The sequence below is a fragment of the Agrobacterium sp. SORGH_AS_0745 genome, assembly GCF_030818995.1.
Taxonomy (GTDB): domain Bacteria; phylum Pseudomonadota; class Alphaproteobacteria; order Rhizobiales; family Rhizobiaceae; genus Agrobacterium; species Agrobacterium tumefaciens.
In genome coordinates this window covers 780344-837396 of the sequence record NZ_JAUTBI010000001.1, presented here as the reverse complement: position 1 = coordinate 837396, position 57053 = coordinate 780344, and the positions used below count along the sequence as shown (strand labels likewise).

At 59.4% G+C, this 57053-nt stretch carries 51 protein-coding genes and 2 pseudogenes (2 of these 53 running past the window's edge); 19 read left to right on the top strand and 34 right to left on the bottom strand.

The window, feature by feature from the left end; translation table 11 throughout:
* The 5 genes from QE432_RS03720 to QE432_RS03700 all read right to left on the bottom strand — a co-directional run.
* Positions 1-428 carry the 5' portion of a sensor histidine kinase gene (locus QE432_RS03720; RefSeq protein ID WP_035199893.1) on the bottom strand. Its footprint begins 919 nt before the window's first position, so only the first 428 of its 1347 coding nucleotides appear in the window; its start codon is at positions 426-428; the stop codon falls past the left edge of the window.
* A gap of 6 nt (positions 429-434) precedes the next feature.
* Positions 435-1088, bottom strand: coding sequence for a response regulator transcription factor (locus QE432_RS03715; protein WP_004431644.1), 654 nt, complete (start codon positions 1086-1088; stop codon positions 435-437).
* A gap of 65 nt (positions 1089-1153) precedes the next feature.
* A complete protein-coding gene (locus tag QE432_RS03710; RefSeq protein WP_306623378.1) occupies positions 1154-2821 on the bottom strand; it encodes a phosphoethanolamine transferase in 1668 nt (555 codons plus the stop codon).
* Between the two features lie 198 nt (positions 2822-3019).
* The gene (locus QE432_RS03705; protein ID WP_003508451.1) at positions 3020-3283 is read right to left on the bottom strand and encodes a spike base protein, RCAP_Rcc01079 family; all 264 of its coding nucleotides are present in this window, start codon (positions 3281-3283) and stop codon (positions 3020-3022) included.
* A gap of 264 nt (positions 3284-3547) precedes the next feature.
* Positions 3548-4462, bottom strand: a complete 915-nt coding sequence (locus QE432_RS03700) for a LysR family transcriptional regulator (protein WP_004431656.1) — start codon at positions 4460-4462, stop codon at positions 3548-3550.
* 156 nt (positions 4463-4618) lie between these two features.
* Between QE432_RS03700 and QE432_RS03695 the strand changes: the two are divergent.
* From QE432_RS03695 to QE432_RS03670, 6 genes and pseudogenes are all read left to right on the top strand, one after another.
* Positions 4619-6782: pseudogene (locus QE432_RS03695) on the top strand (TonB-dependent siderophore receptor).
* Positions 6783-6810: 28 nt separating this feature from the next.
* A complete protein-coding gene (locus tag QE432_RS03690) occupies positions 6811-7713 on the top strand; it encodes an iron-siderophore ABC transporter substrate-binding protein (protein ID WP_019566562.1) in 903 nt (300 codons plus the stop codon).
* A complete protein-coding gene (fhuB, locus tag QE432_RS03685) occupies positions 7710-9677 on the top strand; it encodes a Fe(3+)-hydroxamate ABC transporter permease FhuB (RefSeq protein WP_013762035.1) in 1968 nt (655 codons plus the stop codon). Before QE432_RS03690 ends, fhuB begins: the two co-directional genes overlap by 4 nt.
* A gap of 30 nt (positions 9678-9707) precedes the next feature.
* Complete coding sequence (locus QE432_RS03680) at positions 9708-10517, top strand: ATP-binding cassette domain-containing protein (RefSeq protein ID WP_111802044.1); 810 nt, start codon at positions 9708-9710, stop codon at positions 10515-10517.
* 248 nt (positions 10518-10765) lie between these two features.
* Complete coding sequence (locus QE432_RS03675; RefSeq protein ID WP_004431668.1) at positions 10766-11293, top strand: DUF992 domain-containing protein; 528 nt, start codon at positions 10766-10768, stop codon at positions 11291-11293.
* Between the two features lie 93 nt (positions 11294-11386).
* Positions 11387-11797 (top strand): c-type cytochrome, encoded by a 411-nt coding sequence (locus tag QE432_RS03670; RefSeq protein WP_004431671.1) that lies wholly within the window; start codon positions 11387-11389, stop codon positions 11795-11797.
* Positions 11798-11800: 3 nt separating this feature from the next.
* Here QE432_RS03670 and recX read toward each other — a convergent pair whose 3' ends face one another.
* From recX to QE432_RS03640, 6 genes are all read right to left on the bottom strand, one after another.
* Positions 11801-12391: a recombination regulator RecX gene (gene recX, locus QE432_RS03665; protein WP_013762039.1), complete on the bottom strand. Its 591-nt coding sequence runs from the start codon at positions 12389-12391 to the stop codon at positions 11801-11803.
* 73 nt (positions 12392-12464) lie between these two features.
* Entirely contained in the window at positions 12465-13385 is a 921-nt protein-coding gene (locus QE432_RS03660) for an SMP-30/gluconolactonase/LRE family protein (RefSeq protein WP_111802043.1), read from the bottom strand.
* Between the two features lie 35 nt (positions 13386-13420).
* Positions 13421-14368: an ABC transporter permease gene (locus QE432_RS03655; protein ID WP_004431681.1), complete on the bottom strand. Its 948-nt coding sequence runs from the start codon at positions 14366-14368 to the stop codon at positions 13421-13423.
* Positions 14365-15306, bottom strand: coding sequence for an ABC transporter permease (locus QE432_RS03650; RefSeq protein ID WP_004431684.1), 942 nt, complete (start codon positions 15304-15306; stop codon positions 14365-14367). The genes QE432_RS03655 and QE432_RS03650 overlap by 4 nt, the downstream gene beginning before the upstream one ends.
* Positions 15303-16766, bottom strand: a complete 1464-nt coding sequence (locus tag QE432_RS03645; protein ID WP_111802076.1) for an ATP-binding cassette domain-containing protein — start codon at positions 16764-16766, stop codon at positions 15303-15305. The genes QE432_RS03650 and QE432_RS03645 overlap by 4 nt, the downstream gene beginning before the upstream one ends.
* Positions 16767-16867: 101 nt before the next feature.
* Positions 16868-17884 (bottom strand): ABC transporter substrate-binding protein, encoded by a 1017-nt coding sequence (locus tag QE432_RS03640; protein WP_004431691.1) that lies wholly within the window; start codon positions 17882-17884, stop codon positions 16868-16870.
* A 295-nt stretch (positions 17885-18179) separates the two neighbouring features.
* Between QE432_RS03640 and QE432_RS03635 the strand changes: the two genes are divergently transcribed.
* Positions 18180-19415, top strand: coding sequence for a GAF domain-containing sensor histidine kinase (locus QE432_RS03635; protein WP_080849858.1), 1236 nt, complete (start codon positions 18180-18182; stop codon positions 19413-19415).
* 1 nt (position 19416) lies between these two features.
* A complete protein-coding gene (locus QE432_RS03630; RefSeq protein ID WP_004431697.1) occupies positions 19417-20139 on the top strand; it encodes a response regulator transcription factor in 723 nt (240 codons plus the stop codon).
* 3 nt (positions 20140-20142) lie between these two features.
* Here QE432_RS03630 and QE432_RS03625 read toward each other — a convergent pair whose 3' ends face one another.
* Both QE432_RS03625 and QE432_RS03620 read right to left on the bottom strand, forming a co-directional pair.
* Positions 20143-21159 carry a DNA topoisomerase IB gene (locus QE432_RS03625; protein WP_019566557.1) on the bottom strand — a complete coding sequence of 339 codons (1017 nt, stop codon included), beginning with the start codon at positions 21157-21159 and terminating at the stop codon, positions 20143-20145.
* Between the two features lie 86 nt (positions 21160-21245).
* Complete coding sequence (locus tag QE432_RS03620; RefSeq protein ID WP_111802042.1) at positions 21246-22475, bottom strand: PQQ-dependent sugar dehydrogenase; 1230 nt, start codon at positions 22473-22475, stop codon at positions 21246-21248.
* A 188-nt stretch (positions 22476-22663) separates the two neighbouring features.
* On the opposite strand from QE432_RS03620, the gene QE432_RS03615 reads away from it, so the two are divergent.
* On the top strand, positions 22664-22849 hold the full coding sequence (locus tag QE432_RS03615; protein ID WP_004431706.1) for a hypothetical protein: 186 nt from the start codon (positions 22664-22666) through the stop codon (positions 22847-22849).
* Here QE432_RS03615 and QE432_RS03610 read toward each other — a convergent pair whose 3' ends face one another.
* The 3 genes from QE432_RS03610 to QE432_RS03600 are packed head-to-tail and all read right to left on the bottom strand — an operon-like array spanning position 22850 to position 24796.
* Positions 22850-23476 carry a class I SAM-dependent methyltransferase gene (locus QE432_RS03610; RefSeq protein WP_111802041.1) on the bottom strand — a complete coding sequence of 209 codons (627 nt, stop codon included), beginning with the start codon at positions 23474-23476 and terminating at the stop codon, positions 22850-22852.
* An 8-nt stretch (positions 23477-23484) separates the two neighbouring features.
* Positions 23485-24153, bottom strand: coding sequence for a pseudouridine synthase (locus QE432_RS03605; RefSeq protein WP_111802040.1), 669 nt, complete (start codon positions 24151-24153; stop codon positions 23485-23487).
* Between the two features lie 55 nt (positions 24154-24208).
* Positions 24209-24796 carry an IMPACT family protein gene (locus QE432_RS03600; RefSeq protein ID WP_019566553.1) on the bottom strand — a complete coding sequence of 196 codons (588 nt, stop codon included), beginning with the start codon at positions 24794-24796 and terminating at the stop codon, positions 24209-24211.
* 66 nt (positions 24797-24862) lie between these two features.
* Between QE432_RS03600 and QE432_RS03595 the strand changes: the two genes are divergently transcribed.
* Positions 24863-26092, top strand: coding sequence for a TIGR03862 family flavoprotein (locus tag QE432_RS03595; RefSeq protein ID WP_111804736.1), 1230 nt, complete (start codon positions 24863-24865; stop codon positions 26090-26092).
* Here the strand turns inward: QE432_RS03595 and QE432_RS03590 are convergent.
* From QE432_RS03590 to QE432_RS03580, 3 genes are all read right to left on the bottom strand, one after another.
* A complete protein-coding gene (locus QE432_RS03590) occupies positions 26089-27144 on the bottom strand; it encodes a quaternary amine ABC transporter ATP-binding protein (protein ID WP_019566551.1) in 1056 nt (351 codons plus the stop codon). The two genes, QE432_RS03595 and QE432_RS03590, sit on opposite strands and share 4 nt — an antisense overlap.
* Positions 27137-28024: an ABC transporter permease gene (locus tag QE432_RS03585; RefSeq protein WP_004431720.1), complete on the bottom strand. Its 888-nt coding sequence runs from the start codon at positions 28022-28024 to the stop codon at positions 27137-27139. Before QE432_RS03585 ends, QE432_RS03590 begins: the two co-directional genes overlap by 8 nt.
* Positions 28025-28146: 122 nt before the next feature.
* Positions 28147-29145, bottom strand: a complete 999-nt coding sequence (locus QE432_RS03580) for an ABC transporter substrate-binding protein (protein WP_004431723.1) — start codon at positions 29143-29145, stop codon at positions 28147-28149.
* 317 nt (positions 29146-29462) lie between these two features.
* Here QE432_RS03580 and QE432_RS03575 point away from each other — a divergent pair, with 317 nt between their 5' ends.
* Positions 29463-32438, top strand: coding sequence for a PAS domain-containing protein (locus tag QE432_RS03575; RefSeq protein WP_174012213.1), 2976 nt, complete (start codon positions 29463-29465; stop codon positions 32436-32438).
* An 18-nt stretch (positions 32439-32456) separates the two neighbouring features.
* Here QE432_RS03575 and QE432_RS03570 read toward each other — a convergent pair whose 3' ends face one another.
* The 10 genes and pseudogenes from QE432_RS03570 to QE432_RS03525 all read right to left on the bottom strand — a co-directional run bounded on the left by QE432_RS03570 (position 32457) and on the right by QE432_RS03525 (position 44970).
* Positions 32457-33401: a 2-hydroxyacid dehydrogenase gene (locus QE432_RS03570; protein WP_111802074.1), complete on the bottom strand. Its 945-nt coding sequence runs from the start codon at positions 33399-33401 to the stop codon at positions 32457-32459.
* Between the two features lie 133 nt (positions 33402-33534).
* Positions 33535-35883 carry a polysaccharide biosynthesis tyrosine autokinase gene (locus QE432_RS03565; protein ID WP_004431729.1) on the bottom strand — a complete coding sequence of 783 codons (2349 nt, stop codon included), beginning with the start codon at positions 35881-35883 and terminating at the stop codon, positions 33535-33537.
* A 107-nt stretch (positions 35884-35990) separates the two neighbouring features.
* Complete coding sequence (locus QE432_RS03560; RefSeq protein ID WP_004431732.1) at positions 35991-36896, bottom strand: UTP--glucose-1-phosphate uridylyltransferase; 906 nt, start codon at positions 36894-36896, stop codon at positions 35991-35993.
* An 81-nt stretch (positions 36897-36977) separates the two neighbouring features.
* On the bottom strand, positions 36978-37973 hold the full coding sequence (locus QE432_RS03555; protein ID WP_065658720.1) for a glycosyltransferase family 2 protein: 996 nt from the start codon (positions 37971-37973) through the stop codon (positions 36978-36980).
* Positions 37973-38917, bottom strand: coding sequence for a glycosyltransferase family 2 protein (locus tag QE432_RS03550; RefSeq protein ID WP_076844566.1), 945 nt, complete (start codon positions 38915-38917; stop codon positions 37973-37975). Before QE432_RS03550 ends, QE432_RS03555 begins: the two co-directional genes overlap by 1 nt.
* Entirely contained in the window at positions 38914-39912 is a 999-nt protein-coding gene (locus QE432_RS03545) for a glycosyltransferase family 2 protein (RefSeq protein ID WP_111802036.1), read from the bottom strand. The genes QE432_RS03550 and QE432_RS03545 overlap by 4 nt, the downstream gene beginning before the upstream one ends.
* 17 nt (positions 39913-39929) lie before the next feature.
* Positions 39930-41111: a glycosyl transferase family 1 gene (locus tag QE432_RS03540; protein WP_111802035.1), complete on the bottom strand. Its 1182-nt coding sequence runs from the start codon at positions 41109-41111 to the stop codon at positions 39930-39932.
* A 60-nt stretch (positions 41112-41171) separates the two neighbouring features.
* Positions 41172-41967, bottom strand: a pseudogene (locus tag QE432_RS03535) (family 16 glycosylhydrolase).
* Positions 41968-41971: 4 nt separating this feature from the next.
* The gene (locus QE432_RS03530; protein ID WP_004431750.1) at positions 41972-43120 is read right to left on the bottom strand and encodes an acyltransferase family protein; all 1149 of its coding nucleotides are present in this window, start codon (positions 43118-43120) and stop codon (positions 41972-41974) included.
* Positions 43121-43491: 371 nt separating this feature from the next.
* Entirely contained in the window at positions 43492-44970 is a 1479-nt protein-coding gene (locus tag QE432_RS03525; RefSeq protein WP_111802034.1) for a lipopolysaccharide biosynthesis protein, read from the bottom strand.
* Positions 44971-45089: 119 nt separating this feature from the next.
* On the opposite strand from QE432_RS03525, the gene QE432_RS03520 reads away from it, so the two are divergent.
* Positions 45090-46055: a glycosyltransferase family 2 protein gene (locus tag QE432_RS03520; protein ID WP_004431756.1), complete on the top strand. Its 966-nt coding sequence runs from the start codon at positions 45090-45092 to the stop codon at positions 46053-46055.
* Between the two features lie 51 nt (positions 46056-46106).
* On the top strand, positions 46107-47060 hold the full coding sequence (locus QE432_RS03515) for a polysaccharide pyruvyl transferase family protein (protein ID WP_111802033.1): 954 nt from the start codon (positions 46107-46109) through the stop codon (positions 47058-47060).
* A gap of 192 nt (positions 47061-47252) precedes the next feature.
* On the opposite strand, the gene QE432_RS03510 is transcribed toward QE432_RS03515, so the two are convergent.
* Together QE432_RS03510 and QE432_RS03505 are read right to left on the bottom strand one after the other, a co-directional pair.
* Entirely contained in the window at positions 47253-48242 is a 990-nt protein-coding gene (locus QE432_RS03510) for a glycosyltransferase family 2 protein (protein ID WP_065663237.1), read from the bottom strand.
* A gap of 110 nt (positions 48243-48352) precedes the next feature.
* Positions 48353-48631: an exopolysaccharide production repressor protein gene (locus QE432_RS03505; protein WP_019566541.1), complete on the bottom strand. Its 279-nt coding sequence runs from the start codon at positions 48629-48631 to the stop codon at positions 48353-48355.
* Positions 48632-48969: 338 nt separating this feature from the next.
* On the opposite strand from QE432_RS03505, the gene QE432_RS03500 reads away from it, so the two are divergent.
* Positions 48970-49236 carry a DUF6074 family protein gene (locus QE432_RS03500; protein WP_004431768.1) on the top strand — a complete coding sequence of 89 codons (267 nt, stop codon included), beginning with the start codon at positions 48970-48972 and terminating at the stop codon, positions 49234-49236.
* 73 nt (positions 49237-49309) lie between these two features.
* On the opposite strand, the gene QE432_RS03495 is transcribed toward QE432_RS03500, so the two are convergent.
* Positions 49310-50206, bottom strand: coding sequence for a tetratricopeptide repeat protein (locus QE432_RS03495; protein WP_004431770.1), 897 nt, complete (start codon positions 50204-50206; stop codon positions 49310-49312).
* A gap of 121 nt (positions 50207-50327) precedes the next feature.
* Complete coding sequence (gene rpsU, locus QE432_RS03490) at positions 50328-50555, bottom strand: 30S ribosomal protein S21 (RefSeq protein ID WP_003498359.1); 228 nt, start codon at positions 50553-50555, stop codon at positions 50328-50330.
* Positions 50556-50870: 315 nt separating this feature from the next.
* On the opposite strand from rpsU, the gene QE432_RS03485 reads away from it, so the two are divergent.
* The 5 genes from QE432_RS03485 to QE432_RS03465 are packed head-to-tail and all read left to right on the top strand — an operon-like array spanning position 50871 to position 56366.
* Complete coding sequence (locus tag QE432_RS03485) at positions 50871-52124, top strand: sarcosine oxidase subunit beta family protein (protein WP_004431781.1); 1254 nt, start codon at positions 50871-50873, stop codon at positions 52122-52124.
* Positions 52124-52534 carry a hypothetical protein gene (locus QE432_RS03480; protein ID WP_004431784.1) on the top strand — a complete coding sequence of 137 codons (411 nt, stop codon included), beginning with the start codon at positions 52124-52126 and terminating at the stop codon, positions 52532-52534. Before QE432_RS03485 ends, QE432_RS03480 begins: the two co-directional genes overlap by 1 nt.
* 13 nt (positions 52535-52547) lie before the next feature.
* Positions 52548-52862 (top strand): sarcosine oxidase subunit delta, encoded by a 315-nt coding sequence (locus QE432_RS03475; protein ID WP_004431787.1) that lies wholly within the window; start codon positions 52548-52550, stop codon positions 52860-52862.
* Positions 52859-55819 (top strand): sarcosine oxidase subunit alpha, encoded by a 2961-nt coding sequence (locus QE432_RS03470; RefSeq protein WP_013762066.1) that lies wholly within the window; start codon positions 52859-52861, stop codon positions 55817-55819. Before QE432_RS03475 ends, QE432_RS03470 begins: the two co-directional genes overlap by 4 nt.
* Positions 55812-56366, top strand: a complete 555-nt coding sequence (locus tag QE432_RS03465) for a sarcosine oxidase subunit gamma (RefSeq protein WP_306623363.1) — start codon at positions 55812-55814, stop codon at positions 56364-56366. The genes QE432_RS03470 and QE432_RS03465 overlap by 8 nt, the downstream gene beginning before the upstream one ends.
* Here QE432_RS03465 and QE432_RS03460 read toward each other — a convergent pair.
* Positions 56363-57053, bottom strand: partial view of a DUF2332 domain-containing protein gene (locus QE432_RS03460; RefSeq protein ID WP_111802032.1) — the 3' portion only. Its footprint extends 350 nt past the window's final position; 691 of the gene's 1041 nt are visible here — the last part of the coding sequence; its start codon lies off the right edge, out of view; it ends in the stop codon at positions 56363-56365. The genes QE432_RS03465 and QE432_RS03460 overlap by 4 nt on opposite strands.

Here is a 57053-nt window from a genome sequence, read left to right as displayed (position 1 = left end):
CGGTTGGCGAAGGCATCTGCGACCTGAAGGAAGTAATTCCCGTCCGGTGTCGCCACCGTGTAGATGCGCTGGGTCGCCGTTTCAGAAAAACCGGGGTCGAGAGAGACCTCGAAAGGTTCGGTCGAACTGTCATGTGAATGAAGGACGACCTGTCCTTCCCGGTCGCGAACCTGATAGGTCAGATATTCCGCCGCATGTGCAGACTGGTTGAGTTTTTGCGAGGCGGGGCCCGTGTTGTTTTCCCTGAGATCGTCCACCAGCAGTGGCAGCAGTCTTTCGGCTGTTTCCTCAACGCCAGCGTCGAAAATTTCAGCGAACTCGTCCTGCATCACCATGACGCCTAACCCGCAGGCGATAAACCAGGATATGGCGACAACGCTCGTCAGCGCCGTGACGAGCTTGCGGGTCATGCTGGTTGGTCTGGCCATTTCTGTCTACCTGATGGTGTAGCCGACGCCGCGCACGGTCTCGACGCGGTCATGGCCGATCTTCTTGCGCAGCCGGCTGATATAAACCTCGACCGTATTGCTTTCTATTTCCGCGCCGAATTCATAGAGCGTGTCGTGCAGTTGAGATTTAGAGACGACCGCACCGGGATGCTCGACCAGCTTTTCCAGCACGGCCCATTCTCTGGCGCTGAGCGTTTGCGCTGTTCCGTCAACGACGATATTGCGCGCCACCTGGTTGATTTCGATGCCGGGCAGGCGAATGACGGGGGCGGAGCGCCCCTCGTAACGCCGCGAGACCGCCAGCATGCGTGCCGAAAGCTCGTTGAGATCGAAGGGCTTGACCAGATAGTCGTCCGCACCGGCATTCAGTCCGGCAATCCGGTCGGACACCTGGTCGTGCGCCGTCAGAATGATCACCGGCGTCGAGTCATCGCGGTTGCGCAGTGATTGCAAAAGGGTGATGCCATCGCCATCCGGCAGCCGCATGTCGAGCAGGATGAGCCCGTAGGCCATGGTCAGCGTCGCCGCCGTGGCGTCGTCGAGCAACTTAAACCAGTCGACGGCGTGGCCTGCCGCGGCGACATGGTCTCGCAGCGCCTCTCCCAGCACATGATCGTCTTCAACAAGCAGAACCCGCAAGACAGCTCCTTTATCGCGTCGTCTTGCGTATCGCTTTCACGGGATAAGCGTCAAGCACTGTATGTTCAGCTATTCTGGCGCTGGGTGCAGCCGCCGAACACGTCCTGCGCGGAATCGTAGACGGAGGTGGAGACGTTCATCATTCCAAGGATACTGTGGAAATAATTGTCGTGCGAGCGCCCGCCCTTTGCTGCGCCTTTTGCAAGGCATGCGCGATCCAGCCCCATTGATTTGGCGAAATCATCATCGAACCAGACGAGAAACGGCACATGGGTCTGCTGGTCGGGTGCCAGCAGATAGGGTGCGCCGTGCAGATAGACGCCGTTTTCGCCAAGCGATTCACCATGGTCCGAGGCGTAGATCATCCCCGTCGCCAGCGTGTTGGAGCGTGCCTTCAGCTTGTCGATCACGGTCGACAGGAAATGATCGGTGTAGAGAAGCGTGTTGTCATAGGAATTCACGATTTGCGCGTCCGTGCAATTGCCAAGCTCAGCGGTTCGACAGTCCGGGGTGAACTTCCGGAATTCGTCTGTGTAACGCAGATAGTAGGTCGGCCCATGGCTGCCCATCTGGTGCAACACGATGACACTGTCCTTCTTGACGTTATCGAGCCATGCGTCGAGCTTGTCGAAGAAGATATCGTCGCGGCATTCTCCGCCAGTGCAGAAGCGGGTGTCGTTGGTGGAAGGCAGGTCGAAAAAGGGAATGCGGCCGGCCACGTTCTTGCTGCCGGTGTTGTTGTCCAGCCAGGTTGCACCGACACCGGCATGGACAAGAACATCCATGACGTTCTCGTTGGCGAGCGCCTTGTTGTGGCTATACTCAGAACGCGGGAATTTCGAGAACATGCAGGGAATGGAAATCGCCGTCGCAGTGCCGCAGCTGGTTGTATTAGGGAAATAGATCACGTCGCGCTTTGCCAGTTCCGGGTTGGTGTCGCGCCCATAGCCGTTCAGGGAAAAGTTCGCAGCGCGCGCGGTCTCACCAGCCACGATGACGGTGATGCGTGGCTTGTGGATGCCACCCAGCGCCGGCAGGATTTTCGCATCCTTGCCGATCGGGCTCACCTGTATGTCAGCTTCCTTTTCCGCCTGCGTCAGATAGTGAATGGTGGATATGATCGGCGACAAGGGATTGACGCTTTTGACGATATCCTTGTGCTGGCGCACGGCGGTGGTGAATGTTTTGGAATTCGCAAAGCTGATGATGCCGGCAACGGTGAGGCAGATCAGGATGCTGACGGTGTTCCACAGCAACTTGTCGATGATCGGCCGATGCCGAACCCGGACGGCGGCGATGACGAGCGACGGCACCAGCCCATAGATCGTCAGATGCCAGAAAAGGCCAGGTGTCATCAGATTGCCCGCTTCCGCGCGCGTGGTCTCCACGGCGTTGCGGATCATGTCGCTGTCGATGATGATGCCGTAGCGGTCCATGAACCATGAAGCCGCCGCGGCCGCGAATATCAGCAAGATAAGAAACGGCTTGATGAGATATTTGGCGGAAAAAATGGTGATGAGCGCACCGAAAAGCGCCGCTATGGCGACATAAAGCGCGACGATGGCAACCGGATAGGCGGAAAGATAGGTGTGAACCTTCGACCAGAATGTCCGGTTCGTGAAAAACAGCAGATAGGCCGCCGTCAGCAGGCTGAGCGGCACGCTGCCGATCTCCGGACGATACGTTATTGTTCCCGTCGCTTTCGCGGTAAAAAGAGCCACTGCCAGATCCACCAGATTTCCGATAGGCCGGCGGCAACGAAAAAGGGGCGGGAACGCCGCTGTCCAAGCTGCCGCATGGGCCGATCAATGGCGGATGCTTCATTTTGCTGACATCAACCTGAAAGCTTGTCATGAAAGTGTCACACTCCTTGGTGGGCTTCTGGCGAGGGCTGCGTTTCAGATCGAGGAGATCAGCCGGCGATGGAGCGCTCAATTGAGCCCCAGAATGCCTGTGGCGGTGGTGCGGGTTGCAAATATGCGGGTGGCCCTGACCGGCAGCAGGCTGCCTGCGGGCAGGTTCTGGAAGGTCACCGTCGCGCCGGAAAGCAGGGTCAGGCAGAGATGACCACCATTGCCCACATAGATGGCGCGCGTGGGGGAAGGAAGCGGGTTCGTATCATCAGGAACAACCTCGAAAGCATGGGATGCCGGGGATTCGAGGCCTGCGGCGTGGTGTTCGTAAGTCTCAGCCATTGCTGTCTCCCGTAAATCGAAATCTGCCGCGATTATACGGTGCGCCGCGGCTGCGGGGAAAAGCGGGAACAGAAAATATCCGGACGGGATTTAGGCCTTGCTTCCGGTTTGCCGAAAAGAGCGCCATTCTTTCCGTAATCTCATGTGGTTGCGTCGCTTGGCCTGTTGCCACCGATGCCGCGGAAACGGACGATGACGGGTTTTTCGTCCACGGGATCGGCAGCCGGGTCGTGGATATTCAGCGCATGGGCGGGTGCGGTCGCGTCAATTGCGGGTATGGAGAATGAAGGCCCTGACGGCGGGAGAGGCTTCCGTTTTCCGGTGGGCGATGGCGAGGTCGGAAGTCGTGGCGCTTGCTGCAAGCGGCACGTAGCGCACGCCGGGCAACCGCAGACAATCGAGCGAGCGCGGCACCAGCGCCACACCGAGGCCGATCGCCACCATGCTGGTAATGGTGGTGTAATCCCGGCCTTCCGGGCTTATCGTTGGCTGGAACCCGGCCTCGTTGCAGGCTTCTATCGTATTGTAATGAAAGCCGACATCCGGCGGCTGCCGCGGTGTGATGAAGGTCTCGTCGGCAAGGTTCTTGAGGTCGACCTGCAGCGCAAAGGCCAGGGGATGGTTTTCAGGAAGTGCGGCCACCAGCGGTTCGCGCAGAACCACATGGGTTGTGACACCTTCCGGAACGGGCGCAGGCGGGCGGATGAAGGCAAAATCCAGATTTCCGTCGGCGATCTTGGCGAGTTGCAGCCGCATCTCCATCTCGATCAGTTGCAGTTCCACATCGGGATGAGAGGCGCGGAAACTGGCGATGGACTGGATCATCAGGCCGGAATAGGCGGCCGAAGCGACATAACCGATGGAGATGCGGCCCGTCTCGCCGCGATCGACGCGTTTAAGCGCCGCAAGTGTCGCCTCGGCATTGGCGAGAATTTTGCGGGCATCCTCATAAAGAAGCTGGCCAGGCGTGGTGAGCTTCACCGATCGCCGTGTCCGGTCAAGCAACGGCATGCCGACGATCTGCTCGAGCGCCATGATCTGCTGGCTCAAACCCGGCTGGGCAATGCCGAGGCGGGCGGCGGCGCGCTCGAAATTGCGCTCATCCACCAGCGTGGTGAAATAGCGCAGGTGCCGCAGCTCGAACGCGTCCGCCCGGTTTGCCGGTTTCCTGCCCATCATCACTGCCTTTCCTGACGGATTTGAATAATTCCAAGCTATTATCCGTAAGAATTTTCATAATCAGTAGTTCTGAAAAAATCCAGTTTCACTTATTGGATCACAATCCGCTCCTTGCGTAATAAGATGACTTAAATTCTCCAGAAAAATAACCGTCTCATGGCGGCGCGGTTGATGAAGGGTCTTGGCGTGCAGGGAAAATCTAAACACATTTCCATTCTGGCGGGCGGTTGCGCTGCCATCGCCTATGTGGCGTTCGTGACCTCCGGCGTTGCCCTTGCGCAGGAAGCCGGAACGACGGTGCTGCAGACCATCACCGTGGACGGCGCGAAAAATCAGGACTCCAAGGCGCCGGTGAAGGGCTATGTGGCAAAAACCAGCGCCAGCGCCACCAAGACGGGGCGATCCCTGATCGAGACGCCGCAATCGGTTTCCGTCATCACCAGGGATCAAATGGATGCGCAGAATGTCCGTAATCTCAGCGAGGTGCTGAATTATGTGCCTGGCGTCGTCGCGCAGCCGTTTGGGGCGGATCCACGTTTCGATGCGCCGCGCATTCGCGGCTTTCAGGGTAACCAGCTGCAGTTCCTCAACAGTCTGCGGCTGATGCGCACGGCCGGTGCGCCGTCTTATGAGGTCTACGGTCTGGAGCGGGTGGAAGTCATTCGCGGGCCGGCCTCGGTGCTTTACGGTCAGGGTAATCCCGGTGGCCTCATCAATCTCATCAGCAAGCGGCCGACTTTCGAGCGTTTCGGCGAAGTCGGAGCGCAGATCGGCAGCTTCGATTATTACCAATCGATGTTCGATATTGGTGGGCCGGTCGCGGATAGCGACAGTTTTGCCTATCGCCTGACCGGCCTTGCCCGCAACGCCCATCTTCAGACGGACAATCTGCAGAACGATCGTTATTTCATCGCCCCGGCGCTGACATGGCAGCCCGACGAGGATACGAAACTGACGGTTCTCGCCTCCTATCAGCACGACAATCCGAGTTCGCCGTCTGGCCTGCCGCCGGCGCTGACCTATCTGAGACCAGGCAATATACTGGACCGCAGCTTTTATGTCGGCGATCCCTCTTTCGATACCTCAAGCCGCAAGTTCACTAATATCGGCTATGAGTTCGAGCACCGTTTCGACGAGACCTTCACCTTCCGGCAGAATGCGCGTTATTCCAATTTCGACTGGTCCTACCGCGCGCTCGGCATGTCTTCGACCAGCGGCGGCATGATCGGCAATCTCATCCGCCGCAATGCGACGTTCCAGGATGAATTGCTGAACACCTTCAACATCGACAACAGCCTGCAGGCGGAGTTCTCCACGGGACCAGTCGACCACACCCTGCTTGTCGGGCTGGATTACCGCTATTTCGACAATAACGTCAAAACCGAATTCTGGGCCGCAACGCCGCTCAAATCCCGTCAATCCTGTTTATGGCGGGCCAATTAGTCTCACCTCGCGCACGCTTTATGCCGATGTGAAGACGGATATTTCCCAGATCGGTCTTTATGCGCAGGACGAGATGGCCTTTGAGAACTGGCGGGTCACCGCCGGTCTGCGGCAGGATTGGGCAAGCACCGGCGGCACGACGTTCAACGGAACGACCTACCGCACTCTCGACAAGGACGACCATAAGCTGACGGGCCGTGTCGGGGTCAGCTATCTCTTCGATGGCGGCATCGCGCCGTATGTCAGCTACGCGACCTCCTTCGAGCCCGTGCCGCAGCCGGCTGTCGGTGATGCGCCGAAACCGACCACGGGCGAACAATGGGAAGCGGGCATCAAATATCAGCCCGAGGGCTTTGACGGTTTCTTTTCCGCGGCGATCTACGATCTGAAACAGAAGAACGTCACGACGACGGTGGGCGGGGTGACGCAGCAGATGGACGAGGCGCAGGTGAGAGGCCTCGAACTGGAAGGCGTCGCAAGCCTTGCAGACGGGCTCGACCTGCGGGCGGCCTATACCTACATGGACAGCGAGGTCTCCGGCCGTGTGAACAACGGCAAGGAGCTGGATAGTACGCCCCGGCACGCCGCCAGCCTCTGGCTCGACTACACCTTCCCGGAAGATACGGCGCTTGAAGGTTTCGGCATCGGCGGCGGTGTCCGTTATGTCGGAAAACGTTATGGCGATGCGGCCAATGCCTTCGAAATGAAGGGCCTCGCCCTGCTCGATCTCGGCGTGCATTACGAGAAGAACGGCTACCGCGCCTCGCTTCTGGTGCAAAACTTGACTGATAAAGAATATATTTCTAGTTGCTCCACTTTCGGATGCTATTACGGTGACGGCAGAACCGTTATGGGCAAGCTGACCTACCGTTGGTAACGCCATATTAAAGTGAAGCAGCAGGGGCATGACGCGTAAGGATCGATGGATTTCCCCCCTCTGGGGGCGGCGGGAATTTTTAAGCCTGCTCGCCGCCTCGGCTCTTGCGGGCAAGGCGCGGGCAGCAGTGACGCCGCGCATCGCCGCCATCGACTGGGCCATGCTGGAAACATCTGTGGCGCTCGGCGTCATGCCGGTGGCGGCGACCGAACTCATCCAGTTCCGGTCCGGCGCGGTCGAGCCTGATATCCCTGAAACCGTCGCCGATCTCGGCCTGCGCGGCGCTCCGAATTTCGAGCTTCTGCAGCTCACCCGGTCGGAGCTCATTCTGATTTCGCCTTTCTACACACGTTATACCGGCAGGCTGGAAGCGATCGCCCCCGTCTTTTCACTGCCCTTTTACGTGAAGGGTGAGCCGCCTTTCGAAAAGGCGCTGGCGGCGGTCACCGCGCTTGGTGAAAAGCTCGGGCGGGCCGAAGAGGCGCGCAAGGTTCTGGGTGAAACGGAAGCGGCACTGCACGCCATGCGGGCCCGTCTTGCCGGGTTTTCCGCACGGCCGACCTATGTCATCAACATAGGCGACGCCCGGCATTTTCGTGCCTTTGGTGCGGATAGCATGTTCGGGGATGTTCTTGGCCGTCTGGGGCTGACCAATGCCTGGGTGGATCGGTCGCAATTCACCTTCGCGGCCCCGGTGCCGCTTGAAAACCTCGCCGCCTCATCCGATGCGCGCATCGTCATCGTCTCCGATATTCCGGTGGAGGCGCGGGAAACTCTGCGCAACAGCGCCATCTGGCGCGCGCTGCCTGCCGTTCGGGAAAATCGGGTGGTGACGCTTGCCAATGTCGGCCCCTATGGCGGCATCACCGCCGGCATGCGTTTCGCGAGGCTTCTGACCGAAGCGCTCTTGGCACGGGGAGAAGCCTTGTGACGGCGCGGCCTCTCCCGCTTTTCTTCGGGCTTTTGTTCATTCTGGCCTGCGGTCTTTCCCTGCATGCCGGGTTGCTGCGGCTGCCTTTCGGTGCGTGGCCCGGCCTGCCTTTTGATGCCGCCGCTATGTCGATGGATCAGGTCATCCTCGCTTTCAGCCTGATGCCGCGTGTGGCGGTCGCCATTCTGGCGGGCGCGATGCTGGGTCTCTCGGGCGCGCTTTTTCAGCAATTGCTGCGCAACCCGATCGCTGATCCCTCGACGCTCGGCATCTCGGCTGGCGCGCAACTGGCCATCGTCATCGCCACGCTGTTCTTTCCCTCGGTGCTGGATGGCAACCGCGCACTGGTGGCGCTTGCCGGCGCTGCCGCTGCCGCCGGTATTGTCTTCCTGCTTGGCTGGCGACGCTCCTTCGAACCGGTAACCATGGTGGTGGCAGGGCTCCTGGTCGGCATCACCGCCGCATCCGTTTCCGCGGCGCTGACGCTCGCGCAGGGCGAATATCTGATGTCGCTCGTGGTCTGGAATGGCGGCTCGCTCAGCCAGCAGGATTGGTCGAACGCCCTGTCTCTCACCTTTCAGCTTCTCGTGGGGCTTGTCCTGACGGGCCTGCTGGTTAGGCCGCTGACGGTTCTCGGTCTCGGTGATTCCGGCGCGCGATCGCTCGGCGTATCGCTGTTTTCGATCAGGCTCGCCGTCGCCGCCGTCGCCGTCATGCTGGCCGCCTTCGTCGCTTCGGCGGTTGGCCTCGTCAGCTTCATCGGCCTTGCCGCCCCTGCGCTCACCCGGGCGCTTGGCGTGCGGCGCTCCTCTTCGGTGCTCTTCGTTTCCCCGCTTCTGGGCGGCCTGCTGCTCTGGTTCTGCGACGGTATCGTGCAACTTCTGGCAAACAAGACGGCGGAAGTTTTCCCGACCGGCGCGGTGACGGCCCTGATCGGCGGCCCGCTGCTTCTCTGGCTGCTGCCGAAAATCCGGCCGACCGACGTGCATCGCGGCGAAGGCGTCGATCTCGCGACAAGACGCGGGTTTACGGCCCTGCTGCCGATGCTCATCGTCATGGCCGCGCTGATCTTTGCAGCACTCGCCATCGGCAGGGGGCCTCAGGGCTGGACGATGCTGGGGGCGGGTGACCTGCAAAGCCTTCTGCCCTTCCGCTGGCCCCGGCTGATGGCGGCCATCGCCGCTGGCGGTCTTCTCGCCATGGCGGGTGCTCTTTTGCAGCGGCTCACCGGCAATCCGATGGCAAGCCCGGAGGTCATCGGCGTCAGCGGCGGCGCAGGCCTCGGTTTTGCCGCCGCCATCACGATTTTTCCGGCGGCCGGTCTGTTCGAGCTGTTTTGCGGCGCCGGCATCGGCTCGGCGGGCGTCATGATCCTCGTCCTGTTCTTTTCCGTGCGCCGGCATCTGGCGCCAGAAAAAATCCTGCTCGCTGGCATTGCTATTAGTTCGCTCTGCTCGGCGGTGCTTTCGGCGCTGCTTGCGATTGGTGACCAGCGGGCATGGCAGATTCTCGCCTGGCTCAGCGGCTCTGGTTCGACCGCGACACCGGCTTCGGCAATCTTTCTCGCCATTCTTTCCATCGTGCTTCTGGCGGCTGCCCTGTCGGTGACGCGCTGGTTGACGATCCTGCCGCTTGGCCGGGATGTGCCGCTCTCGCTCGGGCTGCCGCTCGGCCTGGCGCGTATCGCCGTCATCGCGGTGGCCGGCATCGCCACGGGGGCCGCCTCGCTGCTCGTCGGTCCCTTGAGCTTCGTCGGGCTGATGGCGCCGCATATTGCGCTTCGCGCCGGCTTCACCACGCCGCGCGATCATCTGTTAGCTTCTTTCCTGTTCGGCGCGGTGCTGATGGCGCTTTCCGATCTCGGGGCGCGAACGGTGACCTTTCCCTATGAACTGCCGCTCGGGCTTTTTGCGGCTCTGGCCGGCGCGCCCTATCTGATCTGGCTTTCAGGCAGGCGCCAATGATTTATTTGAACATTTACGGAGATGAGAACCATGGGTGAGGCAGCACTTGCCGTCGATTACGACGATATCCCGCTTTTTTCTCTTGATGGCGTCATGATGGAAGTGCCGGGCAGGACATTGCTGCACCCGCTGACGGCAAGTTTTGCGACCGGCAAGACCATCGGTCTGATCGGTCATAACGGTTCGGGAAAATCGACGCTGCTCAAGATTCTCGCACGCATTCAGGAACCGACGGCGGGCAAGGTCTCGTTCGAGGGAAAATCACTCGGCGCCTGGGGCAATCGCGAATTTGCGCGAAAGCTCGCCTATCTGCCGCAATATACGCCGGCTGCTTCCGGCATGCTGGCCAAGGAGCTGGTGGCGCTCGGCCGTTATCCCTGGCACGGGGCGCTCGGGCAATTTAGCAAGGCGGATCAGGAGAAGGTGGAAGAGGCGATCGAGCTTACCGATACCGTCGCTTTCCGCGACCGGCTGGTGGATACGCTTTCCGGCGGCGAGCGCCAGCGCGTGTGGCTTGCCATGCTGGTGGCCCAGAACGCCGAAAGCCTGCTTCTAGACGAGCCTATCTCCGCACTCGACATGGCGCACCAGATCGAAGTGCTTTCGCTGGTTCAGAGACTGTCGCGCGAAAAGGGTCTTGGCGTCATCGTGGTGCTGCATGACGTCAACATGGCAGCACGCTTCTGCGATGAGATCGTTGCGCTTCATTCCGGCCAGCTTATCGCACGGGGAACGCCGCAGGAGATCATGACGCCGGAGACGTTGCAGCGCATCTATGGCGTTCGCATGGATGTCATGACCCATGCCGCCACCGGCTTTCCCGTCGCTCTGCCGCTTTGACATCGTTGCAGCAAAACAACGCCCTGAAGTACTCGCGTTTAACAGGAATTCGACAGGCGTTTCCCGCCCTAACAATGTCTTAATGGCATCCTACCGCCAGTAGACATTGTTAACCGTTTTGCTTTCCTTGCACCCAATTCAGTTGTTTTGGATCGATTTCGGGGAACAAACGTTAACAGTGCGGAATTCAATATCCGGAGAGGGCAATAAGGGCTGCTGCGGGTAGGAATAAAACAGGAGAAAATCAGATGAAAAAGGCTGTTGCCGTAACTTTTGCCGCATTGACGATGGGTCTCGGTGGAACCGTGTCCGCACTCGCTGCCGACCTTGCAAGATATGAGCCGGCTCCGCAGGAGCAGGACGAACGCAATGGCGTCAAGATCGGTTACCTCACCTGCGATATCGGCGGTGGCGTCGGTTACGTAATCGGCTCGGCCAAGGAACTGGATTGCACCTTCCAGTCCACCATGGGCGCGCGTCGCACCGATCATTACACCGGCGCCATCCGCAAGATGGGCGTTGACCTTGGCTTCACCACGCAGGGCCGTCTGGTCTGGGCCGTTTTCGCCCCGACAGCGGGTTACCACCGTGGTTCGCTCGGCGGCCTTTATCAGGGCGCCACGGCTGAAGTGACCGTTGGTCTCGGCGTTGGCACCAACATCCTCGTCGGCGGCACCTCGGGCTCCATCCAGCTTCAGACGGTCAGCGTAACGGGCCAGGTCGGCCTCAACCTCGCCGCAACCGGTACGTCTGTGACGCTCACGGCGATGAACTGATCATCGACGTACTGCCCGGCTTATAACGCCGGGCATTCTGTCGCATGTCAAAAAAACGCCCTCTTCGTTGTCAGACGGAGAGGGCGTTGTATTATGCGGGGCATGATGATCTCGGCATTCAGAACGCTTCCGGCTTCAATGGCTTTTTTCCTCTGTATTGCTGCGCCGGCATTGGCCGAAGGCGATGCGGTGCACGGGGAAAAAGTTTTCAGCCGCTGTTCCACCTGCCACAGCATCGATGCGCCGCGCACCCGCATGGGACCGCATCTGATGGGCGTGGTGGGCAGGCCGATAGCCTCCGTAGCTGGTTACGGCCATTATTCGCAGGCGCTGAAGGATGCCGGTGCCGCGGGTCGGGTGTGGACGGAGGAGGAGCTGCAAAGTTTTATCTCGAGCCCAAAAAAGGCGATCCCTGGAACCTCGATGCGCTTTTTCGGGCTGTGGAGCGAAACGGATATTGCCGATCTGATCGCCTATCTGAAAACGCATCCGATGCCGCAATAACCCTTAAAGCGGTGCTTCGGAAACGATCTCTTCTGCCTCTTCCACCGTCATCGCCATCACCTTCGCGCCGATTTCGAAGCCGAAGCCGTTGCGGGCGAATGCGGAAAATTCCTTCGACTTGCGTTTTTCATCAAGCTCGACACGGCGAAAGGGGCCGAAGGCGCGCTTGCGCGCAAAGATGACGGCCGCCACCAGATCGTTGGTTTCCTGCAGCGCGACTGCGGCCGTTTCCCGATCAATGCCCTTGATCTGAAGTTTTTGCGCAAGCCCGCGCTTCGACTTGCCGCTGCGCTGGCCACTTCGCACGGCAATTTCTGCATAAGCCGTATCGTCGAGCGCCTTGATGCCATAGGCGAAGGTCACGGCGAATTCGCCAAGCGCCTTTATCTGAGCGGGGCTGATATCCTCGAATTTTTCCCGCGCCTTGCGGGTGATCGCATCGCGCAGCTGCTTTTCCGTCATCATCCGCTGTTCCAGCCGGTAGAGAGCGGAATTGCGCGCCCATGACAGCATGCGGCTGGTGGGTTCGATGGCCTGCGTTTCGCCATCCAGTGCCATGTCGTCGGTCAGGAAGGGGCTGGAATCATCGTTCATCCCGCTTTTATAGCGCAGCGAAGCCGTCTTGCCAGTTCCCGTCTGCTACATGCCCTCCGGTTTTTCCAGCGTATCAGGGCGTCTGCGCGCCGGTTGCGGCGACGTAGACTGAATAGAGCGATTTCGTTGCGGTGATGAACAGGCGGTTTTTCTTCGGGCCGCCGAAGGTGAGGTTTGCGACCGTCTGCGGCACCTTGATCTTGCCAAGCAGCGTACCGTCAGGCGAAAAGCAGTGCACGCCATCGCCGGCACTGGTCCAGAGATTGCCCGCTGTATCCAGACGGAATCCATCAGGCAAGCCATTGTCGAGATTGCAGAATTCCCGGCCGTTTGTGAGCTTCACGCCGTCCACGACATCGAAAACGCGGATATGGCGTGGGCGGGATACATCATGGCTGTAGGAACTGTCTGCGACATAGAGCTTGGTTTCATCAGGCGAGAAAGCCAGACCGTTTGGCTGCACGAAGTCATCGATGGCGATCTTGATTTCACCGGTTGCGGGATCGAGCCGGTAAACATTGCGCGTCTTCTGTTCGGGTTCCGCCTTGTAGCCCTCATAATCGGAAAGAATGCCGTAAGTGGGGTCGGTGAACCAGACGCTGCCATCGGATTTCACCACCACGTCATTAGGTGAGTTCAGCCGCTTGCCGCCGTAGCTGTCGGCAAGAACGGTGATCGAGCCGTCGACTTCGGTGCGGGTGACGCGACGGCCGCCATGTTCGCAGGAAACCAGCCGTCCCTGCCGGTCGCGCGTATTGCCATTGGTGAAGTTGGAGGGTTGGCGGAATACCGAAATCCCGCCATCCGGCACCCAGCGCAGCATGCGCTCATTGGGAATGTCGCTGAACAGCAGGCAGTTCAAATCGGAAAACCACACCGGGCCTTCCGCCCAGCGGCAGCCGGAATAAAGCTCTTCCAGTTCCGCATTGCCGACAATCAGAAGGCGGAAGCGTTCATCGTGAATTTCGTAAGGGGAGGCATTGTCTGTGGTCATGAGCGTGGTCCGCTTGAGGGCTTTTCGTTCGGGGTTCAGCGTGTGGCCTTGGGGCCGCTTGCCAGAAGAATCACGGAAATGATGATGAGGCCGGTGAGGATGAGGCGGATGCCCGCGCCGAAACCATAGGTGTTCAGCATCGAGACCACCAGGAACATGAACAGCGAAGCGCCCCAGATACCGGGTACGTTGGAATCGCCGCCCGCAACCGCCGTGCCGCCGATCACCACCACCGCGATGGACATCAGCAGATATTCCGATCCCATGTTGAGTGCTGCGCCGCCGGAGAAGCTGGCGAGCAGATAACCCGCGATCGCCGCCAGTACCGCGCAGAGCACATAGGTGACGAAGCGTGCTCCATCCACTGGAATGCCGGTCATGCGGGCGGCGAAAGTGCTCTGGCCGATGGCGGAAATCCAGCGTCCGTAAAAGGTGCGGTCGAGCAGCAGCCAGGCGATGACCGAGAGGACAAGGGCGACGAGGGCAACATTCGGAATGCCGAGAGAGCTCGACGTGGCAAAGGTGGCCAGTGTTTCCGGCGGCTTGATCCGCAGGCCGCGGTTGGACCAGATGGCGATGGACTGCACGATGAAGCTCATCGAAAGCGTCGCGATGATCGGTGGGATGCGCAGAAGCTTGATCAACGTATAGTTGCCGATGCCGATGGCGATGCCGATCAGGATGGCGATCAGCAATCCCGGCAGGATGAGACCATCGGACACATCCATGAATTTGAGCGCCAGTGTGCCTGATAGCGTCATCGTGGCGGGAACGCAGAGGTCGATATTACCAGGCCCGAGCGTGATGACGAACATCTGGCCGATGCCGACGATCACGGAAAAGGCTGCGAAGGTCAGCGCTGCGTGCGACAGGCCGAAGGAGCTGGCGCCGCCGGTGAACATGACGGTAACGATCCAGACCGCAGCCGTTGCGGCGAACGACCATATCCATGGTTTTTTCGAGAGAGACGAAAGCCCGTTCATTGGTTTTTCTCCCGCTTTTCGAGACGGTTGAGCAGGATACGGAGCGCCAGCACGATGATGAGGATCGCCCCTTGCGCGCCGATCTGCCAGTCCGGCGAAATGCGCATGAAGGACAGGAACGAGCCGGCGAGGGTGAGCGTCAGCGCGCCGATGACAGCACCGATGGGCGAGACCCGACCGCCGACGAATTCGCCGCCGCCCAGAATAACGCCGGCAATCGACAACAGCGTGTAGCGAAGCGCGATATTGGCATCTGCCGATGTCGTCAGCCCGACGAGCGCTATGCCCGACAACACCGCGAAGAAACCGGCCAGCGCGAAGGTGGCAGCACGTATGCCGATGACCGACCAGCCGGAGCGCTCGACGGAGCGGAAGTTACCGCCGACGCCGCGCATCAGCACGCCGAAGGAGGAGCGCATGACGATGTAGTGGGCAACGACCGCAATCACGATGCTGGCAACGATGGCAATTGGCACGAGCGGCGGTTTTGCCGTCATCAGCGCCCGGATGAAGGCTGGCGCCTGGCCGCCGGGTGAGGGGAGGATGAGGACGGCAAGGCCGCCCCAGACAAAGCTCATGCCAAGCGTGACGACGATTGAGGGCAGGGCGCGGATGTGGATGATGGCGCCCAGCATCGCATAAACCGCAATCGCACCGGCGAAGATCGCGATACCGAGCAGTGGCGTCGTTTGCAGGAAGGTGGCGGTGACGCAGGCGCAGAAACTGACGAAGGTACCCATCGACAGATCGAGATCGTTGACGGACATGATCAGCATCTGCGCAATGGTGGCAAGTGCAATCGGCACCGCCAGATTGAACAGCAAGTTGAGTCCGTTATAGCTCATGGCGCGCGGCTGCATGTAAAAGACGGCGGCGAGCAGGAAGGCGAGCGAGGCGGCGGGAATGATGAGACGAAGGGCACTGGCGGAGAGTTTCATGCGTGGTCCTCTCCGGAAAAGGAAGCGGCCAGCACATTCTGTTCGGTGATGTCCTCTCCCACCAGTTCCGCCTGAATGGCGCCGTCGCGGAAAACATAGACCCGGTCGCAAAGGCGGATTTCATCCATCTCGGTGGAGTACCAGATGAAGGTGCGGCCGTGGGAGGCTTCGGTTCTCAAGATATCGTAGACCTCCTGTTTGGTGCCGATATCGACGCCACGCATCGGGTCGTCCATCAGCACGGTGCTGGCCGTGGTGGCGAGCGCGCGGGCGAAAAGCACCTTCTGCTGGTTGCCGCCGGAGAGCGAAAGGATTTTGTTGCCCATGTCGGGCGTGCGGATTTCGATGCGCTTTTTCCACTGCGCGCCAAGCTCGGTTTCCTTGCCCCTGTCCACCATGCCGGCGGATGAAATATCCCGCAGCGAGGCGATGGAAAGGTTTTTGAGGATGCTCCACAGCGGGAAGGTGCCGTTCAGACTGCGATCACCCGCCACGAAGGCGATGTCGGTCTTGCGCGCGGGCAGCCAGCTGCTGTTGCGGGCAAGGTAGAGATCGAGTAGCGCTTCGGTCTGGCCGTGGCCGCCGAGACCGGCAAGGCCGATGATTTCACCGCGGAAAGCCTCGAAGGCGAGGCCTTCGCCCCGGCGCGCCGGCATCGAAAGCACCTTCTCTCCCGCCTTGCGGTTTTCGCCCTTTTGCCTGTCCTGTTCCTTGACGACGCTGCCCATGGCTTCCACCAGCGTGCGCGTCGTGAACTCGCCCGCTGCCCGATCAGCGACCACTTGGCCGTCCTTCATCACCACGATGCGGGTTGCCGTCGACAGAATCTCGCCGAGAATATGCGAGATCAGCAGCACGGAGCCGCCGGTGCGCACGAAACTGCGAACATAATCCATCAATTGTTCCGCAAGACCGGCATCGAGCGAGGAAGTCGGTTCATCGAGGATCACCAGTCTCGGCGCATCCGGGGTTCGACAGAAATTGATGGCGATTTCTACCATCTGCCGCTCGGCGATGGAGAGTTCCGCGATCGTCAACTCGCAATCGATACCGTGGCCGGGAAAAATCTCGTCCAGCGTATGCCGGATCATGGTGAGGGCACGTCCGCGCCAGTTCCGCCCGTTCATCGCGGCATGCATGATGCGGACGTTTTCGCTGATCGTCAGGTTCGGGCAGAGCGACAATTCCTGAAACACGCAGCGAACGCCGCTGGCGCGTGCTGCCGCGATGCCTTGACGGCCTTGTTCGCCGCGATAGGAAATGGACCCCTCATGCGGCGTCAGCCCGCCATTGATGACGTTGACGATGGTGGATTTTCCCGCACCGTTATGGCCGACGAGCCCCAGGCATTCGCCCGAACGGATGACGAGATCGGCCCCATCAAGCGCCCTTACCGCGCCGAACACGACCTTCACGCCGCGCGCGGCAACGACTTCTTCCGCCTCGATGATGTCATTCATGAGCATTCACGCCAGTGATCTGAAACTTGGATAATATAGGTGGCAGTTGCGGCGCCCGTTCAGGGAGCGCCGCAATCGCTTGTGTCCGGAAATCATCCGGCCTATTTGGCGGAGGCGATGGCCTTCTGGGCGTCTTCCTGTGAATATTCCACATTCGCGACGCCGCCCTTCTGGGTGTTCTTGAGGTTTTCCTCAAGATTGCCCTGATCGATGCGCAGGAAAGGTACGGTCAAATCCTTTTTGACATCCTTGCCGTCGAGGATTTGCTGCGCCACCCAGAAAGCGAGCGTGGAAACGCCGGGGGCGATGGAGACCGACATGGTCTCGTAGCCGCTGGCATCCTTCTGCTGCTTCCACCATTGCAACTCGTCTTCGCGGTTGCCCATGACGATGGTGGGTGTCGGGCGCTTGGCGGCGGCAAAAGCCTGTGCTGCACCGTAACCGTCACCGCCCTGCGTCACGACTGCCGCAACTTCGGGAAGGCTCGGCAGAATGCCGGCGACAGCGCGCTGTGCGACGTCCTGCGCCCAGTCGCCATTGACCGAACCGACAATCTTGAACTGCGGGTTCTTGGCGACGGCGTCGACGATGCCGGCATGGATTTCATCGTCCACCGAAACGCCCGCGAGGCCGCGGATTTCGAGCAGGTTGCCACCCTTCGGCATCGCCTTGGCGAGATAGTCGATCTGGCTTGCGCCCATCGCCTTGAAATCCACGGCGATACGCCAGGCGCAAGGCTCGGTGACGATGCCATCGAACGAGACGACGGTAATGCCGGCGTCACAGGCTTCCTTGACAGCACCGTTAAGAGCGGTGGGCGAGGCGGCGTTGATGACGATGGCGTCGTAACCCTGAAGAATGAGGTTCTGGATCTGCGCCGCCTGTTCGGTCGCCTGATTTTCGGCTGTCGTGAAGGCGTCAGCGGCAGCGACCTGCTTGTCTGCAACTGCCTGCTTGGTGATTTTGTCCCAGCTCGTCAGCATTGCCTGACGCCAGGAATTGCCCGCGTAATTGTTCGAAAGCGCGATTTTTTTAGCCGAGGTATCGGCGTGAGCGGTGATCGGCAAAGCTGCGCATGCGACAGCGGCCGATGCCAGAAGCATCTTTCTGAAAGCCATTGATTTTCCTCCCTGGTGGCTTGCCCTTTTTGAGCTCGGAACCCGCTTTCCCGCAAATCTCCTAGGCGGCAGGCGGAATTCCTTTGCACTGGAGCTCCTTTCCCCAGTAAAAGCGAGAATGACCAAGAAGGTTTGGCTTGTACAGGCGGATAACGGCAATCTTCCTGCGGGTTTCCGCAGAAACGATGCGGGAACCCGCAGGACGAAACGCCACCGCCGGGCGCAGAATAGCCGATACGGGGCAGGTCGCGCCGCCACAAGTTGACAAGGCAGGCGCTTGGGAGGGTGTCCGCACATGCTGGATACGCCGAAAAGCGCTCTTTTCCATCACTACATGGGCATTTCGCGGCTGCTCGCCGGGCAGCTCGAATTCAACGCCATCATTCAGGCGGTCGCCACCGAAATCACCCATATCATTCCTCACGTCCACATGGATGTCTGCATCAAGCAGCTGGATGACAAATTTCACATCGCCTATGAAAGCGGTCTGGCAAGCGCCTGGAGCCGCCAGCCGCCCGCCCTTCTGTCCGGCAGTCCCATCCGTTCCGTGCTCTCGGGCGAGGTGGAATATCTTTTGAGCGGCGATGCCTGCGTCGATCCGCGCTTCCATTTCGAAGGCGCATTTTCCAGCCCGATCATCGAGCTTGATCTGCATAGCCGCCTGCACGTGCCGATGAAGGTGCATGGCGACATTATCGGCGCGCTCAGTTGCTCCTCGCACCAGTCGGATGCCTATACGATGGAGGATGTCGCCAATGCCCGCGCGGTTGCGGATTTGCTGGCGCCCTATTTTTACGCCATCCGCGCCGCCGAACAGGCCAAACGGTCTGCGATCGAGGAGGCGCGCGCCAATGCCCGCGAGGAGGGGTTGCGGCTGGGTGCCCTGCAATTGACCGAAGCGCTGGAGGCCGAGCGACAGCGGATCGGCATGGATTTGCACGACCAGACGCTGGCGGACCTGACGCGGCTTGCACGGCGCATCGAGCGGATGAGCCACGCACCGGACGTGTCGGGCGAGATGCTGGAACCGGTGGTGCGCAGCCTGCAGCACTGCATGCAGGATCTGCGCGAGATCATTGAGGAGGCGAAACCCTCCATCCTGCAATTGTTCGGCGTCGTGCAGGCCATCGAGACCTATGTGGATCGCTCCGTGCGCGACAGCGGCTCTTCTATCGACTGGTCGGTTACGGACGAGACGGACGGGCTTGTTGAGACACTCGACAAGACGGTTGCCATCTCGCTGTTCCGCATCGTGCAGGAGGCGGTCAACAACGCCATCCGTCACGCGCAGCCGGAAACGATTGCGGTGACACTGTCGTTAACGGATGGCGGGTTGCGGGTGACCGTGAGCGATGACGGTAGCGGCCGTGGCGAGGGGGCTGTCTCTGGTGGACTCGGCATCGGCAACATGAAGACGCGGGCACGGCTGATTTCAGCCAGATTCGATATTGGTGGCAATGGCAAAGACGCTGGAACCCGCATTACCGTGACGTTGCCGGAAGGCGCTTTCGACCGGCGGGAGGAAATATGACATGGATGTGCTGATCGTTGAGGACGATGCGCTACACCGCGCCTATCTGAACGAGGCGGTGAGAGCCGCCCTGCCGGAATGCGACAAGGTGCTGGAGGCGGCAAACGGCAGAACCGGCGAAAAGCTGGCGCGGGAAAACCGCGCCGCCCATATCGTCATGGATTTGCAGATGAACGAACGCAACGGCATCGAGGCGGCGCGCACCATCTGGAAGGAGCGGCCGGACACCCGGATCCTGTTCTGGTCCAACTATTCCGACGAGGCCTATGTGCGCGGCGTTTCCCGCATCGTGCCCGAAGGTGCTGCCTATGGCTACGTGCTGAAATCAGCATCTGACGACCGGTTGCGGCTGGCGTTGCGCAGCATCTTCATCGAGGCGCAATGCGTGATCGACAGGGAAGTGCGCGGCCTACAGGAAAAAAGCCTCGGCAAGGCGCATGGCTTCACCGATTCCGAATATGAAATCCTTGTTGATGTTGCGCTGGGCCTGACGGACAAGGCGATTGCTCGCCGCCGTAACCTTTCGTTGCGCAGCGTGCAGAACCGGCTGCAAAGCCTCTACGAAAAGCTGAACGTCCATCAGGCGGCCGGTGATGACGAGGCGGAAGGCCGTTATAATCTTCGAACCCGCGCCGTCACCGTCGCTTTCCTGCGCAAGCTGTTGAATTACAGCGCGCTCGAAAGGGCCGAGCGGGAATTGGGCGAATGGGCGACTGGCCGCTGATTATCACGGCAGGAAGGCAAGCAGACGTCTTTCATCGGCCCTGAGGCCCGAGACCGGCTTTGCGCCCACCTTCAGAATACGGCCAAGCTTCTTCTGCGCCTTCTCCTCCGTCGCTATATCGAGAACGGTAGGATGTACGTAGCTCTTGCGGCAAATGGCGGGTGTGTTGGACAGTTCCGTCGCCGCTGCCTGACACATACCCTTGATGCTGGGTTTTTCACCCGCAGCCACATGTTCCATCGCATGACAGAAGGCCGCAAGCGTTCCGCCCCAGGTACGGAAAGTCTTGGCGGAAATGCCTTGTCCGCCGACGCGGGAAAGATAGGCGTTGAGATCGCTTGAATCGACGGAGTGAACCCGGTTTTCACTGTCCTGCCAGACAAACAGCTCCTTGCCGGGCAGATCGGCGATTTCCTCGAGGATTTTTTGAAGGCGCGGGTGGCGCAATTGCCGCTTCACCTTCTGCCCGCCCTTGGCTGCAAAGCGCAGTTCGATTGTCTCGCCGAAGGACACGTGGCGCTTGAGCAATGTGGTTGCGCCATAGGTACCGTTGGTTTCGAGATAAGAACGGTTGCCGACGCGTAGATAGGCGGCATCGAGAAGCAGCGTCAGGGCCGCCAGTGTCATGTCCTGACCGTGATCCTGTTTTGCAATGTCAGCCATGGCGCGTCGCCGGATGGCAGGCAGCGCCTTGCCGAAGCTTTTCAGCTGAAAGAACTTCGTCTCACCGCGCAATGCGTGCCAGTCGGGATGGTAACGATATTGCTTTCGCCCGCGCGCATCAAAGCCCGTTGCCTGCAAATGCCCGGATGGGTCGATGCATATCCAGACATCTTTGTAGGCAGGCGGGACACCGAGCGATTTGATGCGCTTCAACTCCACGTTATCGGACAGAAGTTCGCCGCCCGGCAACCGGTAACAAAAACCGCGCCCGCGCCTTTCTCGGGCTATGCCCGGCTCCTGATCGTTGACATAGGCAAGTCCGATTTTGGCAAGAAGGCGGGTGGGCGGTTGTGGCATCGTTTTTTCCGGCAGGTTTAAGGTTGCAGGAAACGAGAAACAGGCCGCCTTCGTTCCGGCGGCCTGCTGTTCCGGTCATGACTTTCTCAGCCGGCCTTGGCGATCCGCAAAATTTGCGAGTTGCCGCCGCCGCGCTCTTCGGTCACGGCATAGACGGCGCCATCCGGACCCACTTTCACATCACGAATGCGCGCTTCCAGCGGCAATCGGCTTTCCGTCGCAACCTTGTCTCCGTCAATGTGCAGGATGACGAGGCCCTGGCTCACCAGACCGCCTACGATGAAGGCTCCCTTCCACTCGGAAATCTGGTCGGCGTCGTAAAAGGCCATGCCGGACGGGCCGATGACGGGGTCCCAATAATAAACCGGCTGTTCCATGCCTTCCTTGGCGGTGGCACCTTCGCCAACGGACCGACCGCTATATTCGACACCGTAGGTGATGACCGGCCAGCCATAATTGAGGCCCGCCTTCGGCAGGTTCATCTCATCGCCGCCTTTCGGGCCATGTTCCACTGTCCAGAGCCTGCCCTGTCCATCCAGTGCTGCCGACTGGAGGTTACGGTGGCCATAGCTCCATATCTCGGGGAGGGCGTTCTGCTGGCCGGCGAAGGGGTTGCCCTCGAAGGCCTTGCCTTCGGCATCAATGCGGAAGACCTTGCCAAGCCCGCTCGACAGGTCCTGCGCCTGCACACGCGGCGTTGCGTCTGAACGTTCACCGACGGTGACGTAGAGCTCGTTGTTCTGGCCGAAGACGAGGCGGGAGCCGAAATGCTTATCGCCATCATAGGTCGGCATCTGGCGGAAGATCACCGAGACATCTTCCAGTTTTGCTGCTCCACCCTCTTCGGTCAACTTGGCCGATGCGACGGAGGTGCCGTTGCCGCCATCCCGGGGCTCGGAAAAAGAGAAGAAGATTTTACGGGAGGTTTCGAAATCGGGAGCCAGCGCGATGTCGAGCAGACCGCCCTGTCCGTCGGACGCCACCTCCGGCACGCCTTCGATCGCTGGGCCAGCTTTGCCGTCTGCGACGATGTGCATTGCGCCTTCCTTGGCCGCCACGATCATGCGGCCATCGGGCAGGAATTCCATCGACCAGATATGCGGTAGGTCCTCGGCAATGACGGTTTTTTCGACATCCGGCTGAGTGGCGGCTTGCGGCGCACGGGTCTGACCCTCGAAAGCCGGTTTCTGATCCGGCGCATTGGGCCGTTTCGTCTCGACTGCCGGGGCGGTCTGTGCGTGGGCGGCGCTGGCAAGTGGTACGGCCAGCAGCGCGAATAGCATCGTCGAACTCAGAAATCGGTTGTTGCGGAACATGGGTCTCCCTTCCTTTGTCTGCATCAGGCAGAGAACCATTTGGGGAGGAATTCGTTTCTTGCGATAGTTTCAAGAAAACTTGATGAGGCCGTGTACGGGCGGCATCCTCTTTTTTCATCCATGTAAACTTACAGGGAACCGCAAACCCGCGCCTACGTTTTCACCCTGGTTACACGGAGGGCGCCGCCATGCAGATCATCGACAATAAGAACATAGACGGGAACAGAGCCAAGCCAATTCTCAATGTTGCGGAGTTTTGCCGCCGTTACCGGCTGGACAAGGCCGAGGAGACACGGTTGAGAAGGCTGTTCGGAGAATTCGCATCCCGGCACGAGCTTTTGATGAACGCTCAGCGCAAGCCGAACTTCCGCTGATCATTCCTCCGGATCTAGAGATTTTCCGAAAATCATGAAGACATCATATCGGGTGTTCTTTCCCACTATCTGGTGCGAAGGCTTGCGAATGCCGGGCATAGGTTCGGCGCGCAGAGGCCATTTTAGAACCACCCGCTTTGTCGCATGTTCAAGCGCAGCCTCCATCAGCTCTACCTGATCGGGATCGGATCCCACCAGTTCCCGCAGCACCCGCATTTCCTTTTTCACCAGCGCCGAGTTGTGGCGCGGCGGATGCATGGGATCGACGATCACCACCTCCGGTGAAAGTTCTTTCAGCAGAAGCCGGGAATCGCCCTGCAGCAGCGTCATGCGGGAGGCAGCCTCGGCATAGGCTCCACCCGCCTCCAATGCGCGGCGAATGCCGTCAGCAAGGTGGGCGTGCATACCGGGTGAACGCTCTATCAGCGTAACTTCGGCTCCGAGTGACGCCAACAGAAAGGCGTCGCGCCCGAGCCCTGCCGTGGCATCGACGATTTTTGGCGTGCGGCCTTTGGTGAAGCCCGCGGCCTTCGGCAGAGCCTGTCCGCGCCCCTCGCCGGAGCGGAAACGGTGACCGACCGCACCGCCAACAAAATCCACCACGAAGCTTTCGTCTTGTTCTTTCATCGCAGGCCTCAGAAGGGGCAGGGCACGGTATAGGTGACGTCGCGGCCATCCGGGTGACGAAAGCCCACCGCCTCGGCATGCAGCATAAGACGCGGCGCGGCGGCGAGCGCTTCACCTTCTGCATAAAATTCATCGCCAAGGATAGGGTGGCCGAGAGCCTTCATATGCACCCGCAATTGATGGGTGCGGCCGGTGAGAGGGGCAAGTGCGAGCCTCGTAGCGGGAAGCGGCAATCTTTCCAGCACGCGCCAAAGGCTTTGCGCCGGCTTGCCATGGTCGTGGTCCACCCGGTGGCGGGGCTTGTTTTCGGGGTCGATCGCGAGTGGCAGGTCCACCTTGCCCTCTTCACCCTCGACTTCACCCCAGACGACGGCGACATAGGATTTGCGGGTCTGGCGGTTCTCGAACTGGGCGGCGACGGCCGCGTGCGCCTTGCGGTTCAGGGACATCAACACGATGCCTGATGTATCCTTGTCCAGCCGGTTGATCATCAGTGCTTTTGGAAACTGTTTCTGCACGCGCGTCAAAAGACTGTCGGAGAGCGCGGGATCGCGTCCCGGCACCGAAAGAAGTCCGCTCGGCTTGTCCAGCACCAGTAGATCGTCATCCCGGTGCACGATGGTGAGCCACGGTTCGAGCGGCGGATTATAGACGGGGTTGGACAGCACAAGTGACATTGCGCTTCCTTAGCACAAATCGGGCATGGGGCCAGATGCCTGCCCCGCAATATGATTAGTCCGGAATATGAAGATTGACGCGACCACTGGTCAGATCGCTGATGAGCCGTGTTAGACGCTCGGCTTCCTCTACGGGAACCGAAAGCTGCATATCCGCGCCGGTGCCGGTGAAGTCCTCCTTTTCCACTCGCAGGTTTTGCGTGGCGGCGAGGCGCGATTTTACCAGGGCCAGATCGGAGAAGGGGCAGCTCAAGGTCGCGCTGACATAGGCGATGACCGGTGACGTCTCGCCAAGCCGAAGGCAGGCCGCCGCCGTGCCGCCATAGGCGCGCATGAGGCCGCCGCTGCCGAGCAGAATGCCGCCGAACCAGCGGATGACGAGGACCGCGACATTGTCCAGCGCCTGACCGTCGATAGCCTGAAGGATTGGCTTTCCCGCCGTGCCGGAGGGCTCGCCGTCGTCACTGAAACGATAGGTCTGGCCGGTTCGCCATGCCCAGCAATTGTGGTTTGCGTCGAAGTCAGAATGCGCCGCAAGGAAGCTTTTCGCATCCTCCTCGCCAGTGACAGGTGCTGCAAAGGCAATGAAGCGGCTTTTCTTGATATCCTGCGAAAAGGTGACGGGTCGGTCGAGCGTGAACATGCGCGTTTCAATATCGCATATATTCGCGCGCGGAAATCGGTATAAGGCCACAATGGCGAAGATGCGATGGAGCGGGTTTTGAAGAAGGCAAGGCAGGTCGCGATTGTCGGCGGCGGGCCAGCGGGCCTGATGGCGGCCGAAGTGCTGTCTGCGGCTGGCCATGCCGTAACGGTGTTCGAGGCCATGCCGACCGTCGCGCGCAAATTGCTGATGGCCGGAAAATCCGGTCTCAACATCACCCATGCCGAAGACTACGACATTTTCCTCCACCGTTTTGGCGACGCGGAGCAAAAGCTGCGCGCCGCCCTCGATGATTTCACGCCCGGCGCGCTGCGTCACTGGGCGCAAGGTCTGGGGCAGGAGACCTTCGTCGGCACGTCGGGCCGGGTGTTTCCGACCGCCATGAAGGCCTCGCCGCTGTTGCGGGCATGGCTTGCCCGGCTGGAGGCGCACGGCGTGATCATCAAGACGCGGCATCGCTGGATGGGTTTTTCCGCAGACGGGCTGGTTTTCGCGACACCGGAGGGCGATGTCTTCATGAAGGCCGACGCCGTTCTTCTGGCGCTCGGCGGCGCAAGCTGGCCGCGTCTGGGTTCGGATGCGGCATGGGTGCCTGCACTCGCGGCTGAAGGCGTGGAGCTTAATCCTTTCCGCCCCGCCAATTGTGGCTTTGATGTCGATTGGAGCGATGTCTTCCGGCAGCGTTTTGCCGGTGAGGCGTTGAAATCCGTCACCACCATTTCCCCGGCCGGGGCGTTTCAGGGCGAGTTCGTGGTGACGCAGCACGGCATTGAGGGCAGCGTCATCTATGCCCATTCCGCCGCACTTCGCGACCAGCTGGAACACACGGGGAAGGCGACACTCGCTGTCGATCTGGCGCCGGGACGTACCGTGGAGCGCCTTGGCCGGGATCTGGCAAAGCTTGGCCGCAAGGAGAGTTTTGCAAACCGGTTGCGGAAGGCCGTGGGCCTCTCCGCCGTCAAGGTCGGACTTCTGCGGGAAATCTTTCACGATATCTCGGCGATGCCGGATGATCTGGTCGCTGCAAGGATCAAACATGCGGAGATACCGCTTGCACGGACGAGACCGATTGCCGAGGCGATTTCATCGGCTGGGGGCGTTGACTGGCAAGGTATCGATGAGAACTACATGCTGAAAAAACTCCCCGGCATTTTTGCTGCCGGGGAAATGCTGGACTGGGAGGCGCCGACCGGCGGTTATCTGCTGACCGCCTGTTTTGCCACTGGCAAGGCCGCCGCTAGGGGCATGACCAAATGGCTCGACGGCTTGGCCTAACCGGCCTCGGCCAGTTTTTTTTCCGCGCTTGGCGTGGTCCTGACGAGGCAGCGCATGATGGCATCCGTGGTGACGGAGCCGAGTGACTTGCCGTTTTCGCCGATGATGACGGCACTGCCGACATCCTCCCTGACGAGCGCGCGCAAGCCTTCCTCGACGGTCATGTCCGCATCGAGCTGAAGACGCGACTGGCCGGAAAACTCCGGCTGGACGATTGCGCCGAGACGAATGACCCGGCCACGATTGACCTCTTCCACGAAGGCTTCGATATAGCTGTCTGCCGGACTCATGACAATTTCGGCGGCCGTACCCTGCTGGATGATCTCGCCGTCGCGCAGAATGGCGATCTTGTCTCCCAGCCGAAGGGCCTCATCCAGATCGTGGGTGATGAAGACGACGGTTTTCTTCAGCTCTTTCTGCAATTCCAGCAGCACTGTCTGCATGTCGACGCGGATGAGTGGATCAAGTGCCGAATAGGCCTCGTCCATCAGCAGGATTTCGGCGTTGTTGGTCAGCGCGCGGGCGAGACCCACGCGCTGCTGCATGCCGCCTGAAAGCTGGTTCGGATAATGGCTCGAAAAGCCTTCCAGCCCCACCCGCTTGATCCAGACGTCGGCTTTTTCTTCACGCTCTCCCTTGTCGACGCCCTGCACCTCAAGGCCATAGACGACGTTTTGCAGCACGTTGCGGTGCGGCAGCAGGCCGAATTTCTGGAATACCATCGCCGTCTTGTGGCGGCGGAATTCCAGAAGTTCCGCTTCGTTGAGGCGACAGACATCCGTTCCGCCATAAAGGATTTCTCCCGCTGTCGGGTCGATCAGGCGGTTGACGTGGCGGATCAGCGTCGATTTTCCCGAGCCGGAAAGGCCCATGATCACGGTGATCTGCCCGCCCGGCATGGTGATGTTGATGTCGCTGAGGCCGAGCACGTGGCCGTGCTTGGCGTTCAGTTCCGCCTTGGACATGCCGCCCTTCACGGCGTCGATGTAATTCTCCGCCTTGGAGCCGAAAATCTTGTAAAGGCTGCGGATTTCGATCGATTGACTAGCCATGCGCCACTTCCCGGTGTTTTTGCAGGCGAAGGCCGTAGGCCTGGCTGATGCGGTCGAAGATGATGGCGATGCCGACGATTGCCAGGCCGTTGAACACACCGAGCGTGAAATACTGGTTCGCGATGGCCTTCAGAACCGGCTGGCCAAGGCCCTGAACACCGATCATGGAGGCGATGACGACCATGGCGAGCGCCATCATGATTGTCTGGTTGATGCCTGCCATGATGGTGGGGAGTGCAAGCGGTAGCTGCACCTTGAAAAGCTTCTGGCGCTTCGAGGAACCGTAAGCGTCTGCCGCTTCCAGCACGTCCCGGTCAACCATGCGGATGCCGAGATTGGTAAGCCGGATCATCGGAGGAATGGCGTAGATCACCACGGCGATGACGCCCGGGACCCGGCCGATGCCGAGCAGCATGACGACGGGAATGAGATAGACGAAACTCGGCATCGTCTGCATGACGTCGAGAACGGGGTTCACGATACTCTGCAGGCGGTTGGACCGCGCCATGGCGATGCCAATCGGCAAACCGATCACGATCGAGAGCACGGCGCAGACGAAGATCATCGAGATCGTCTTCATCGTGTCTTCCCACATGCCGAACCAGCCGATGGCAAAGAGAATACCGCAACATAGTCCAACAATGGTGGCGCTGCGGCTGGCAAACCAGGCGAGTACGCCGACAATAAGAATAACGACCGGCCAGGGGGTGCCGATCAAAAGCCTTTCCGCCCAGATGAGGAAGCTCTGGAGCGGTGTGAACAGCCCCTCTATCGTGCCGCCATAGGCTCTGGTGAAACCCCGAAACCCCTCGTCGATCACTTTCTTCAGCGCACGCAGGGCATCGTCATTCATGGTCGGAAATTTGAAAAGCCAATCCATATCCTGTTCTCCACGACGAACCGGGGCCGGCGGGCAATATCCGCCGCGCTCCGGAACTTAAAAACGGCCGGGCGCCGCCATTGGCGGGCCAAGCTGTCGACCACATATGTCGTGCCGCCCTTTTAGAGGGCAGCCTTGACCTTTTGCGCGACGTCGGGGGAAACCCAGCCCGTCCACAGAGCCTCGTTTTCCTTCAGGAAGTGTTTCGCACCATCTTCGCCGGTTGCCTGATTGTCGGTCATCCAGGCGATCAGCTTGTTGACGGTGTCGTTGGTCCAGGCGCGTTTGTTCAGATAGTCCATGGCCGGGCCGGCGCGGTCGGCAAAGGTCTTGCTGACCAGCGTCTGCACGTCGTCAACCTGCCATGCATTGGGCTTCGGGTCCGCGCAATCGGCAACCGAGGTGCAGCGCTTCCATTCGGCAGAGTCATATTCCGTGCCGAAGCCGAGCTTCACCATCTCATATTTGCCGAGCAGCGAGGTCGGAGCCCAGTAATAGCCTACCCACGGCTGTTTCGCTTCGTAAGCCTTGGCGACCGAGCCGTCGAGACCTGCGGCGGAACCGGTGTCCACCAGGGTGAAGCCGGCCTTTTCACCACCAAAAGCCTTGAAAAGCTGGGCGGTGACGACGGTGCCGCCCCAGCCCTGCGGGCCGTTGAAGACGGCGCCCTTTGCCTTGTCTTCAGGCGAGGGGAAGAGCTCGGGATGCTTGAAGAGATCAGGAATGGTCTTGAGATCGGGGTTGGCATCGGCGACATATTTCGGGATCCACCATCCCTGCACAGCGCCGTCCGACAGGATCTTGGCGGCCGCCACGACCTTGCCGCCCTCAAGTCCCTGTTTGACGATTTCCGGCTGCAGGCTGACCCAGGCCTCCGGCGCGATATCAGGCTGGCCCTTTTCGGCCATGGAGGTCAATGTCGGTACGGTGTCGCCTGTGACGATTTCAGCGCTGCAACCGTAACCCTTTTCCAGAATGATCTTGTCGAGATTGGCGGCGACTTCAGCGGATTGCCAGTTCATGCTGGCGATCGTGACGTTTCCACAGTCCGCAGCAAAGGCTGCACCGCCTGTAAGGGCGAAGCCGGCGGAAAGAATTGTGGCACCCAAAAGTATTTTCATTTTTGTTCCCTCTGGTCGCGGTGTGCGAAGACCCGGGCGCTGACGGCACCGCGACCGCCAGCACCCGCATTGAGCGTTAATAATTACTTTGTTGCCGTTCCGTTTGCGGCAGTTTTTGGCGTATTGAGGATGGCAATCGTCAATCAATCATCACGCTTGTGGGGTGCTTCTGCGAAATTTGCGGCGTGCGAATTCCCCAGTCTTGCCGGTCGCGCTTCTGAAAAGCCGTGAACAACAAGCAGAAGTTTCTGTTTTCTTGGACATTTATTCCGTTCTGTACTACGGAAAATTTCGTCTCTTTTTTGTGGTGATATTGAATGACCAATCTTCGTGCTGCCCCGGTATGGCCGATCGGCGGCGGTGAAACGGGTGAGCTTGTGCGTGGCTTCGACTGGTCGAAGACATCGCTCGGTCCGATTAGCGACTGGCCGCAGAATTTGAGGCAGAAGGCCAATTCCGTCGTCAACTCTCCCATTCCGCAGGTGCTGATGTGGGGTGCGGATCATGTGATGATCTACAATGACGGCTATGCGGAAATTGCCGGCAATTATCACCCGCGGGCGCTGGGCGGAACGGTGCCAGGTATCTGGCCCGAGATCTGGGACTGGAACAGCCGCATTCTGGAGGCCGGCTTTCGTGGCGAGGTCATGGCTTATCGCGACCAGCCGATGACGCTGATGCGGCACGGTCAGCCGGAAGAGGTGATCTTCGATCTGTTCTATACGCCGATCTACAATGATTGCGGCGCGGTGGACGGCGTCCTGTGCACGGTGCTTGAAAACACCGAAAAGGTGAAGGCCGTGGAAGCGCTGGAGCAGAGCCGCAAGGAGCTGAGCCGGCTTACCAATGCCCTGCCGATCCTGGTGGGATATGTCGATCGCGACTATGTCTATAAATTCGCCAATGACGGTTATCTGGAGTGGTTCGGCCGCAGCGCCGAGGAGGTGATCGGCCGCAGCGTTCCGGAAATTGTTGGAGACGCGTTCTTCAGTTCGCGCAGGGCCTATCTCGATCGTGCGCTCGGCGGCGAAAAGATCGTTTCGGATACGGTGATCAGCAGACCGGATGGCAGCAAGCGAGCCGCCGAAATCCGTTATGTTCCCCGCTATATCGCCGATGGCTCGGTTGACGGCATTTATGTGCTGATCATCGATATCGAGGACCGGAAACGTTCCGAGCACGAAATCGTGCTTAGCAATAACCGTTTCCGCGCCGCTGTTGATGCGGTCCACGGCGTGCTTTGGACCAACACCGCCGACGGCATGATGCTGGGTGAGCAGCCTGCGTGGGGTGCACTTACCGGGCAGAGCTTCGACGAGTATCAGGGGTTCGGCTGGGTCGAAGCGGTTCATCCCGAAGACAGGGACCATTCGCTGGAAAGCTGGACAAAAGCCGTTTCCGCGCGGGCGACCTATATTTGGGAGCATCGCGTTCGCCGCCATGACGGCGTCTACCGCACATTTGCGATCCGTGGCGTTCCGATTTTCGACAATTCCGGTGATATTGCGGAATGGGTCGGTGTCCACACGGATATCACCGAACAGCGGCTGGCCGAGAACACGCTTAAAGAACATGCCAGCAATCTGGAACGCGAGATTCGCCACCGCATAAGAGCGGAAGAGCAGCTTCGCCAATTGAATGAAGGGCTGGAAGCGCGGGTCGAGACGGAAATCGCCGAGCGCCGCCAGACCGAAAGAGCGTTGCAGCAGGCGCAGAAAATGGAATCCATCGGCCAGTTGACCGGTGGCGTCGCGCATGATTTCAACAATCTTCTTCAGGTAATCGCGGGCAATCTGCAATTGCTGTCAAAGGACGTGATTGGCAACGAGCGTGCCGAACGGCGGCTGGAAAATGCGCTGGCCGGCGTTCATCGCGGTGCCAAGCTTGCAAGCCAGCTTCTGGCCTTTGGCCGCCGTCAGGCGCTGGAACCTCGCGTTATCAACATCTCCCGGTTCGTTACCGGCATGGACGATCTCCTGCGCCGTTCGCTTGGTGAGGCGATCGAGGTTGAGGTCATCACCTCCGGCGGCCTGTGGAACACCTATGCCGACCCAAACCAGGTGGAAAACGCTCTCCTTAATCTGGCGATCAATGCGCGTGATGCCATGGAAGGGCACGGCAAGCTGACAATCGAGGTCGGCAATGCGGTTCTCGATCGCGATTACGCGCGCAAGCATTCGGAAGTTTCGCCGGGGCAATATGTCATGCTGGCTGTTACCGATACCGGATCGGGCATGTCGCCGGACATTCTGGAAAAGGTGTTCGAGCCGTTCTTTTCGACGAAACCGGAAGGCAAGGGCACCGGTCTCGGCCTTTCGATGGTTTACGGTTTTGCAAAACAGTCCAGTGGCCATGTCAACATCTATAGCGAGGTGGGGCAGGGCACGACGGTGAAGATGTATCTACCGCGATCCGCCGCCGACGAGGACAGGGAAGTGGTGATACCGACCGGCCCCGTCGAGGGTGGCACGGAAACGATCCTTGTGGTGGAGGATGACGAGGAGGTGCGCAGCACCGTCGTCGAGACACTGAGCGATCTCGGTTACCGCGTGCTCACTGCCCGCGATGCGCAGGCTGGTTTGACGGTGGTCGAGAGCGGTATTCCGATTGACGTCATCTTCACCGATGTGGTGATGCCGGGACCTTTGAAAAGCCGGGAAATGGCGCGCCGTGCGCAGGAAAGGTTGCCTAATCTCGCCGTTCTCTTCACATCCGGTTATACGGAAAACTCCATCGTGCATGGCGGCAAGCTGGATTCCGGGGTGGAACTGCTCTCCAAGCCTTACACGCGCGAAGCGCTGGCGCGGCGCATCCGCCATGTCATCGCCAATCGCAAGCAGGTTTCTCTCGCCAAGACGAGGCCGGTATCATCACCGCGTCATTCCAAAACCCCCGAACCCGCGCAGGTCGTCGGAGACGAGACCAGATCGGTTTGCGTGCTTCTGGTTGAGGATGACGAGTTGATCCGGATGAATTCGACCGAGATGCTGGCCGATAACGGCTTTGCCGTCGTCGAGGCCGGAAATGCTGTGCAGGCGCTAAAGGCGATCGAGACGGAAGAGATCGATGTTCTCGTTACCGACATAGGCCTGCCGGACATGAAGGGCGGCGAGCTGGCGGTTGAGGCATTGCGCCGGAAACCGGGACTAGCCATCGTGTTTGCCACGGGAGACAACCAACTGCCGAACGGGGCGCCGGAAACGGCAGTGCTTTTGACCAAGCCCTATGACGAACAGCAGATCGTCTCAGCTGTCGAACTGGCCCATACGGCAAACAGGATAGCGGGCGAATAAACCGCCCGCCATCGTGTCTCAATAACCGCGCGTCATATCGACCGTTTCCGGCAGCGTACCTGTTTCACGCCATGTCTTGACATTGCCTGCCACTATTTTCGCTGAACTTTCACGGCTTGTCGGCGCGGAAATATGTGGCAGGACGGTCACTTTCGGGTGCTGCCAGAATGCGGAGGCGGGAGGTAGCGGCTCCTGTTCGAAGACATCGAGAACCGCATGCGAAAGCTGGCCGGAATCAAGCGCCGCGATCAGGTCATCGGCGACGACGACGGCTCCGCGGGCGAAATTGATGAGTGCGGCTCCCTTTTTCATGGCGCCGAGACGGTCGGCATTCAGAAGGCCGCGCGTCGCATCGGTCAGCGGCACCAGACAGACGAGAATGTCGCTTTTTTCCAGCAAGTCCTCCAGCCCGTCATCGCCCGTCAGCGTTGCCACTCCCTCGATTGCCTTGGCCGAGCGGCTCCAGCCGGAAACGTTGAAGCCTGCATGAAGCAGGCGTTGCGCCGCAGCCGTTCCGAGCGCGCCGAGGCCGAGGAGGCCGATGGTCATCTCGCCCGGATGCCGATAATCGAGTTCCTGCCAGAGGGCTTTTTGCTGGTTTTCGCGATAGGCCGGCATGTCGCGTTGCAGGTAATAGGTCCATGCCAGCACGGCTTCCGCCATCACGCGTGAAAGCTCCGGGTCTTTCAGCCTGACGATCGGCGGCGCCTTGTCTCCCAGTTCCAGAACGAGCCGTTCGACACCTGCCCACAGGCTGTGAATCCACGAAAGACCCGGCAAGGCTGCAATATCGGCTGGATCGGGATTGGCGACGATGGCGAAGTCCACCGCGCGTTTCTGCTCCCCGCTCAATTCGGAAAAGGAGAGGATTTCCTCTTCCGGCATGGCGTCGCGAAGCGCTTGCTTCCAGATGGCCTCCGCTTGCGCATTCATCCGCGAAACAAGGGCGATGGGTGATGGCATGAAACTGGTCCTGCTTGCTGGCGATTGGTTGGTCGCCATCAATGCGTAATTTTGCGGGCAACGCCATAGGCTGGATGGCAAAATTTGAGTTGCGAAAAACAGCGGCCCGGTTTGCACCGGGCCGCTACACCATTCAGGCGTTTTCCTTCACCGGCGGTTTGGCGTCGCCGTAATAGGCCGCGAATGTCTCGTGATAGTGCTCAGAGCCACCGGGGCCTGCATAACGCTGCAATTCCGTCATATCGGTCTTGTTGAGCACGATACCCAACGTCTTGTTGGCAATCTGCGGTTCGTTGGCCATCAGGTTCTGCACCATCTGGATCGGCGTCTTGCCCCATTCCGTCACGAAGACGAAACCATCGACCTGCGGTGCGAAGGCTTTTGCGTCGATGACGGGAACGACGGGTGCAAGGTCGACAATGATGTAGTCGCAGGCCTCACGCGCCGATTCGATGAATTTGCGCATGCCGGAGGAGGCAAGAAGCTCGCTTGAATGGGCAAACTGGTTGCTGGTGGAAACCGGCAGGATGCCCATTTTCGTGCGGGTATCGACCTTCACTGCCTGCGTCCACGGTATCTCGTCAAGCACGACCTCCACCAGACCGGCGGATTGCCGCGTTGTCAGCATGCGGCTGAGGCCGGGGTTGCGGATGTCGGCATCCACCACAAGCGTGCGCTTGCCGGTGGAGGCAATCAGACCGGCGAGATTGAGCGCCACGACCGATTTACCCTCGTTCGGCAGGCACGAGATGACGCCGATTACCCGGCACTGGCGTTCCTGGATAACGACATCAGCCGTCAGCTTCACGTTGCGCAGCGTCTCGGCAAAGCTTGAGCGCGGGCTGTCGACGGCAAGGCGTAGCATTTTCTGGAACGAGACCTGACCGTTTTCGTCGATGGTCGTGCTCTCGCTGCCGGGGGTGGCGGCAGGGGTACCCGACTTTGCGGTTTCTGCACCCCGTTCCCCGATAAAGGGCAGGTAGCCCAGAAAACGCATGCGCAGATTGTCGCGCACATCGTTGCCGGTGTGGAAAAAGCGATCCCGGAACTCAAGAAGCGCTGCAATGCCTCCGCCCAGCATAAGGCCGAGAATGACGGAAAGCGCCATGGTCATGGTCTTTTTCGGGCTGGACGGAGCTGTCGGCAGACCAGCTTCGGAGATGATGCGGGCCTTGGCGATCGGCAGCGACTGCTTCTGGGATGCTTCTTCGAAGCGGCCGAGGTAGGACTGGTAGAGTGTGCGCAGAGCGGTTGCCCGCTGCTCCAGCTCACGCAATTGCACCATGGTGATATTGGCCTGCGAATTGCGGCCCGCCACGCGGTCGATATTGTCGCGAAGCGATTGCACACGGGAATTGGAGACGTCGTATTCGTTCTTCAGGCTGCCCGTAACCTGCTGCAGTTCCTGGAAGATCTGCCTTGCAATCTCTTTCTTCTCACTCTCCAGCGCTACCGCCTGAGGGTGGTCGGCGCCGAATTGCTGGACGACGCCCTGCAATCGGTCAGAGATCGTGATGTAGCGTTTGCGAAGGTCCTGAATGACCGAGTTGTCGGCATCCCGTGCGGAAACGACTGCATTGTCAACGGCTGCATCCGGTCCCCGGTCGATGATGGATTTGTATTGGCCATAACGTGCAGCAGCCGTCGCGACATCCGCCTGCGCGGCAATCAGCTGGCCGTTGAGATCGGCCAACTGGCCTTCCGACATCAGCTCGCCACGCGAAGAAACGATATTATTGTCCGTCTTGAATTTTTCGACGGCAAGCTGGGCGGCCTGCGCACGCTGGTTCAGGTCGCTCATGCGCTCCTGAAGCCACACGGAAGCGCGCTCGCTGGCGTCGAAATTGGCGTTCAGCTGTTCGGTCAGATAGGCCTGCGCATAGGTCTTGGCGATGAGCGCGGCAAGCTGCCGATCTGTCGAACGGGTGGAAATGGCGATGACCGAACTGCGGCCGACACGCTCTACGATCAGCGATTGTTGCAGCACGGCGGCTGCCTTTTCGCGGCGTCCGGCGCGGATTGCCGCTTCGGAGGCCGGCGGATCTCCGGGCAGGATGAGATCGACGATACCGCGCACGGAGGATTTCACGAGATCGACCGGCGACAGCGACGGATTGACGATGGTGTCGTTCTCGTCGAGCTTGGCCTTGTCGACCACGGTCAGCGCCATTTCCTTGGATTTCAGAATTTCCACGGCACTGGCGATACGGTTGTCGACGATCTGGGCGGCAGGTACCGGCGATTCCTCTTCCGCGTAACGGGAAAGGCTTTCATCCAGAAGCACCTGAGTCATCGCGGTGTAAACGGGGGTTGCAAGCACCAGATAAAGGCCGGCCAGAACCACAGCGGCGATGACCGAGGCGGCAATGACATTGGCGCGGCGCACCACGGCTGCCCAGAGGCGATCGAGGTCAATAAATGTGTCGGCATCCTTGCCGGGATCCGGAAAACCGATGCTGGATTTAAAGGTCTTGTGGTGCATGGACCTACCTTGTGAATTAAAAATGGTACGCGGGAAGCCGAGCAACGCTCGGCTTCCCGCCCCCCGTTATTGATGTGCCGACCGCCTCCCCGGCAGCACGATTAAAGTCAGGCCGCCTGAACGCGGCTTTCATGGTTTGCAACGAGTTCCTTGACGGAAGCGAGAACCTGCGCCTCCATGTCGGCACGCATCAGCGAGAAAGCGACATTGGCGGCGATGAAGCCCTGCTTGCTGCCGCAGTCGAATGTGCGACCGCTGTACTTCTGCGCATGGAAGGCCTGCTTTTCAGCGAGCCGCTTCATGCCGTCAGTCAACTGGATTTCGTTGCCCGCGCCACGCTCCTGTTTGGCGAGAATGTCGAAGATTTCCGGCTGCAGAATATAACGGCCGTTCAGGTAATAATTCGAAGGCGCCCTGGATGGTTCCGGCTTCTCGACCATTTCGGTCACCGCAAAGCCGTGATTGACCTTCTGGCCGACACCAACGACGCCGTAGGATGACACTTCTTCCGGCAGGCATTCCTCAACACCGAGGATATTGCCGCCGACTTCGTCGTAGAGTTCCATCAACCCGGCAATGCAGCCGCGTGCGCCATAGGAAACCATATCAGGCAAAAGCAGCGCAAAAGGCTCCTTGCCCACCAGTTCGCGCGCGCACCAAACCGCGTGGCCGAGGCCGAGCGGCACCTGCTGGCGGGTGTAGCTGACTGTGCCCGCGACTGGCAGCATCTTTTCAAGCTGCAGCACCTGCACCGTCTTGCCGGAGCGGGTGAGCGTGTTGATAAGCTCGGGCGCGCTGTCGAAATAGTCTTCGATGGCGGTCTTGTTACGGCTGGTTACGAAAATAATGTGCTCGATGCCGGCCTGCATGGCCTCATCAACGGCATATTGCACGACCGGCCGGTCGACGATCGTGAGCATTTCCTTCGGCATCGCCTTGGTGGCGGGCAAAAACCGCGTGCCGTTGCCGGCTACGGGAATGACGGCTTTTCTGACAGTTTTGTTCAGGTCCATCGCGTTCTCCTTCATCAACGTTTGATCTGTCCCCAGTCCGCTTGCAGATTTTTCGCGCACAGATTTGTCCGTTCACAAATTTTACGAAATCTGCCTTTTCACCCCAGTATTTGCCGCGGGCGCAAACATCGCGTTCCGCAACCTCTTCAGCCGCACGGCAATGGGCATTCTCAAATGCCCCAGCACGGCGGGATCTCTGATCGTTGTCTTCAGCGCGCCGATAATCGAGCGCCGCTTGATGTCTTCCACCAATGTCAGGAAGTTACGGGCCAGTTGCAGGCTACGGCTTCTGGCCTGCTGCGCATCCATGGCGGCGGGCAACAGCGCGTAGTGGCTCAGAAACTCCTGGTCCGCCCGCATCATTCCTTCGACGTGGTGGATTTCAAGGACGCGCGAGATCGAACCCTCGCGAATATTATAGATGTAGCCCGGTTTCGGCTCGATGACGCAAAGGCCGCCGGCGGCAAGCGCCGAGGCAAGCAGGATGTAATCCTCGCCGATGCGGATGTCCTCGCGAAAACGCAATCCTTCACTATTTAGGAAATCGCGCCGGAACATCGGCTTCATGTAGCCAAAGTTGAAGGTGGAGCGGAAAAGGATGTTGGAGGAAATGAAGTCCTCAAGGGTAAGGACGGGTCTTTCCTCCAGAAACTCCTCTGCGAACATCGTTTCCATCGGCCTGCCGTCCGTATAGGCGACGTCGAGATTGTCGACAGCGATCACCGCATTCGCCGCATCTGCCCGGCACATCATGCAGGCGGAACGGTCAGGGCGGATGACGTCGTCCGAATCGAGAACGGCGATAAAGCGTCCGGTTGCTGCGTCGATACCGGCATTGCGCGCGCCTCCCGGTCCGAGGTTCTGTTCAAGGGCAAGCAGCCGGACACGCGGATCGTTGGCCGCAATGGCCTCGACGAGCGAGATCGTCTCGTCGGCGGAGCGGTCGTCCACGACGATCACCTCCAGCGTCACGCCCTGCTGGTCAAGCGCACTTTGAATGGCGGCTTCGATCGTCTCTGCGGCATTATAGGCGGCAATGACGAAGCTGATATCGGGCTGAGGGTTAAGGTTCTCCATCAGGTTGCCTCCACCGCGCCGTATTGGCGGATTTCGCGCACTCCGAAGGCGCCGCTTACCGAGCCGAGATGCAAGGCGCCGCGCAGGGCATAGCGGTTGCGGCGCACGGCGTTGAAACCGTTCAGCGCGGCAAAGACGGCGCAATAGAGAACTTTCGATCCTGCCTTCAGCACCTGCATCACGCGTCTTGCGCCGGGTTTCTTTTCGGCAAGCACACGGCCATGGGTCTGGCCGGAGCGGAAGCGACGTTTGGCAAGCCACATGAAACGGGCGCGGTTTTCCGGCACCGGCTCGGAGAGCACGGCCTTTTGCGCAAAGACGATGCGACCGCCCGAAGAATGGAGATGCGAGAAGAAATGCGTGTCCTCACCGCCGCTCTGGCCGAGCGCCAGCGCAAAACGCCGGTCCTTCACCGATGGGGCTTCCATCTTGAGAAGCGTGTTGCAGGTGTAGCCGGTGATGATCTCGCCATTCACCCAGACTGGCACGGTCGAGTGAAAATCGCCACGTTTCATCCAGCCCGGCGCATTTTCACGGTAAACCGCCGTCACTGGGCCAAGAACGACATCCGCACCGGTTTCGCCTGCCTTCTCCAGAAGTGCGGCGAGCCAGTGCGGCGGGGCGGTCTCATCATCGTCGATAAAGGCCAGATAGTCCGCCCGGCATTCAGAGAGGCAGGCGTTGCGGGCAATCGAGATATTCGATTTCGGGCAATGGACATAGGCGATCTCGAAAGGCGAAGTTTCACGCAGCCGATCCACACTTGCCTTGGCACTCGGTTCCTCATCATTGTCGGCAACGATCAGGCGAACTGTCACGCCTTCGGGCACTTCCAGTTCGAAGAGTGACAGAAGTGTGGCGACCAGCGCCGGACGTCTGTAGGTACAGATGCCGATATCGACGGTCTTTGAATTGTGTGGTTCGGTGACGATGAGGTCGGTCATGAGACAGCCTTTTTTCCCCGGAATTTCAGGAGTTCCAGCCAGAAGCCGGTGGACCACGCCAGATGCATCACCATTGCGGAAAAGGCGGCGAGCGGGCCGTATGGGTTTTTCTGACCTATTGCCATCCACAAGCCATAACCCACACATGCGGCGATCCAGAGGCCGAGCGGAATAAGTGCTGCCCAATGCACAAGCGACAGCAGGGCAAGCACGAAGACCGGCAGGACAGCCAGCGGAATCATCTGGCGGATCTTCGGGATCGAGCGATGTTTCAGCAGGTTCTTTGCCCGGCCACGGCCATAGGCGAGATATTGCCTGAACAGCGGCATGACGCTGGCGCGCGGATAATAGGTCATGCGGGTCTTGTCGGTCATCCAGATACGGAAACCGGATTTGCGCAGCCGGAAATCCAGTTCGGCATCCTCGTTGTGGCTGAAGCTTTCATCGTAACCACCGACCGCGTCGAAGGCGGCGATCCGCATCAGCGCGTGGTGGCCATGGTCGATCCAGTGTCCCTTGGCGCCTTCGCGGTGCTTGGAGCCGCCATTGCCGAGTTTGGAATTTTGCGCAATCGCCGTCGCCTTCTGGAACAGGCCGTGCCCGACCGTATCCATGGCGACCACGACGGAATCCGCGCCGGTGCGATCCGCGTCCTCAATCAGCCGCTGGCAATAATCATCCGGATAATCGCCATGGGCGTCGATGCGGATGAGGTAGTCGAAATCCTCGCCGAAAGTGGATACGGCCAGGTTTATGCCGGCGCTCTGGATGCGCTTGGGATTGGGAAGGAGCGTAACGCGGTCATTCGTTACGGCGAAGGCGGAAACGATGTCGCGCGTGCCGTCCGTACTGCCGCCATCGGCAACAACGATGCGGAAAATACGTCCATCCATCGCGCCGGTGAATTTTCGCAGCAACGCCTCGATCGTCTTTGCCTCGTTGAGGCAGGGAATGACGATCAGAGTTTTGATGCCGGAATGACCAAGACCTTCCATGATTTGCCCCCTACGCACTACACGGGTGAAAACGCAGCTTCACGGGCATGGCCGGAAGCGGATTTTGTAAGAGAGGACAATTGCTGGACCAGCTGACGGCAATCGTCGCGGTCGGTCAGCCATTGTTTCTTGTCGAGTGCCGAGAGGGCGTCGAAGGCGTCCGTATACGTTTGTGGAGTCATAGTGTTGAAAAGAGCGGCCAGATCATCTGCACCGGCATTTTGCAGAACAAAACCGATATTGCGCTTTTCGATGAAACGAGCCGTTTCCGTGCCTGCAAGTGCAATCGGCAGGGTGCCGTAAAGGCATCCCTCATAGAGCCGATTGGGCAGCAGCCAGCTTGAATTCTGGCCTTCCTCGAAGAAGTCGATCGCCCAGGTGAACTGCACTTCATTATAGATGGTGGCCAGATCTTCAGGGTTTTTGTAGGCCCCGTGGAAATGGACATGCGGCGCGGCAGCCACGAAACCATCGAAATCCGCAAATTCCGAATAGGCCGGCCGGCCGCGCAGGACGATTTCGACCTTGCCATCCATGCGCTTTGCAAAATCGGCGAGGATTTCGAGCGATTTGCGGCAGCGAAGCGCGCCGAACCAGCCGATTTTCCAGGGCTCGCCGGGGGCAGGTGGGCGCGGTTGTGGGTTGGCTGCTACAGCGGCATCAAGCGCCAGCACCCTGTTTTCCTGCAACAGCACGGGAAGGTTCAGGCCGGAAACGGGTTTGAAATAATGCTCGACGAAAGCCGGAGAACTCGTCACCAGCAGCTTGGCATCCCGGGCGAAATAGCGCTGGGCCGCATTGAGAAGCTGCCCCGGCTTGCCCTCATTGAGAAGCAGGCGGTGAATGTCGAGACATTCGTAAACCAGTGCCGGCTGGCGGTCGTAAAGCGACATGGCCCGTTTTGCGAGAGCCAGCATTTCCAGGTTTCTGGCAAGAATGACGTCGGGCGTGGGGGTGCCGCGTAATGTTTTGCCGAGCGAGAGGCTGGCCTTGGCGACGGCTGCCATGCGCTGAAGAAACTGCCCATCGGCGGTTTCTCCGAGAATGACCGGCACCACGCCCTCGATCTCTGCAAGCCGGTTCTGTCCGCGCCGGAAGCCCGCCAGCGTGACCCGCGCGCCGCCCGCAAGCAAGGTCAACACCCGCCGGCGAATGGCGGGGTCCGACAGATCATGCGCGAGATAAAGAACATGGATCATGCATGGGTTCCGGTTGGTTTCATGCGTCAAGGACGCCGAGGCTCAGGTTTAAAAAGTCAATCAGTTAAGGGCGCAGGCGATGGATTCGGGAAACTGGCATTTGTCGCCGAGGGCCGTGAAGGCGAAGCGGTCAACAATCATCTGTGTTGCGCCGGAATAGGAAAAGGCACCCATCCAGTCCTTCAACGTGTCGGTTCCCCATAGGCTGAAGAAAATCTTCTGGGCGTTCTGCGGAATCTTGGTCTCATCCGTGACTTCCCCCGTGAACGAGCTTGCCGTTGACGTAGTAACGCAGGCGCTGAGGCTCCCACACGAAGGCGTAATCGTTGAAGCCAGCATCTGCTCCGCCTTCTACCGGCACCAGTTTCTCATTGCCGCCCTTGGCGGAAATATACTGGTTCAGCTGTACCTTGCCCGTATTCTTGCCCAAAACCTCGAAATCGATTTCATCATGGGGCTTTTTGTCGGTCGGGCCGATATAGGTGAAGAAGGCGGAGTTCAGCCCGGAGCCGGTAGCGGCTTTCATCCGTGCTTCATAGGTGCCGTAGCGATAACGCCCCTTGGTCTGGATTTCACCGCACGCGAAGTTGCGGTCGCCGGACTTTGCTTCCTCAAAACCAAGCGTCAGCTGGCCGTTTTCCACCGTGGCCAATTTCTTCGACCAGGTGCAGTTCTGATGCGCACCATTGTTCCAGCCGTCGGAGACGTACCAGAACGACCGGTCCATCTGATCGAAATTCTCGATGAACGATGCGCCGTTGCCTTCTTGTGCCTGGCTCGGTGTCGTGAAGGGTGTAGCCAGCAGGGCGGCGGCGAGAAGAATGCGTGTCTGAACGCGGGTGACAAATGTTGTCATTGGTTCACCTCTGTCGTTGCGAATAAAGTGTTTCGGATGTGGGCGGGCCGATCATGGAGGCCCGTTTTGCAGCGAATTCGGACGTTGTCTTGCGTTTGCCGTTCCGGCTTCCGGTCAGCACGGCATAGACGGCCGGCAGGTATTTGCGGGTTTGTGCATTGCTCACCACCAGAATGACAAAGGCGGACAGTGTGGCGATGACATAGAAGGCGGGGTAGAAATCGGGTCCGCCCTTGTTCCAGACCATCCACATGATGACGAGCAACGGATAGTGAGCGCAGAATATCCAGAAGCTGAGGCTTCCGGTTTCGGAAAGCCGCTTGCCGAGCCTGCTGCGGATCAAAAGCGCCGACGACGCCCAGAAACCGAGCGCGCCGAAAACAGCGAGCAAGTTGCGAGACATGTTCAGCCAGAATGTGAACTCCGGGCCGGTGAAATAAAGGCCTGTTGCCAGCATGGCCGCAGCGACAAAGGTCAGCGCCATGATCGGGAAGGCGTAGGGATCGAGTGCCTTGACATCGACGCGGTGCAGCGCAAGTGCGATGCCCAGTGAGAAGCTGAACAGGATCGATTTCTTCTGGACGATGAAGATCGTCAGATCAGGCATGGCGGTTATGAAGAGCAGGATAGCGAGCGTTGGCAGCGCAAAGCGGCGCATGAGAAATGCAAGCACCGGCGACAGCAGGATGCAGACGAACAGGTCGCGCAGGAAATAAAGCGGCACGTTTACCGGCAGTTCTTCGAGCGCCGTTCCATGGCTGATGATTTCACGCGGGCTGGCGTTCCAGAGGTCCGGGAAATAACCCACACCAACGTCAAACAGCTGGATAAGCAAAATTGCGGCAAACAACGCGCCATTCCACAGCAGGAAGGGCAGCAGCACCGTTTTCGACTTCGAACGGATCGTCGCCGGATAATCGAACCCGCTCATGCCGCGACGAAACAGCAGATAGCCGGATATCGCGCTGAGACAGGGCACACCGATGCGAAACAGGGCGTCGCCCAGAAAAACACGCAGCCAGTCGAAGAAGCCGTAAAGGCCAAGAAAAGGGCTGGTTTCGGCATCGTGCGGCACATGGACGAACACGATTCCAGAGATCAGCAATATACGCATCAAATTGATACGGGAGGATAGGTTCTGATCGACAGTCACATCAGTCACCCCTATTGGGCGGCGTCCACCCACGCCGCGTTGCAACCAGAGCGAACTTAAGCCCGCACTCGTAAGTCTGGTTTCGACTTTAGGGTAAAATGTGGCGACGCGGGAAAAACACAAGCTTAGATATTGCGGGTGATTGTCTGGCGTTCCGGCATTCCGTGCGACTTAAAAAAATTAAGCAACTGAAAATATTTAATTTTTCCTAGATTTAAGTCGTCGCTAAAAATCGCCAGAGGAAGCGTTATTATCATCGTACGCGATATTGCATCGCAAAAAAATGGTTTTGCCATGCCGTCACGGAACACATATCCGTGACGGGTGAGACCTGTTAACGGCCGAAATGAGGCGCTTTCAGTGACGAGCCGCTAACCTTGGGTTGCGTTTTCACGCATTCGCCGCGATTTGACCATCCCGAGGATTTTTCCAAGCAGGGCGCGTTCCGTCAGCAAAATCAGCACCGCATAGATGATACCGCCGACTGCGGCGCCAACGAGGACCTGAAGCGTTGCGTTGGGGATGCGTTCGGCAAGGACGTGAAGCAGGTAACGCACCGAAACGGCCATGACCAGCGCTGCAATCATCGGTCTGCTGCTGACATAGAGGCCGCTGAAAAAGGGTGTATCGCTTGCCTTGAACACGGCCCATGAGTAGGCAACCAGCGTCACCGCATTGACGATGCAGAGCCAAATCATCGCGTCGATCAGGCTGCCGTAGACGGCTGCAGCCCAGACGGCAACCGTGGTGACGATGGCGCGGATCGTGGCCGACCAGAACAGCACACGCCCATAGCCGGCACCCTTGAGATAGGGGATAAAGGTGCTGCATGGGGTCAGAATGGCTTTCGAGAGGGCAAGGAGACCGAGAACCGGCCAAGCATAAGCCCAGTTCTGCCCGAAAATTACCAGCATGGCCGGTTCGGCCACCGCCCAGAGGCCGAACATCATCGGCGCAAGCAGCACGGTCAGAACCTGCGTGCTGAACATCAAGGCATCACGCCGGCGCTGCGGATCGTCCATCATACGGCTGAAGGCGGGAAACAGCACGCCCATGACGGCCGACAGGACGACCTGATTGGGAATGCTGGCAAAACGGTTGGAGGCGGAATAGGCGCCCGCATCGGCAAGGCCGAGATGCCGGGCGATCACCACCATCGGCGACTGGAAGGTGACGAAATTGGCGATTTCCGATCCCATCAGGCCGGAGCTGAAACCGAGAAGCGGCACCAGACGGTGCGGTTTCATGACGAAACGCGGGCAATAGCGGGAAACGGCATATAGCCCGACAAGCCTGATGAGTGCGGCGGCGAAAAGCTGGATGATGAGCGCCCAGACGCCGAAGCCGAGAAGCGCCATAGCCACGGCGACAACCGCCGCGATGCTTTCAGACGCCATGCTCCACAGCGCGTCCTGACTGAAGTTCATGCGCCGGGCTAGCAGTGAATAGGCGACATCACCCGCAAGTTGCAACGGAATGAGAAAGGCCATGATACGCAGCAGATAGGCACTTTCCACCGCACCCAGAAGCCCACCGAAGAACTCCGCGAAAATGTAGAGCGCGGCGGCCATGGTGCAGGAAATTGCCAGATTTGCCCAGAAAACGGTATGGATTGTATCCATATCCTCTTCTTTCTCGACGATCAGCGCCGAGGTGAGCCCCGCTCCGGCAATCATGGTCAGGAATTGTACAACCGTTAAGCCGACTGCAACCACACCAAATTCTTCCGGTGTCAGCAGTCGTGCAAGAATGGGAACGGTGACAAATTTAAGCCCGAATGTCCCTGTCTTAGACAAGACGCTCCAGCCGACATTCGTGGTGATGGTCTTTACATTTGGAGCTGGGGGCATACAAGCATCCTGTTTCTGGAGGCCGGCGGGGAGGAACGCCGGTGGGGAGTTGCCGATACCATCGGGGCCGCTTTTAGGATCGGGCCCGACACTTCTTGATCAACGCAAGGGGCGAAACAATGGCAAGATTTACTGTCGTCATTCCCTATTACCAAAAGCAGCACGGAATTCTTGGACGTGCGCTCGCATCGGTTTTTGCGCAGACTTACCAGGATTTCGATCTTGTCATCGTCGATGACGAATCGCCATATCCGATAGACAATGAGCTTGCAGAACTTTCGCAAGCGCAGAAAGAGCGGATTCTCGTCATTAAGCAGGCCAATGGCGGGCCGGGTGGTGCGCGCAATACCGGTCTCGACCACGTTCCTGCTGGCAGCGATTACGTCGCATTTCTTGACTCGGACGACATCTGGACGCCCGATCATCTCCAGAATGCGGCCTTCGCGCTGAAGACATTTGGCGGTGAGTGCTATTGGGCATCCATGCAGGCAAGTGACGAATTTTATTATCATTTCGCCATTTCCGAGCTGGAGAAGAACGAGGGCGCCGCAAGGCTTTCCGAGCGGCCTCTGGTGATCGAGCTGCCGGATCTGGCGAGCGTGATGCTGCGCAACTGGAGCTTCTTGCATCTCTCCTGCATGGTGATCGGCCGCCCGCTTTTTGAAAAGATACGCTTCGATCCGGCGCTCCGGCTTGCGGCGGAAGATGTGCTGTTTTTCTGCGATTCCATCCTCGCATCCAAGCGCACGCTTCTGTGTGACGATGCCGGTGCCATGCGCGGAATGGGCGTCAATATCTTCCACAGCATCGACAATACCTCGCCGGAATTCCTGCGCCAGCAGTTCAATACCTGGGTTGCGCTCGATACGCTGGAGGGGCGATTTTCGCGGCGGCCGGACGATGTGGCCTCGATCGCTTCCTATAAAAATACGGCGCGCAAACAGGCGCTCTGGAGCCAGGCCGGCAATCTGAAACGGCGCAAGGTGCCCGAATTCGGACTGCTGCTGAAGTGGGCGATGCGCGATCCGGCACTCCTGCGAGCGGCTTTTGAGCTCGGCGCAGGCAAAATAGTGCGGACAAGATGATCGAATTCTTGCCTGCAAGAATTTATATGTTTTTCACCCAGGAGTGACTTCATGAAACCTTACCACTGGGAATCGCATCACGGAAATTTTGGCGACGATCTCAATCTGTGGCTGTGGGACTTTCTGCTGCCCGGGCTGCGGGACGTGCATGACGATGTGATGCTCGTCGGTGTCGGCACGGTTCTCAATGATACATTGTTGCCCGCAAAGCAGCGCAAGCTTGTGATCGGCAGCGGTTATGGCTACGGCGCGGTGCCGGATACAAGCACCGGATTTTGGGACATTCGCTGCGTGCGCGGCGAAAAAACCGCAGCCAAATTGGGACTTTCTCCCGAAAAGGGCATTGTCGATCCCGCCGTGATGGTGACCGAGATGCCAGAGTTCAAAGGCCTGCCGAAACTCTACAAGAAAACCTTCGTTCCCCATTGGGAATCGGCGGAATTCGGCATGTGGGAAACGGTTTGCGAACCGGCGGGACTGACCTATCTCGATCCGCGCGGCGAGGCGATGTCGGTCATCCGCGCCATCGCCCAATCTGAATTTATCGTGGCCGAATCCATGCATGGCGCCATTCTTGCCGATGCGTTCCGCGTGCCATGGGTGGCGGTGAGCACATCTCCCTCGATCAACAGTTTCAAGTGGAGCGATTGGGCAGGCACGGTCGGTGTGGAGTATCAGCCGCGTTACGTGCCAGTCTCCACCCGCGCCGAGGCGGCGAAAAAGGGGTCGCGTTTCTGGGGTATGAGCTTCCCGCCGCCGCCAGCCCCCGTCATTGCCGAGGCGGGATCCGGTCCGGCGCTTGAGGGCGATGTGCTGGTGCGGCCGCAGGCAAGCCAATCCCTGTCGCTGCGCAAACTGGCCAAGCAGGTGCTGGCAGCACCTTCCACGCTGGCGCTGTGGCAGGCAAGCCGTGCCGAACCGCGTCTCAGCCCGGATGGCAGGCTGGAGGAACGCAAGGAGCGTTTTTCCGCTGTTCTGGAAACGGTCAAACGTGATTATCTCTGAAGGCGGGTTGCCTCAGCAATTTCGGACACAGTCACCCCGGCCTGGGTCCGGGGTCCAGCGCGCTCAAGTCCTTGATCGCAAAAGACTCTCTTCATGGCGCAGACGCGCCATGACTGGATGCCGGATCTAGTCCGGCACGAAGAATGAGAGAATATCGAACTTGCCATCATCCTCGCGGCTGGAGGTTTTCCCTCAGGAAACCGGCGTGCCGTCCAGCAGATAACGAATATCCCGAACCGGCGCCGGTTTGCGAAAACGGGCGGTCTTGTCGGTCCAGATGCCGCGCGTGATGGCCGGCAGGGCAGGCAGACGCGCAAGAGCGTGGCTCAAAGCGCCGCCCATCCCTTTCTGCTTTTTCGCATCGAGAAAATGGCGAAGCTCGAATTTCGCGCGGATGTGTTTTTCGTGCTCGAGCAGGATCGCCGTCTCGCTGGCCGACAGCTTGCAGCTGGTGAGAATATCCTTGTCCGCTTCGTATAGACGGCGAAGATCTTCCGTGCTGTGACGGCCGCTCAACGAATTGCCGCGGACAATCGCCCCATAACCGCAATGACGGATGACCTTGTAACGGGCACCGGCGGCAAGCGCGCGGGTATAAAGTTCGTAGTCTTCGCCGAGACGCAGACGCTCGTCGTACCGCAACGCATGTTTGTCCAGAAAGGCGCGGCGGATCACCGGTTTCAGAAAGCCGGTTTCCCCGCGTTCCACGCCGGGTCTGGAAATATTGCCTTCCACGAACTCCGTCAGCGACAGAAACCGGGCCTGTGGTTCGAAGCGGGCCGGCTGCATGGACGACGCGCCCGGAACCGATTGCTGGATGAAGGCGATATTGTCGGCCACCAGATCCCAGTCGTCATTTTCCAGCATGGCGGCAAAACGGCCTTTGAAAAAAAAGTCGTCCGCGTCGAGAATGCTGATGAGCGGTGCGGATGAAATCGAGATCGCATGGTTGCGGGCGGCCGAAGGGCCACGATTGACGTCGAATCGCACGACCCGCAAACGGCCGGTACCGTCATCCGCCGCATGTGCGACATCGCTGGTCGTATCGGTGGAGCCATCGTCGATCACCATGACTTCGGCGACCTCCGGCTCCACAAGGGCGGAGCGGATGGCGATATCTATCGTATCGGATGCATTTTTCGCAGCGATGATGACGCAAATGGGCTGTGAACCGCTCACCATGTGTTGTCCTTCTGCTGTGACGAACCGTCAGGATTTGGTCAGCAGAAAGTGTCAGGGGTGTGGATGCAAGTGATTTTTTTGCGGCGCAATAAAAGAATGTGCGTGAGAGGTCACATATCGGTCAGTTTCGCGCCATGTGGCGGGGCGCTGCTTACCGTGTCCGGCGTCATGATCTCGGCGCTGCGATCAAGCGCGAAGGTTTCGCGCATCCGCCGTTTCTCCCGGGCGACCAGAACCAGGAGTGCAATAAAATAACCGGTTTGCAGAATGACGGCGCAGATGAGGGTCTGGATGAATGCCGTATAGAACGACCCGTGGATGAAATATGTAGCGACCGCAAAGGCAAGCAATGCACCAATCATGCTGAAAAATACACGAGGTGCATACATGGTGCTCTCCTCCCGAGAACGATTTCTCCGTTTTTGGCTGCGCTGCGGCATTTTTTTTCTTTGCAAGAATATACGATGAGACCGGTGTTGTTTCAACACACATATACTTCTTCTATCTCCCACGGCATGAAATTTCGGTAATCTTGATTGGTAAATTCCTTGGTAATCGGCGATTTGCCCGAATCGGTGTCCTCCGGCAGCGCAGATTCTTTCGTCTGACAGGCTGCAGAACCCGTCCCTGCAAGGCGTTAGCGGCCTTCTCTCCTGCGTAGCAGACTTCGTTAACCATCCAGCCTTTAAAAAGTCGGTATTGATTCCTCGAAGAGCAAGGTGCCCGCGTGACGACGAATTCGGAAGTAATCGCCTTTCCGGCAAAGAACCGTATTGCCAACGTAAAACGGTGCGCAACCATGCTCGACCGGCTGCATGGTGTGGAGGCGAATGATTTCTGGCGCAGGGAGTGCCGTGAACTGGCCGCCTATCTGACGGGCCTCGGCTATGAGGACGCCGCCATGCGGCGCGAGGTCATGGAGTTTCAAAATGCGGTGCAGGCGGAGTTGTGGGCGGGGGATGCCACGCCCGAGGCGCGCCGCGACAGCCATTGAGGCTTTAAGCGTTTCCCAAAAAAAAGCCGGCAGGTGTCGCACCGCCGGCTTTTCTGTTCATATCTGTTTTTGATCAGGATGCGCCGGCACCGCGCGTGCGGGCAATGCCGTCGAGCGCGGGCTTATATTTCGGATCAAGCCGTGCCGCATGCGAATAGGACTTTGCGGCTTTCGCCATCTCGCCGCGGCGCTCATAGACCAGTGCCTGGTTGGCCCATGATTCTGCGACGTTGCCATCAAGCGAAATGGCGTGGTTGAAATCGGCGAAAGCGTTTTCGTCGTCGTTCAGCGCGACATAGGAAAGGCCACGGCCGTTATAGGGTTCCGGCGAGGTTGAGGACAGCGAGATGGCCTTGGAGAAGTCCTCGATCGCTTGGGCATGCTGGTTGCGCAGCTGGTAGATCAGGCCACGATTGTGCCACGCGCGGCCATCGGTGGTTTCGAGTTCGATGGCGCGGGAGAAGTCGTTGAAAGCTTCGTTGACGCGGCCGGACTGGCGGTAAAGATTGCCACGGCCGATCAGGGCTACGTCATAGCTCGCATTGATCTGCAAAGCGGCGTTGTAATCCTGCAAGGCCTGCTGCTGCTGGCCGGAATTGCGATACACGAGCGCGCGGTTGGCATAGGCCTGATAAAAGCGCGGGTTCAGTTGCAGCGCCTTGTTGAAATCCTCGATGGCGCGGCGCGAATCGCCGGCGCGGCCGTAAGCGGAGCCACGAACGTTATAGCCTTCCGGATCCTGCGGATTGGCGTTGATGACCGAGGTGAGCGAGGCAATGTTTTCCTGCGAGCCCTGGGCACGGTCGATCCTGAAGACATCGTCAGTCTGGTTGGACGTAGCGCAGCCGGAAAGACCGGCAAGGACGGTACAGACGACAAGGGAAACACGGAATCTCTTGTTGTTTTTCAGGAGCACCCGGCGCGTGGAGGCATCGGAGTTTTTCACAACACAGGCATCAACAGCGGTCATTCGGTGGGGGTTCCCTCGCAGGCCGGTCTCAAGATAATTCTCCGGCCACAAACACAAAGAGCGGCGGCGAATTGATCGCCCCCGCCCAACAAGCATTCAAAAACGTCCAAAAGACGGCCTATTAACGGCCTGCGCGCGGAGCTGCAACCAGACCTTCGCGCTGTGCGCGCTTGCGTGCCAGCTTGCGAACGCGACGAACAGCTTCAGCCTTTTCGCGGGCGCGCTTCTGGGAAGGCTTTTCGTAATAATCGCGCATTTTCATTTCACGGAAAATGCCTTCGCGCTGCATCTTTTTCTTGAGAGCGCGAAGCGCCTGATCAACGTTATTGTCGCGGACTAGTACCTGCACGTGAAACCCGTTCCTTTTGTTTGGTTGTCTTGCTGTGAGAATAAAGGCATTCGCACGCAAATAAAATCGTTCGTTCGGCCGTCGAGCCTAGCGATTGGTGACGTGCAATATCAGAACATTTGCAGCAAGTCCATACGGTACCGCATATTCAACAGCCAAAATCCAGCTACCCCGGCATTCTGCCTGCAATGTCGAAACAAAAGCATTGCGGCGTCGCAAAATGGATATTGCCTCCGATGCCGATTTGCCATGTGTATAATATGTGCCGGAGCTATGCTTTCGGCTTCTGGCCGGTTCTTGAGGAGCAGACTGCGAATGCGCAAATATTCCGTTTTTGCCGTGGCGCGCGAGGCGTTGCGGGGTCATAAGGGGTGGGATGCGCAATGGGCGTCGCCCGAGCCGCGCAAGGAATATGACGTCATCATCATCGGTGGCGGCGGCCACGGTCTTGGGGCCGCCTATTATCTTGCCAAGGAACACGGCATTACCAATATAGCGGTGCTGGAAAAGGGCTGGCTAGGCGGTGGCAATACCGGCCGCAACACCACCATCATCCGCTCCAATTATCTCTATGAAGAGAGCATGGATATCTACGAGCATTCCCTGAAATTATGGGAAGGGTTGAGCCAGGATCTCAATTACAACGTCATGTATTCGGCGCGCGGCGTTATGATGCTGTCGCACAACATTCACGACCAGCAGTCCTTCAAGCGCCATATCAATGCCAACCGTCTCTATGGCATCGACAATGAATGGCTGACGCCGGAACAGGCCAAGGCCTATTGCCCGCCACTCGAGATTTCCGGCAATGCGCGTTATCCGATCAACGGTGCTGCCCTCCAGCGGCGCGGCGGCACGGCGCGTCACGATGCGGTGGCCTGGGGCTATGCGCGTGCGGCTTCCGATCGCGGCGTGCACATTATCCAGAATTGCGAAGTCACGGCCATCAGGCGCGGACCTGATGGCGCGGTCACGGGCGTCGAGACCAATCGCGGTTTCATTGGCGCAAAGAAAATCGGCGTTTCCGCCGCCGGTCACTCCTCCGTTCTGATGAAAATGGCGGATGTGCGTGTGCCTCTGCATTCCAACCCGTTGCAGGCGCTGGTATCAGAGCCGCTGAAGCCGATCTTCCCCTGTGTCGTCATGTCCAATACGGTGCATGCCTATATCTCCCAGTCGGACAAGGGCGAGCTGGTCATCGGTGCTGGCACCGACCAGTATAATTCCTACTCCCAGACTGGCGGCCTGCAGATCATCACGCATACGCTTGACGCCATCTGCGAGCTGTTCCCGATTTTCCGCCGCGTCAAGATGATGCGCCAATGGGGCGGCATTACCGACAACACACCCGATCGCTCCGCCATTCAGAGTGTGACGCCGGTGCCAAATCTCTTTGTCAATTGCGGTTGGGGCACGGGTGGTTTCAAGGCGACACCGGGCTCGGCCAATCTGTTTGCGCATCTCATCGCGCGCGGCGAACCGCACCGTCTGGCGGCGGGGCTGACGCTCGATCGTTTCCGCACCGGACGCCTCATCGACGAGGCCGCTGCCGCCGCCGTGGCGCACTGATGCTGGCGGCGGTTATGCTTTCGGCAAACATGGGTGTTGCGGCGGCGGTCGTGCCGGCGGGCAATCTCATCCCCGAGATGGGGGATTTTCGTAGCCAGAAAATCCAGAGAATGCAGGGTGAACGCGACTGGCCTTTCGTGGCGGAAAAAGGCCTTTTGCTCTGCGCGCCGAGTCTCGCGGACAAGCTGGTCTATTTCGTCGGCGAGAAGGAAAATGGTGCGCAGGACGAGCCCTTCGCGATCGACACCGACATGATGGCGGTTGCCATCATCAATATGGGTCGGGCCTCGGCGCTGAAACCATTCGATAATTTCGAGCAGCTCTTGAAGCGGCTTTCCCCCTTCGTTGCGATGGGAAAGCGGCTGTGTGACCAACCCGCCGGAAGCATGCTTCCGGAAAGTTCTCTTTGAAGGTGGAGCCACGATGCTTCTGATCCATTGCCCTTATTGCCGGGAAGACCGTTCCGAACTCGAATTTCGCTGGGCGGGCGAAGCCCATATCGCCCGGCCGGAAAACATTGCCGATATTTCGGACGAGGCCTTTGCCGAATATTTCTTCATTCGCGACAATGACAAAGGTCTCGTTTTCGAGCGCTGGCGCCACATTCACGGTTGCGGCCGCTTTTTCAACGCCGCCCGCGATTCCGTCAGCGACAAATTCCTGATGACCTACAAGGCAGGCGAGCCGAAACCGGATGCCGACGCGGTTCTTTCCGCCCAAAAGGGAGCTGCGCAATGAGCGGCGATTATCGTATCAAGGGCGCCGGTCGCCTGACACCTGCCAGAACGGCACGCTTCACCTTCGACGGCAAGATCTATCAGGCGCTGGAAGGCGACACCGTTGCATCCGCACTTCTGGCGAATGGCGTGCATCTGATTGGCCGTTCGTTCAAATATCACCGCCCGCGTGGTTTCCTTTCCGCCGGCCCGGAGGAGCCGAATGCGCTGATCGACGTATCGCGTGACAGCCTGCGCAAACAGCCGAATGTGCGCGCCACGGTGCAGGATGTATTCGACGGCGCCATCATCGCCTCGCAGAACCGCTTTCCGTCGCTGTCCTTCGATATCAGTGCGATCAACGATTTCCTGTCGCCGATGTTTGCGGCTGGTTTCTACTATAAGACCTTCATGTGGCCGAAGGCCGCGTGGCACAAGATTTATGAACCGATCATCCGTCGCGCAGCCGGTCTCGGCAAGGCGCCGACCGAGCCGGATGCGGATCATTATTCCGGCCGTTATGCCCATTGCGACGTGCTGGTGGCCGGTGGCGGTGTGGCCGGGCTGACAGCGGCGCTCGCCGCTGCAAAAACTGGCGCCAGCGTCATTCTGGTTGATGAGAATGCCGAAGTTGGCGGCGCGCTGCGTTTTGATACCGGTGCGGTCATCGACGGCCTGTCCGGATATGACTGGGCGCAAAAAGTTTTCACTGAACTGAAATCGCTGCCCAATGTGCGTGTTCTGACCCGCACGACAGCGTTCGGTTATTACAACCACAATTTCGTGGCGCTGGCCGAGCGTGTGACCGATCACCTCGCCACGCCGGCCAAACACCAGCCACGTGAAAGACTGTGGCAGGTCCGCGCCAAGAAAGTCGTTCTGGCGGCAGGCGCGATCGAGCGGCACATGGTCTTTGCCAATAATGATCGTCCCGGCATCATGCTGGCTTCTGCTGCGCGCATCTATCTCAACCATTACGGCGTGACCGTCGGCAATAATGTCGGTGTCTACACAGCCCATGATTCTGCCTATGAGACGGCATTCGATCTCAAGAAAGCGGGTGTGAAGATCGCCGCTATCGTGGATTGCCGCGAGAACCCCGATCGGCGGCTGCTGGACGAGGCGCGGGCGCTGGGCATCGAGGTACTGGCGGGTCACAGTGTTTACGATACGTCAGGGCGGCTGCGCGTTTCTTCCATGAGCGTTGGCCGCAATGGCGGCTCTAACAAGCGCAAGATTGCCATCGACGCGCTCGTCGTTTCGGCGGGCTGGACGCCTTCGGTGCATCTCTTCTCGCAATCGCGCGGCAAGCTGAAGTTTGACGCGGCAAACCAGCGGTTCCTGCCTGACATCCATGTGCAGAATTGTGTGTCAGTCGGCGCCTGCAACGGCACGGACGATCTCGCCGCATTGATCGCCGAGGCTGCTGCCGCAGGTGGCGGTGCAGCGGAATTCTCCGGCGAGAATGCGCGCGCCTGGACCGGCGGCATGATCGGCGCTGCGGAAGGGGCAGGCGAAGGCACCGGCGTCAAGGCCTTCATCGATTTCCAGCACGATGTCTGCGCCAAGGACATTCGCCTTGCCGTGCGTGAAGGCATGCATTCGGTCGAGCACATCAAGCGCTTCACCACCAATGGCATGGCGTCCGATCAGGGCAAGATGTCCAACATGCATGGCCTTGCCATTGCCTCGGAAGCGCTTGGGCGGGATCTGCCGAAGGTCGGTCTCACCACTTTCCGCCAACCCTATACGCCGGTCACCTTCGGCACGCTCATCAACCATTCGCGCGGTGCGCTGTTCGACCCGACCCGCAAGACGCCGATGCATGACGAAGAGGCTGCGGCAGGCGCCCTTTTCGAGGATGTCGGCAACTGGAAGCGCGCATGGTTCTTCCCGCGCGGCGGCGAGGATATGCACGAGGCGCTCAACCGCGAATGCAAGACGGTGCGGACAAGCGTCGGCGTGTTCGATGCCTCCACGCTCGGCAAGATCGAGGTGGTCGGCCCCGATGCGGCTAAGTTCCTGAACCTCATCTACACAAATGCCTGGGACACACTGAAACCCGGCCGTTGCCGCTATGGCATCATGACGCGCGAGGACGGTTTCGTTTACGATGACGGTGTTGTCGGTCGTCTTTCCGAGGACCGTTTCCACGTGACGACGACGACGGGCGGCGCACCGCGCGTTCTCCAGCACATGGAGGATTATCTCCAGACCGAATTCCCCGAGCTGAATGTCTGGCTGACATCGGCGACCGAACAATGGGCGGTGATTGCGGTGCAGGGACCGAAAGCGCGCGAGGTGATCGCGCCTTTCGTCGAGGGTATCGATATTTCGCCCGAAGCCTTCCCGCATATGGCGGTCGCGGAAGGCACCTTCTGCGGCGTGCCGACGCGTCTCTTCCGTGTATCATTCACGGGTGAGCTTGGTTTCGAAATCAACGTTCCGGCCGATTACGGCGCTGCCGTCTGGACCGCGATCCGTGAACGGGCCGAAGCGGTGGGCGGATGCCTTTATGGCACCGAGACCATGCACATCCTGCGCGCCGAAAAGGGTTACATCATCGTCGGACAGGATACCGACGGCACCGTGACGCCTGACGATGCCGGGCTTGCCTGGGCCGTTTCCAAGAAGAAGACGGATTTCGTCGGTATTCGCGGTCTGAAACGCCCGGATCTCATGCGCTCTGGTCGAAAGCAGCTTGTGGGCCTCAAGACGAAGGACCGGCTGACTGTTCCCGAAGAGGGTGGCCAGATCGTTGCTGATCCAAACCAGCCGAAACCCATGACCATGCTCGGCCATGTCACTTCCGCCTACTGGTCGGAAAATCTCGGCCACTCCATCGCCTTTGCGCTGGTGGCGGATGGCAGGGCGCGCATGGGCGAAACGCTCTACATCCCGCTTGCCGATAAAACAATTGCCGTCGAAGTGACCGATATGGTCTTCCTCGACAAGGAAGGAGCCCGTCTCAATGGCTGACACACTTCACGCAAAACGCAAATCCGTACTCGAGGATTTCCACGGTGGTTCGCCCTTCGTCTCGCTGAAGCCCGCCGCCTCGGCGTCGCGGCTGTCGCTGCGCGCAAGGGAAAGCGCACTGCCGGCCCTCTCGGATGCACTCGGCCTGTTATTGCCCAACAGCCCGAAAAGCTCTGTCACATCGGGTTTGCGCTCCGCTCTCTGGCTTGGTCCGGACGAATGGCTGGTGATCGATCAGGGCGAAAGCGACCTTATGGCGGCGCTCGCCACCGTTCCTGGCATGTTTTCGGCGACCCACGTTTCCCACCGCAACACGGCTGTCATCGTTTCCGGCCCCGGCGCGGAGGCAGCTCTGAACGCCGGTTGCCCGCAGGATCTGTCTATCGCACAGTTCCCGATCGGCGCCTGCTCGCGAACGGTTTTCGGCAAGGCGGAAGTGGTGCTGCTGCGCGTGGCTGACGATACGTTCCGGGTCGAGTGCTGGCGCTCCTTCGCCGAATATGTCGGCGGCCTGTTGCAGGAAGCGGCGCAGGACGTGGCGGTCTAGCTTTTCCACCCCTGCCATTCCACCCATCGCCCATGGAAATCGGCGCGGCCGATTTCCTGTTTCTTACCGGTCGGCCAGATTTGCAGGGTGATTGCGGCGCTTCCCGGCGTCGTATCTGCCTCCATCTGCAGGCGGGCAAGCGGAGCCTCAGGGGTGGCACGGCTTCCAGCCTCGGCGATCAGCGTTTCGCCGGCCTCTTTCAGCGCATCGGGCAGATATTGCCAGGCGACAGAATGGTAGACCACATGGGCAGCGCCCGAATGTTGCGCGGCAAGGCGGCGTTGCAGCCAGTCAATTGCGTCAGCCTTTTCAACTTGCAAGCCGTTCTCCACCGCAATACGCAGGGCGGCCGCCGTGCGCTCCAGCCTGTCGGTCTGATCGGCCCAGACATATGACATCAGCCGCAACCGGTCCTCGGCAGACGACGGATCGAGTGGGTTAAGATCGCAGCCGGCGCGCTCGATGACCTCTATCCGCTTGTCGGGCGGGGTGTCTCCGCGCCATTCCGGCGACATGGACACTTCGGATTGCCTGCCCCAGGCAAGATCGCCAAGACGATACTGGTAGCGGTCAAATTGCAGGTTCAGACCGGCGCTGGCGCCGACCTCTGAAAGGACCAGCGGCTTGCCGAAAAGCTCCGCAATGGAAAGAAAACCCGGCAGCAGCACAGCGGAACGGCGGACTTCG

What these genes read in the sequence shown, in the direction of transcription:
- QE432_RS03485 (WP_004431781.1), top strand. Translation starts at nt 50,871, where the DNA reads ATGCGCAAATATTCCGTTTTTGCCGTGGCGCGCGAGGCGTTGCGGGGT.
- QE432_RS03475 (WP_004431787.1), top strand. Translation starts at nt 52,548, where the DNA reads ATGCTTCTGATCCATTGCCCTTATTGCCGGGAAGACCGTTCCGAACTC.
- QE432_RS03690 (WP_019566562.1), top strand. Translation starts at nt 6,811, where the DNA reads ATGACGCGTAAGGATCGATGGATTTCCCCCCTCTGGGGGCGGCGGGAA.
- QE432_RS03510 (WP_065663237.1), bottom strand. Translation starts at nt 48,242, where the DNA reads ATGGTGAGCGGTTCACAGCCCATTTGCGTCATCATCGCTGCGAAAAAT.
- QE432_RS03645 (WP_111802076.1), bottom strand. Translation starts at nt 16,766, where the DNA reads ATGAATGACATCATCGAGGCGGAAGAAGTCGTTGCCGCGCGCGGCGTG.
- QE432_RS03650 (WP_004431684.1), bottom strand. Translation starts at nt 15,306, where the DNA reads ATGAAACTCTCCGCCAGTGCCCTTCGTCTCATCATTCCCGCCGCCTCG.
- QE432_RS03600 (WP_019566553.1), bottom strand. Translation starts at nt 24,796, where the DNA reads ATGTTCACGCTCGACCGACCCGTCACCTTTTCGCAGGATATCAAGAAA.
- QE432_RS03575 (WP_174012213.1), top strand. Translation starts at nt 29,463, where the DNA reads ATGACCAATCTTCGTGCTGCCCCGGTATGGCCGATCGGCGGCGGTGAA.
- QE432_RS03550 (WP_076844566.1), bottom strand. Translation starts at nt 38,917, where the DNA reads ATGACCGACCTCATCGTCACCGAACCACACAATTCAAAGACCGTCGAT.
- QE432_RS03660 (WP_111802043.1), bottom strand. Translation starts at nt 13,385, where the DNA reads ATGACCACAGACAATGCCTCCCCTTACGAAATTCACGATGAACGCTTC.
- QE432_RS03705 (WP_003508451.1), bottom strand. Translation starts at nt 3,283, where the DNA reads ATGGCTGAGACTTACGAACACCACGCCGCAGGCCTCGAATCCCCGGCA.
- QE432_RS03505 (WP_019566541.1), bottom strand. Translation starts at nt 48,631, where the DNA reads ATGTATGCACCTCGTGTATTTTTCAGCATGATTGGTGCATTGCTTGCC.
- QE432_RS03635 (WP_080849858.1), top strand. Translation starts at nt 18,180, where the DNA reads ATGCTGGATACGCCGAAAAGCGCTCTTTTCCATCACTACATGGGCATT.
- QE432_RS03595 (WP_111804736.1), top strand. Translation starts at nt 24,863, where the DNA reads ATGGAGCGGGTTTTGAAGAAGGCAAGGCAGGTCGCGATTGTCGGCGGC.
- QE432_RS03545 (WP_111802036.1), bottom strand. Translation starts at nt 39,912, where the DNA reads ATGGAAGGTCTTGGTCATTCCGGCATCAAAACTCTGATCGTCATTCCC.
- QE432_RS03700 (WP_004431656.1), bottom strand. Translation starts at nt 4,462, where the DNA reads ATGATGGGCAGGAAACCGGCAAACCGGGCGGACGCGTTCGAGCTGCGG.
- QE432_RS03540 (WP_111802035.1), bottom strand. Translation starts at nt 41,111, where the DNA reads ATGATCCATGTTCTTTATCTCGCGCATGATCTGTCGGACCCCGCCATT.
- QE432_RS03525 (WP_111802034.1), bottom strand. Translation starts at nt 44,970, where the DNA reads ATGCCCCCAGCTCCAAATGTAAAGACCATCACCACGAATGTCGGCTGG.
- QE432_RS03465 (WP_306623363.1), top strand. Translation starts at nt 55,812, where the DNA reads ATGGCTGACACACTTCACGCAAAACGCAAATCCGTACTCGAGGATTTC.
- QE432_RS03580 (WP_004431723.1), bottom strand. Translation starts at nt 29,145, where the DNA reads ATGAAAATACTTTTGGGTGCCACAATTCTTTCCGCCGGCTTCGCCCTT.
- QE432_RS03585 (WP_004431720.1), bottom strand. Translation starts at nt 28,024, where the DNA reads ATGGATTGGCTTTTCAAATTTCCGACCATGAATGACGATGCCCTGCGT.
- QE432_RS03640 (WP_004431691.1), bottom strand. Translation starts at nt 17,884, where the DNA reads ATGGCTTTCAGAAAGATGCTTCTGGCATCGGCCGCTGTCGCATGCGCA.
- QE432_RS03520 (WP_004431756.1), top strand. Translation starts at nt 45,090, where the DNA reads ATGGCAAGATTTACTGTCGTCATTCCCTATTACCAAAAGCAGCACGGA.
- QE432_RS03655 (WP_004431681.1), bottom strand. Translation starts at nt 14,368, where the DNA reads ATGAACGGGCTTTCGTCTCTCTCGAAAAAACCATGGATATGGTCGTTC.
- QE432_RS03625 (WP_019566557.1), bottom strand. Translation starts at nt 21,159, where the DNA reads ATGCCACAACCGCCCACCCGCCTTCTTGCCAAAATCGGACTTGCCTAT.
- QE432_RS03675 (WP_004431668.1), top strand. Translation starts at nt 10,766, where the DNA reads ATGAAAAAGGCTGTTGCCGTAACTTTTGCCGCATTGACGATGGGTCTC.
- QE432_RS03680 (WP_111802044.1), top strand. Translation starts at nt 9,708, where the DNA reads ATGGGTGAGGCAGCACTTGCCGTCGATTACGACGATATCCCGCTTTTT.
- QE432_RS03495 (WP_004431770.1), bottom strand. Translation starts at nt 50,206, where the DNA reads ATGACCGCTGTTGATGCCTGTGTTGTGAAAAACTCCGATGCCTCCACG.
- QE432_RS03610 (WP_111802041.1), bottom strand. Translation starts at nt 23,476, where the DNA reads ATGAAAGAACAAGACGAAAGCTTCGTGGTGGATTTTGTTGGCGGTGCG.
- QE432_RS03480 (WP_004431784.1), top strand. Translation starts at nt 52,124, where the DNA reads ATGCTGGCGGCGGTTATGCTTTCGGCAAACATGGGTGTTGCGGCGGCG.
- QE432_RS03590 (WP_019566551.1), bottom strand. Translation starts at nt 27,144, where the DNA reads ATGGCTAGTCAATCGATCGAAATCCGCAGCCTTTACAAGATTTTCGGC.
- QE432_RS03565 (WP_004431729.1), bottom strand. Translation starts at nt 35,883, where the DNA reads ATGCACCACAAGACCTTTAAATCCAGCATCGGTTTTCCGGATCCCGGC.
- QE432_RS03615 (WP_004431706.1), top strand. Translation starts at nt 22,664, where the DNA reads ATGCAGATCATCGACAATAAGAACATAGACGGGAACAGAGCCAAGCCA.
- QE432_RS03470 (WP_013762066.1), top strand. Translation starts at nt 52,859, where the DNA reads ATGAGCGGCGATTATCGTATCAAGGGCGCCGGTCGCCTGACACCTGCC.
- QE432_RS03620 (WP_111802042.1), bottom strand. Translation starts at nt 22,475, where the DNA reads ATGTTCCGCAACAACCGATTTCTGAGTTCGACGATGCTATTCGCGCTG.
- recX (WP_013762039.1), bottom strand. Translation starts at nt 12,391, where the DNA reads ATGAACGATGATTCCAGCCCCTTCCTGACCGACGACATGGCACTGGAT.
- QE432_RS03630 (WP_004431697.1), top strand. Translation starts at nt 19,417, where the DNA reads ATGGATGTGCTGATCGTTGAGGACGATGCGCTACACCGCGCCTATCTG.
- QE432_RS03670 (WP_004431671.1), top strand. Translation starts at nt 11,387, where the DNA reads ATGCGGGGCATGATGATCTCGGCATTCAGAACGCTTCCGGCTTCAATG.
- QE432_RS03570 (WP_111802074.1), bottom strand. Translation starts at nt 33,401, where the DNA reads ATGCCATCACCCATCGCCCTTGTTTCGCGGATGAATGCGCAAGCGGAG.
- QE432_RS03555 (WP_065658720.1), bottom strand. Translation starts at nt 37,973, where the DNA reads ATGGAGAACCTTAACCCTCAGCCCGATATCAGCTTCGTCATTGCCGCC.
- QE432_RS03515 (WP_111802033.1), top strand. Translation starts at nt 46,107, where the DNA reads ATGAAACCTTACCACTGGGAATCGCATCACGGAAATTTTGGCGACGAT.
- QE432_RS03605 (WP_111802040.1), bottom strand. Translation starts at nt 24,153, where the DNA reads ATGTCACTTGTGCTGTCCAACCCCGTCTATAATCCGCCGCTCGAACCG.
- QE432_RS03560 (WP_004431732.1), bottom strand. Translation starts at nt 36,896, where the DNA reads ATGGACCTGAACAAAACTGTCAGAAAAGCCGTCATTCCCGTAGCCGGC.